The organism is Sulfitobacter sp. (assembly GCF_039977885.1).
Lineage (GTDB): Bacteria > Pseudomonadota > Alphaproteobacteria > Rhodobacterales > Rhodobacteraceae > Sulfitobacter.
In genome coordinates, this window is the sequence record NZ_JBDWCI010000016.1 from 1 (window position 1) to 56,408 (window position 56,408).

The following is a 56,408-nucleotide window of genomic DNA, read 5'->3' on the forward strand; positions in this document are numbered from 1 at the left end:
TCAGCGCTTCCAACGCCACCTTGGCCTTGAATTCTGGATGATGTTGCTTCCGTTTCGACATTCCTGATCTCCTTCGTGTTGAAGATCAGCAGACTACAAATCGCAGCTTACGTCAGTGTCCGAATTTCGGGGGGTAGCTCAGTTTGATCCGCTCCCATTGCCTTGGATATTGGGGGCAGAAAATCACCAATAAACGCACCGCCGGACACCACGTCACCTTGCCTGACGATACTTCGGATGAAGTTTAATGTTCTCGGTTCGTTAACTTTGCCTTTAAGCACAATCCGGCAAACTTCGCGTTTGCGCATAATGTCTGGCACGCAGTAAACGCCATATTCATTCACGCAGATTTCAAAATCAAAGTCTGGCCGCTCCGACATAGTACTTGCCCCTTGGGTTCCACCATAAGTAGATCTGAAGCCAACGCAGTCGAGTTGCAAGCAACCATTACCGAGGGTACCGGATCGGCCCTGAACCCGCAGCTGCACTCGACCCGCGGCATATTCCACCCGATGTGGCCTATGGCAGCTAAGCAATACCAATGAGATTGGCAGCTTAAATGACCCTATGATCCATCTGAAAAAGGCTCCAGACCGTTCAAAAACCCGAGATCACTTCAACCCAAAGCGAGGCGGCCCGTTAGACCAAACGAATTGACCAGTCCGAGATATCCGGCAAAAGATCGTTAAGGATTTCTTGGAAAACAATCACGATCTGTTGCGGCGTATCACTGGAAACAGCTCGGGTTTGGGAAAACTGGCGCGATCCGACGACCCGTTGATCACTGTCGTTGATGATTGTCATATCCATGACAACCCGCGCCTCAAACATGCTGTCCTGTAGCGCTGCAACCTCAAAGGCGTCTATTCGCACCAACATTGCCTTATCAGGGATAGGCCCTGCATCGCTACGCCCGACGTAACCCAAGCGTCCTGTTCCTGATATGCTCTGCACCAGAACAGATTGCACAAGATCCGGCAGCTCGTCGCTCCAACGTGCTTCGGGAAGATAGGTGATAGAAACGGCATCAGGCTTGACCAAAATACGGTCGCTCGTCAGGGGGGCGGACGCTTGCGGCTTTGCCACCAGCAGGGTGCGCGTGGTGCGCCTTCCTGATTTAGGACCCGCTACAGGGCGCAAATCATAGGTATCAAGTGGCTCACTCGCTGCGTTGAGCGATGATATGGCGCTGCAGCCCCCAAGCGAACAGATAGCAGAGAGCACGGCAGCACGGCGGGTCAATTGGGTCATCATCTATTTCCTGTAGTCGGGCACGCGGTTATTATTGAGAATGAAACCCGTGGGATCGCTCTCAATCCGGCGGGATAGGGAGCCAAGGGTATTGACGAGCGTGCGGGCTTCAGCGGCAAGGCGGGTCAGCTCTGACAAGCCCCTGCTGGAGAAATCAGTAATGCCCGGCGCGCTTTGTGCAATTGTAGACTGGACTTGGGCGACCACCGCATCACTTCGGGCAATCAGCGCGCGCAGCTCGGCCGTGATCTGCGGCATGTCTTGGGTGACATCGGCAACAGATTGACTGATCTGTACTGATGCAGTGCGAATATCCGTCATCATCGGGCCAATGTCTGTGGCCAGAACATCTGATGCGGCATCAAATGTTGTCTGGGCCGAGCCAAGCGCGCCCTTCGCCACATCCAGCGTTGCATCCAGCGTGACCAAACTGGTCTGCGCCTTGCTGAATAGAGCGTTTGCCGATGCGATGGCCTGCTCCGCCTCTGCGGCCATTGGGTCTATGCGGGAGGTTGCTTGTGTCAAATTTGCGCTGACAGTTTCCACAGCATCGCGTGCCGTTGCAACGCCCGTGCGGATATCAGCCATGACCGCGGGCACATCATTCAAAACAACGCTCTCAACCGTCGCAATTGCCGCTTTGGTGTCCGCCACGACCTCCCGCGCCTCACTGACAAGCAGTGCACCATCCCCCTCAACCAGCGTGTCAAAGCTGGTGGACGCATCGGTCACGGCAGAAAAGGCGGTGTTTGCGGCCACCAATGAGGTCTCAAGCTCGACCAGCCGCGCATTCAGCAGGTCTGCGGTATCGGTAAATCCGTCGAGAGTAGTGCCGCCGCGGGTTTGCAGATCGGCAATGGCCGTATTGGCACGGGTGGCTGCCTGAGAAAGCTGCGAAAGGATATCAGGCACTTGTTGCTGCAAGATCAACGTGGCTTGATCAAACGTCCCCTGCGCGCTCTCTATCGCGCCGACAGAGCGGTCCAGCGCCTGATCCGCGTTTTGGAATGTGGTGGTGGCGGCTGCCATTGCACTCTCGGTCTGCTCTAGCGCGCCAGCGACCGACCCGCCAATTTCATCAAGCCGGCCGGTGAACGTCGTAATCTGTGCCGTCGCCTCCCGAACCGTGCCGGAGATTTCCGAGAAATCATCCAATGCCTGATCCAAACGCCCCGAAGAGGAGGACAGATTGCTTAGAATATTGGTCACAAGGGCCTGATTTTCGGGCCCGCTGAGCGCGCTAAACTGCTCAATCAGCTTGATCGATTCATCCAGTAAATCGGGGGCGTCATCAACCAATGACTGTAAGCTCGAGCGCTGCGAGGGAATGATCATCCAGCCATCGGCATTCTCCTCCAAAGGCGCAGCCGAAAGTGTACCCCCCGCCAGCGAGACATAGGAAACCCCTGTCACACCTTGTGATTTCAGCTGTGCAACTGTGTCAGAGCGTACAGGCGTGCCGGCCTCAATTTCTATCGTGGCGAAAACCTTGGAGGGGTCATCCTGTGAGACCTCCAATCCAATCACATGCCCGACAGAAATCCCGTTGAATGAAACATCCCCCGATGCATCAAGCCCGGTAACATCGTCAAACAGGATGCCGTAGGTTTGATATTGCTGGTTCACCTGTACGCTGGCCAGCCAGATGAAAAAGCCCAGCGAGGCCAGAATCGACAACAAGGTAAAACCCCCGATCAGGATATAGTTTGCACGGGTTTCCATTAGTTTGCGCCCTCCTTTGTGGCCGAGGACAACGCCGCACGTGCGCGCGGGCCGTGAAAATACTCATGCACCCAAGGGTGGTCGACCTGCATCATTTCATCCATCGTTCCCACCGCCAGCACCTTTTTATCTGCCAATACCGCGATCCGGTCACAAATCGCGTGCAGACTGTCCAAATCATGGGTGACAAGAAAAACAGTTAACCCCAACGAGGCCTGCAACTGTTTGATCAATATATCAAACGCCGCCGCCCCGATCGGGTCAAGCCCTGCTGTCGGCTCGTCCAGAAAGACAATCTCGGGGTCCATGGCAATGGCGCGGGCAAACCCTGCCCGTTTGCGCATGCCGCCCGACAGCTCGGAGGGGTATTTTGTCATGGCGATCTCGGGCAGGCCAACCATGCGCACCTTGATCCCCGCCAATGTGGCGCGCAGGGTTTCATCCAGCCCCAATTGTTCCCGCATGGGGGCCTCTACGTTCTGTCGCACAGTAAGCGATGAGAACAGCGCGCCGTCCTGAAACATCACCCCCCAGCGCTGGCGCAGTGCACGAAATTGGGCATCAGACGTAGTGCGCACGCTTTCGCCAAAGACTTCGATCTGGCCTGCCGCGGGCTCAAGCAGACCTACGATGGCCCGCAACAGCACCGATTTACCGGTCCCTGACCCGCCCACAACGCCGATGATCTCGCCGCGCTGCACATCCAGATCCAAGCCGTCATGGACCGTATGGCTACCAAATCGCGTCACCAGATTGCGTACGCGGATGATGGGATCGTTTTTGGTCATTACACACCCACCACTGCGAAAAAGATCGAAAACAACGCGTCCACGACAATTACCATGAAAATAGCCAACACAACCGAGGCTGAGGTCAAGCGGCCAAGCGACTCCGCGTTACCGCCTACCTTCATCCCCTGATAGCACCCTATGATCGCGATAATCAGCGCAAAGAACGGCGCTTTGATCATGCCGACAACAAAATGCCAGACGTCTGTGTTGCTGACCAATCTGCTTTGGAACACCGCCGGAGAGACGCCCAATTCGATCCAGGACATCAGCGCCCCGCCCAGCAGCCCCGAAAGATCGGCGATCAGCCCGAGTGCAGGCAGCATCAACATCAACGCAACCACACGCGGCACGACAAGGATGGTCACAGGATCCAGACCCAGCGTGCGCATGGCATCAATTTCCTCACGCATTTTCATCGAGCCGATAGCAGCCGTAAATGCAGAGCCCGAGCGCCCTGCAAAGATGATCGAGGTCAACAGGATACCTAGCTCTCGCAGAATAGAGATGGCGATCAGATCAACCACAAATACCTCTGCACCAAACTGGCGCAGCTGCGCCGCACCCTGGAACGCCAGCACCACACCAATCAGAAATGCCATAAGCGCGACAATCGGCACAGCATTTATCCCGATTTCCTGACAGTGGTGTACAACAGAAGTCAGACGCAATCGGCTTGGGTGCCGGATGATAGTGCCCAATGTGGCAATCACCTCCCCCAGAAATGAGGTTAGCTCGACCGTCATGCGAAACCCGCGCGCCACTTTTCGACCGAAACCCTCGAACCGATCTGCAATGGTTTTATGCGCCGCTTGTTCATGCCCCTCGGGCGGCATGTTGCGCACGACTGTTTCGATCAACTGCGCCTGCGCTTGCGTGGCCCCCATGATTTCAAGCGACGCACCCTGCCCGGCGGCCCGCTGTTGCAGGTCAACGATATACCACGCACCGGCAGTATCCATGCGCTGCACGCCCGAGATATCAATCACGCTCGTGCTTTGCGGCACATCTATCAAATGGCCGGGCGGCAACTGCATCAACGTATCAATCAACAGCTGGCCGCCGATCATAACCTTGCCATCACCCGTAGACACGCTGGCGCTTTTTGCCGGCTGTGGCTCAGGTTTTGTCATGTGATGCCGCGACTAGGTTTGAGAGCAGCATTATTCGACCCTTTGCGTGCGCATGCCTGTAAAAGCCTAAGGTTAACAGATTTCTGGCCCCACGAAATGATCGAGATCAATTCAGCTCACCATTTATCATGATATACTTAGATAAGTGCATGCCGTGCACGCCAATACTCCACCCCCAAGGAGACTATATGATCCAGCCCTCCCCTTTTGTCTTTGCGAGCGTCGGCGCGATGCTGTTGGTTGCCTGCTCACAATTCCCTTCATCTACGACAGAAAGCACGCGGCGAGGGCAAGCGGTTTACGCAAAAGAATGCGCGGCGTGCCACGGTGCAAGCGGCGAAGGCGCAGGGCCTGCCGCTGCCGCGCTGCCTGTGACGCCCCCTAATCTAACGGTGCTGGCGCAGGGCAATCAGGGGGTATTCCCGCGCACCTATGTCAGGCGCTTTGTCATTGGCGTTGATCCGGCCCGTGATCCTGCATCTCCTATGCCAGATTTCGCAACCACCGGATTGCGCCACGTCTACCCCAATGGGGGCGCAGATGGGGAAGTGCTTGAAGCTGCATTCGAGGACATGCTCGACTATCTTGAAGCGATTCAGAAGTAGCGGGCTACTCAGGCCCTAAGGTGCAGCCCCACCTTTCTGAGCGCCGACGTGATCCGTTCTACCAGCGCATCGGCCAGACACCATGTTTCAAAGTGGCGCAGGATGCATGCCTCGGCATTTGGCAGAACCTCCAGTAGCCGATCTTTTTCCACCATCGCCGCAGCCATATCGCCCGCGCCGACATGCATCCAGATCAGATGCAGATGAAAGGCATAGAAGCCCGCCATGGGGGCGCTGCGCATCTTGTCGAGGGCTTCGTCGATTGATGCGGTGTGCGCCAGCAAAATGGCTTTTGCGATCCCGTACCAATTTGGGTGCAAGGGATTGAGGCCTATCGCACGGTCCAGCAAGGGCGCGGCCTCATCCCAATTGGCGCGGGCGACGTGGCATATACCAAACATGACCAGCATATCCGCGTGACCCGGATTAAGCGCCAACGCCCGTTTAACATGGGCGCGGAAGTCGTAAAAACGCCGTTGATGGAAGCACGCAATTGCCAACGCCTGATGCGCCATTGCGCTTTGCGGCTCATACTTCACGGCCAGCTTTGCATAATCCAGCGCCTTGTCGATGATTGCATGATCCCCCTGCCCGCCCGTCATCCCACGATATTGATCAATGTCGAGCATGGCCATCGTCGCGTAAGCCTCGGAGGAGTCAGGATCTGCGAGCATGGCCTGCGATAAACCCGCTCTGATCCGGTCACGTCCTGCCGCAGCAAGGGTGACGCCAGTTTGATAATACTGTGAAATCCAGCGGTAGGTTTCCCATTTTGCCGAAGGCGATGCGGATTTTTCTCTGGTCGCGTACTGGCCGATCGGTCCGGTCTCGGCCCCGATCCGCGACGCTACCAACAAGGCGATCTCATCCTGAAGCCCGTAGATATCGCCAGTGTCCAAAGGAATACTGATCATGTCGGTCATGATGACCTCATCTGTCGCTGCATTGACCAGTTTCATCTGCGCCTGTGCCAGTTTGTCGCCGATGCGAAAGCTACCCTCTAAAACGAAATCAGGCGCGAATTTTTGATAAATCTCTGCAATCGACCAATGCGCGATTTTTGCTTTTTCCGTCGTCGAGCGGGAAAAAACCGCCAAGTCCTTGAAGCATGAAAGCTTGGCGATACACCCTTCCGTCAGACCGCGGGACATAAACGCGTGGCAATCGTCCTCGCCTGTGTATTCAAACGGCAGCACCGCGATAGAGGGTCTTTTTGCGCGCGGGGGCCAATTTGGAAAAGCCTCCTGCGCCGCAAAGGTGAACTCAGGCTTATATCCGCCTTTTGCGATGGTGATCAGCACGGGGTCGTTGGCACCATCCGTAGCGTAATAATGCTCAAGCTTTTGTCGCAACGCACGCGCTTGTACCCGAACAATTGTATCGCTTTGCGGGTCAAAGCCCGGGTCCCTGTCAAAGACCTCCACCCCGATTGTATATCCTTTCAACAGGTCCGGTTGCCCATCAAGGGTTCGTTGCACAACATATGTCAGAAACCGGGACAGTCGCGGCGCATTGCTGAACTGGCTATTGCGCAAAATCCGCCCAAGCTGTTCTTTCACATCATTTTTCGGACATGTTTTCCTAAGCGGCATCGTTCAACCCCTGCTTTAAAACGGGCGCTATCAAAGCCCTTCACGTCGCCTCACTGTGACTCACCTAAAAACTCTATGTCCCGAAACCTATGTTGGTGATGTGAAACGAACCAACTTCAACCAAACGTATCATTCGATTGTGTGGGGATGCCAGAATGGATATCATGAAATCGGGAAACAGACCCGGCTTCCTGGGCACACAGGGATTTTACCTGCCGCGCAGCGAGCTATTCGGAGCCCATGATTGCTCCCGCAAGCTCACGATAGAGCGGTCGGCCTAACACCTTAAAAATTTTACGAAATATCAGTATATCCAATGGGCGCATTACCCTGAATTGCGGATTTGGGTGCTTCGCAGAATTTCAATCTGGAGTAGGAAATGACGAGAACAATTGAACCGGTGCTGCAGAGATCAAGACCGCGCGCGGCCACGAGCGCAGGCGCGCAAATAGCAACCACCGAATTGGACAACATGTTCAACCGCCATTCTTTTGTTCAACATTTTCAACCCAATAGCACGATCATCCTTCACGGCGACCCGGCAAGCATGATCTACCGCGTTGAGTCCGGCACAGTGCGCTGCTGCACGATTGGGACCGATGGTAGCCATCAGATATTCAGTTTTTCGAATAAAGCCGACTTTATTGGCATATCCGACATCGAGCATTGGCATTTTACCGCCGAAGCGGTTGATTGCGTTACCCTGCGTGCATTGCCCCGCGACGTGGTAGAGCGTGAACTAAAAGTGAACGCTCAGCTGCGGTATGAATTCCGCTTGAAGTTGGTCCAACTGCTACAACGGCGTGAAGAGCAACTCTTGACCATGATCACCAAGAAAGCCCCTGAACGTCTGTTCCGGTTTCTGTGTGATTTTGCCTCGGCACGCCACCATGCGGATGGTGCCGCTATTGCGCTGCCGATGTGTCGTCGTGACATAGCCGATCATTTGGGCCTGTCTGTCGAAACGGTGAGCCGTGCATTCTCGGAGTTGAAACGCAGTGGTCAGATTGAACTTATCACCTGCGAAAAATTCCGCATTCCAACGCCATCAGACGCCAAGTCGCTGCTGATGGTCGGCTAACTCCCCGCGCCTTTCCCACGCTATTTCTTCAGCGCTTCAAAACCGATGATCACGTCGAGCAGCTCTGTTGTGATCTGGTCTTGCCGGACGGCACGGGTTTGCGCCGTGAGTATTTCAAGCCTGTCATCAACCGCCCTTTCTGCCTGCTGCATCCGTGCCAAACGCGCGGCGTTTTCTGTTTTCAGAGCCTCCGCAATGGCCTGAAACAGGATGCTAAAGACGTAATTACGAATGAGCGCCTCAAACAAATCCTGTGCCTGCATCGAAAAAAACGGCCGACTACGCGAGCGCCACGGCTTTTCCTGCAAGGCCGCAATCAGCGCCGGATCTATGGGTAACAGAGGGGTTATTTCAGGCCTTCGGCCCCTTTCCGCGTCCTCGGTTACATAGGCAAGAGTTACGGCAAGCCCATGTTCGGCCTGCTCCGTGCGAAGGGTTTCCAACTGGCGGCTCAACAGATTGGCAAGACGGCGGATGCCATCTACCGAGGCGGCAGAGAAAAACGTCTGCGTCACCTCTATGTGCTGATCCGCCAATGCATCCGCCATCTGGCTGCCAACACATAGAACGGTGCGCGAAGCCTCGGTTTCACCCAACTGTTCAGCCAAGTGAGCGGCCAATGACTCGTTATAATTCCCGCATAACCCGTGATCCGAGCCGAAGGCGATCACCACATGATGAGCCTTCGGTTGGGCGGGCAAATCTAGCGGCCCGTAATGTGTGATAAAGGCGTGCAGCCCTTTCAAAACTGTGTCGTGATAGCTCTGGATCGCTTTTGCAGCCCGCTCATAGGGGGCCGCTTTGATAACCGAGAGCGTTTTCATTGTATGCACGACGCTGCGAATGCCGTGCATGCTTTGACTTTGCCGAGCAAGCGTTTCAAGCGTCTGGGTCATTGCGTGCTCCGGCTTCGGCAATCACCCTTGTGCACAACGCCACCATTTTCCCGCGGCTATCGTCATCCAGCGCCGCATCTTGCGCAATGGTCTGGGGCAACTCACTCAGCGCAGCCTTGCATAACTGCGGCGTCACACCGTCCAGCGCGGCAGTGTCGAACCCGTCAAAAAGCCCCTCCATTGCCGCAACCAGCACCGTCAATTGCTCCAAGGCTGACATGGGCTTACGCTCTGGTTGGCGCAACGCCGCACGCACGGCAGCGCCGCGTGTCAACCTTGCGCGGGTGCTGTCATCCAGACGTGTGCCAAAGCGCGCAAAGTCCTCCAACTCTTCGAACTGTGAAAGGGTCACACGCAGGTTGCCCGCCACAGACCGGAACGCTTTTGACTGTGCCTTGCCCCCGACACGGCTGACCGAAACGCCCAGATCAACGGCAGGGAACTGGTTCTTCCGCACCAGCCGGGGCGACAGGTAAATCTGCCCGTCCGTGATCGAGATCAGGTTGGTCGGGATATAGGCCGCAAGGTTTTCTGCTTGCGTCTCGACCAAGGGCAAAACCGTGATCGAGCCACCGCCCGCCTCAGGTGAAAACTGTCCGCCCCGCTCAAGAAGCCGCGCGTGGATGTAGAATATATCACCCGGAAAGGCCTCCCGCCCCGGCGGGCGGCGCAGCAGCAATGACAACTCCCGGTAAGAGCGCGCATGATGCGTGAGGTCGTCCAACACCACCAACACATCCTGGCCCTCCGCCGCGAAATGCTCTGCAATGCTCATCGCGGCATAGGGGGCGATATAGGCCAGACCGGCGGCGTCCTCATCCCCTGCCGACATCACCACTGCCCGCTCCATCATCCCGCCCTCACGCAAGGCACCGATGACTTTGGCCACCGCATCGCCGCGCTGACCAATTGCACAGTAGATGCAGATCACACCTGTCGTTTTCTGGTTCAGGATCGCATCGACCGCCAGCGATGTTTTGCCCGTTTGGCGGTCCCCGATGATCAATTCGCGCTGCCCCAACCCCACAGGCACCGCCGCGTCAATGACCTTTACCCCTGTCGCCAAGGGCCGCTTGATGGCCGAACGGGCAAGGATATCGGGGGCTTCTGCCTCAACCGGGCGGTCCGTGTCAGACCGCACATCCCCCTGCCCGTCTTTGGCATTGCCCAGCGCATCCACAACCCGTCCCAACAATGCGGCACCGGTCTTAACACTCACCACCTTATGCGTGCGCGTCACACTGTCGCCTATCGCCACACCCTCGCTCGGACCCAGCAGGACAACTCCCAAACGGTTAGGCTCAAGATCCAGCACGACCCCCTGAACGCCGCTGGCAAAATTCAACACCTCATCAGACAAAGCACGGTGTAGCCCTGTGACAATGACAATCCCATCCGCCACTTCGCTCACCTGCCCTATTTCGCTCACACGCGGTGTGGGCCGCGGACATGCCAGCAGAGTGTCGATCATCGCTTGTGGATCGGCTCCGACACTCATTTTTGCACCGCCAGTTTCTCATCCATTTGCGCATCCAGCGTGTCCAAATAGCTCTGAACCGTCCAATCTACCTGCGCGCCGCCCATCCGTAGCGTGATGCCACAGGCTTGCGCGGGGTCGACCTGAAACCGCAGCGCTACTGTCTTAAACTCCTGCGCTAGCGTTGCCTTTAACTCATCTTGCGCTGCGCTACTCAGTTCTGTGCTGCTGGTAACTGTAGCAGACCTGCTGCCGCCTGCGGATGTCTGCAAATCACCTGCCATCTCGGCGATCTCGATGCTCAACCGATGCGCCATGCGGTCTTCCAGCGATGTGTCTGCAAGATCATCCAGTGCTTTGCGGGTCAATGACAGCAAAGCACTCCCTCCCGCGCGGTGCAGCTTAGCAGTATACGCTTTTTCCTCTGCGTCCAGATGCGCGCGCCAGTCTACCTGCGCGCGCTCCATCTTCTCCTGTGCCTCGGCCATCAGCGCATCGCGTTGCTTTTCAGCCTCCTGTTGCACGGTCCGGCTGATATCGGCCTGCTGTGCTTTGAGAAGCCGCATCTGCTCCAGATGCTCTTGCTCTGCAGCTTCTGCCTTATCTTCCGCGACACGGGCCTGTTGCATGCGGTTCGATATTTCCGCCTCACGGGCGTCGATACCGTCCAGAATGGGGCGGTACAGGAACTTCTTCAGCAACCAGACCAGCACCAGAAAATTGGCGATCTGCGCAAAAACCGTGATCCAGTCGATTGACATGCTCTAACTTCCTGTCACCGGCGCAGCAGCAACTGCCGCATTCCAGAACGGGTTGGCGAAAATCAGGATCATCGCCACGACAAAGCAATAGATCGCTGTGGATTCGATCATCGCAAGACTAACAAATAAGGTGCGCGAGATTGTAGGTGCCGCATCAGGCTGCTGGGCAATCGCGCTGAGCGCGGTCGAAGCTGCCCGCCCCTCCCCGAGCGCAGGGCCAATCGCACCAAAAGAGACAGTAAGCCCTGCTGTGAAGATCGAAATGCAGGCAATCAGGCCATAGTCAGTCATGTGGTTTCCTTTGCAGCTTGTGTGGAATTGGGCGCAGGCCGTTCGGCCACCGCGCTAGAGATGTAGACCGTCGCCAGAATGGCAAAGATGTAGGCCTGGATCATGCCTGTCAGCAGACCCAATACATCCATGACCACGGGGAAAAAGAAGGGAGCCACGCCGAGCAGAATAGCGGCGATAACAGCCCCGCTCATGATGTTGCCGTACAGGCGGATTGCCAGCGATATCCCGCGCGAGAACTCGGAGATGATGTTGAAAGGCAGCATGATGAAAGACGGCTCGAGATATGTCTTGAGATATCCGCCCAAGCCACGGCTGCTGATCCCGAACAACGGAACCGCGATCAAAACAGAAATCGCAAGCGCCATAGTAGTTGAAAGCGATGCCGTGGGCGGCTCGAACCCCGGCACCACAAGCAGCAGATTTGACAGCGCGATGAACAAAAACAATGTGCCCGCATAATAGAGCAGATAGCGCGACGGACCGGGTGCAACCTCTTCGATCTGACCTTGGATGCCTTGCACGATAACTTCGAGGATCATCCGCCACCGGTCGGGTGACACGTCAGCGCGCAGATTTCGCGTGATCAGCATTGAAACCACCGTCAGGATCGCCATGACAACCCATGTATAGAAAATGGTGGCGTTGATCCCCCACCCCCACAGCTCGAACAGGATCGTCTGGTCCGGTGTCAGGTTCACGGGGCACCCCTTTCGACGCGTTGCACGCGCGCGCCAATGACGCACAGGGTACGGACCAGCAAAAATGCAAACGCAAATCCGGCCAACGCGAAAGGCCCAGACACCGCGACCACAGCCCAGCCCACCATCAAGAGCACCGCGATGCGCACCGCAGCGCTTAGCACCAGAACCGATGTTGGGCTGTTGGTCCGCAAAGCCATGCGCATGCCCCAACCAAGGCCCGCAAAAAATAGCGCTGAAGCCACAGTGCCAATGGCAAGCCCGAGCGAGATGGCACTCCAATCCATAATGATCATCTGTCGCTTCCTTCCTTGTTGATCCAAGACGCAGCAATAAAAATGCCGATGACCAGCCCCGCCAAAAGCAGGGCAAGCGTCCATGAAAACCCCTGTGGTTTGACCCGATCCAACCAAAGACCCAAAAATGCGCCGCCTACTGTCGGCACTGCCACCGACCAGCCGACCGTCCCAAACGTCCCGACCCCGCGCAGCGGGCTTGGACCAGGGTTGTCGCGGGCTGCCTTCATTCGCCGTGCCTGACCGGAGATGTCCTGCACGGATGTATCGCGGTCCGGCTTCATAACTGCGGCTTTCGCAGCTCGGCAAAGCGGCGCACGACATCCGCCTCCAACCGGGAAAAGGCAGACCTTGCCTGACGCTCTTCGTCATCCATCTCGATGAACCTGGTTTGCACTTCCGTCTGTAGCGTTTCCAAATCGGACCCACGCACGGCGCGCAGCACCGCAACCGTCACACAATCCTCAATTTTGATTAAAATGCCTTCGTCGATGCCAAAGATCGCCTCTGCCCCTTCTATCAATTCAAGGGTCATCACCGAAGGGACCAGCGCTGTGATAAAATCCACGTGGTTGGGCAAAATTCCGAAACTTCCGTTTTGCGCCACGGCTGTCATCGCGGTGGCGCGCCCCTCGAACAAGGGGCTATCAGGCAACAGCACCGCCACCTTCATATCTGTCGCAGTGCTCATGCGCTTTGCTCCAGATCAGAGAGCGGCCCGATCATGTAATACGCGCTTTCGGGGTGTTCGAACTCGGTCTGGGAAAGGATCGTCTCACAGCCCTCCAATGTCTGCTCGATCGGGACCAGCTTGCCCGCTGTGCCGGCAAATGCCTCTGTCGTGAAAAACGGCTGCGTCAGAAACCGTTCCAGCCGCCGCGCGCGGGCCACGGTGGCGCGGTCCGCCGATGACAGTTCCTCAAGCCCCAGCATGGCGATGATATCGCGCAGCTCTTCGTATTCGGCCAATGTGCGGCGCACGCCGCGCGCAATGTCATAGTGCCGTTGCCCCACAACCGCAGGGGTCAGCATGACCGAGGCCGAGGCCAATGGGTCAACCGCCGGATAAAGCCCCTCGCTTGCTCGTTTGCGTGACAAAACAACCGATGCCGACAGATGCGAAAAAATATGCGCCGCGGCCGGATCGGTGAAATCATCCGCCGGCACATACACCGCCTGAATGGAGGTGATCGCCCCGCGGCTGGTTGAGCTGATACGCTCCTCTAGCGCCGCCAGTTCCGTTGCCAATGTCGGCTGATAGCCTACGCGACTGGGCATGCGCCCCATCAATCCGGACACTTCCGATCCCGCTTGAACAAATCGAAAGATGTTATCAATGAGCAGCAGCACATCCTGCCCTTTGTCATCGCGGAAATACTCGGCCATCGTCAGCGCCGTGTTACCCACCAGAAACCGCACCCCCGGTGCCTCGTTCATCTGGCCAAACAGCATCACGGTCTTGTCGCGCACCCCTGCTTCGCCCATCTCGCGGTAAAGCTCTTCGGCCTCGCGCGACCGCTCCCCGATGCCGCAAAACAGGCTTACGCCCTTGTGGTGCTGGACGGTGTTATTGATCAGCTCTGTGATCAGGACCGTTTTCCCCACACCTGCACCGCCGAAAAGGCCCGTTTTGCCGCCACGTTCAATGGGCGACAACAAATCAATCGCCTTGATCCCTGTCTCGAGGATTTCTGATTGCAGTGTCCTGTCGCTTAGCGCTGGTGGCGCGCAGTGGATAGAGCGGTGGGCGACCGCCTCGGGTGCAGGACCCCCATCAATGGGCGCGCCGAATACATCCAGCATGCGGCCCAGAACACCTTCGCCCACAGGCACTTTTATAGGGCCGCCCGTGGCCGTGACTTCCATCCCCAGCCCCAGACCGCGCACAGGGGCCATGGCAATCGTACGCACCATTCCCTCCCCCATCAGCGCGGCAACTTCCAGCGCGACATCACCGACAAAAAGCAGGTCGTGGATTTGGGGAACGTCCCTTGCAAAGCTCACATCGACAACGCCGCCGCGAATGGCTGCAATGCGGCCTACGGTTTTGGTCTGTATGTCAGAGGCCGTGGTCATCGCGGCAGTCCTTCATTCCGGTAAACGGGAGCGGGCAAGATCGGGAATCATGCAATACTGATTTAACCCGACCTTCCCATTTTACGGATCGGGCCGATTGACCTTGGTCAATTTGCGCGCAGGGTCCGGCAAACCGGATCGACCTTGGCCCTGCGATCTCCTAGCATTGCGGCAGCAGACAAAGGCAACACAAAGGATGCCGAGATGGCCGTCCCTCCAATCACCAACACACAAGACATCTGGCGCGCACAGCTTCCGCGGCCTGCTATTGACGGGCACAAATATCATCGCGGCTTTGCGGCCGTTATCGGTGCGCCAGAGTTGACGGGTGCCACCAGACTCGCCGCAACGGCCTGTAGCAGGATCGGGTGTGGGCTAGTCAGTGTGGTGGCCGAACAGCGCGGTGATATCTACCGGATGACCTTGCCACCGGACATCATGGTCCAGGCCGATCTGCCTGAAAAAGCCAATGTTCTGTTGGGTGGCTCAGGCGGCATTCCGACAGGGCAGAGTACAGCCATGCTGACTGCTTCGGGCCTTGACGCGCGGGTATTCGATGCCGGTGCGCTGCCGACCCACAAAGAACGCGGCAAGCTTGACAGCACATGCATCCTAACCCCTCACACCGGTGAGTTCGAGCGCGCCTTTGGCCCGATTACCCGCCCTGATCACGCCGCGGCCCAACAGCTCGCACAGGCCAGCGGCGCGACAGTTGTCTTGAAATCCGCACAAACGGTGATCGCTTCGGCAGATGGGCGTTTGGCAATTAATACCCATACCTCTCCCTACCTCGCCAAGGCGGGGACAGGTGACGTGCTGGCGGGCTTGATCGCGGGGCTGGCGGCGCAAGGCATGCCACATTTTGAGGCCTGCTGCGCCGCCGTCTGGATACACGGCGAGGCAGGCAAACGTATCGGTCCCGGTCTGGTGGCGGGCGACATCAGCAAGCGTTTACCCGATATCCTCAAGGACCTGCTTTAAAGGCTTACGGCTTTCCACACCGACAGGCCAAATGCGCCAGCAAAATCCGTGCGATGATTGACCTACATCAATTCCTTTTCCACCTCGCGGATATATCCTGCACATAGTTTCAGATGACGTGTCAGGATACACAGATGCCCCAGACCCCTTCTCTTCAAGCTAACGGGTCAACTGCCAAATCAGGCAGGAACGCCATCTCCCCAATGCTAACCACCCGCCCCGAGCCGGAGGTAGAACCCGCTTGTGCCCATACCACAATAGAGCAAGCATTGGACAAAGGCCTCAAAGCGACCCAAGCGAAATTCACCGGCGGTTTGTCCCCCATCGCACTTGCAGCGGCTTATGCCGATTGGGCACTGCACCTATCCTCTGCACCCGGCAAGCAGCTTGAATTGATAGAAAAGGGTGGCAAGCAAGCATCTCGCTTTGCCAATTACGCGTCTACTTGCGCTCGCACTCCGGACAGTGCGGCACAATGCATCACGCCCCAGCCCCAAGATAAAAGGTTTGCCAGTGACGCGTGGCAGAAGTGGCCCTTCAACGCCATGTCTCAAGCGTTCCTGTTGCAGCAGCAATGGTGGCACAACGCAACAACCGGCGTCAAAGGTGTGACCCCCCAGCATGAAAACGCAGTCACCTTTGGCGTGCGGCAAATGCTTGATGTCTTCTCGCCCTCCAACTCCCCCCTGACAAACCCTGAAGTACTGGCCAAGACCTTCTCAGAGGGTGGGTTGAACCTTGTGCGGGGGTGGCAGAATTTTATCGAGGACACGACACGCGTCAATTCCGGACAACGCCCCGTCGGTCTGGAAGCATTCGAAGTGGGCAAAACCCTTGCCACTACCCCCGGCAAGGTCGTGTACCGCAACCGCCTGATCGAGCTGATCCAATACGCGCCTGCGACCGATAAGGTGCATCCCGAGCCGATCCTGATCGTGCCTGCATGGATCATGAAATACTATATTCTTGATCTGAGCGAGCAGAACTCACTTGTACGTTTTCTGACGGCACAGGGGTTTACCGTCTTTATGATCTCATGGCGCAACCCCGATGCCAGCGACCGCGATATGGGAATGGATAGTTATCTATCGTTGGGTGTTATGGATGCACTCGATGCCGCTACGGCCATAACCGGGGCCAAGCATGTCCATGCTTTAGGCTATTGCCTCGGCGGAACGCTACTTTCCATCGCGGCTGCCGCCATGGCACGTGATGGTGACACACGGCTCAAGACCCTCACCTTTCTGGCCACCCAGACCGACTTCACCGAAGCGGGTGAGCTGATGCTATTCATCAACGACAGCCAACTGGCATATCTTGAGGATGTGATGTGGGACAAAGGCTATCTGGACACCAAACAGATGTCGGGGGCGTTCCAGCTTTTGCGCTCGAATGATCTGATCTGGTCGCGGGTGATCCATGAATACCTGATGGGCGAGAGGACACCGCAAAATGACCTGATGGCTTGGAATGCCGATGGCACCCGCATGCCTTACCGAATGCACTCGGAATACCTGCGTCACCTGTTTCTCAAGAATGATCTGGCCGAAGGGCGTTACCACGTGGGCGACCGGCCTGTTGCCCTTGCCGATATCCGCGCGCCCGTTTTTCTGGTCGGGACCGAGCGGGACCATGTAGCCCCGTGGCATTCGGTTTATAAATTCAATCTACTGTCGGATACCGATGTGACCTTTCTGCTCACCAGCGGTGGCCACAATGCGGGTATCATTTCAGAGCCGGGGCATCCGCACCGTCATTTCCGAATGCATACCAAGACCAAGGACGCCCCCTATGTTGATCCCGAAAGGTGGGTTGCACAGACCCCGCAGGTGGACGGATCATGGTGGACTGCCCTTGCAGAGTGGCTTGGCAAACAATCCGGCACGCCCATGGCTCCACCGCCGCTTGGCGATGCGCAAAAAGGATATGCACCACTGGAAGATGCCCCCGGCACTTATATTTATCAGGAGTAAAACACGATGCTAGAGAACCTGTTGCGCGGCAAACGCGGGCTTGTCGTGGGTATCGCGAATGACCACTCAATCGCTGCGGGCTGCGCTACGGCGCTTCATGCGGCCGGGGCAGAGCTGGCCGTGACTTATGCCAACGACCGCTCGAAACCCTACGTCGAACCCGTGGCAACCAAAGTGTCGGCACCGCTTTTCCTGCCGCTGGACGTCGAAAAAGACGGCCAGATGGAGACCGTATTCAAAGCGATCGAGACCGAATGGGGCAGCCTCGATTTCGTCGTGCATTCCATCGCCTACTGCCCCAAAGACGACCTGCACGGCCCTGTCTCGCATTGTTCGCGTAAGGGGTTTGCACAGGCTATGGATATATCTGTGCATTCGTTGATCCGCATGACCCGTCTGGCTGTCCCTTTGATGCAAAACGGCGGCAGCATTCTCACGATGAGCTATTATGGTGCGGAAAAGGTTGTGGACAATTACAACATCATGGGCCCTGTAAAATCCGCACTTGAGGGCACTGTACGCTACCTCGCAGCCGAACTGGGGCCAAAACAAATCCGCGTCAACGCCATCTCGCCCGGACCGCTGCAAACCCGTGCAGGATCGGGCATTGCGCATTTTGACGATCTGCTGGAGGCCGCCCGCGAACGCGCCCCCGAACATACACTTGTCAGCATCGAGGACGTTGGCAATATGGCTGTAGGTCTGGTCAGTGACCTGTCAGATAAAGTCACCGGCAATACATCTTACGTCGATGGCGGCTACCATATACGCGGCTGATTGCTCTTTCCCCCAAACAGGTAAATCCATGCAGTACATCGAAAACAAGACATTTTCAGAGCTCAAAATAGGCGATAGCGCCGAACTGACCCGAACGCTCAAGCCGCAGGATATCGAACTTTTTGCTGTGATGTCCGGCGATGTGAACCCTGCGCATGTGGACGCGGAATACGCGCAATCGGATATGTTTCACAAAGTCATCGCACACGGCATGTGGGGCGGCGCGCTGATCTCGGCGGTGCTGGGCACCGAATTGCCGGGGCCGGGGACGATATATCTCAACCAGAACCTCAGCTTCCGCAATGCGGTGGGTCTGGGCGATACGGTGACAGTGCGCGTGACAGTCGCCGCGCTGGAACCTGCGCACCGTCATGTCACATTTGATTGCATATGCCTCAATCAAAACGGGGAAACCGTCATCGAGGGTCAGGCGCTGGCCATTGCACCCTTGGAAAAAGTACGCCGCCCCAGAACCGTCTTGCCCGAGGTGCACTTGCACAGCCGCGGTGAGCGGTTCGAAAAGCTGATGCAAACAACAGCCCCCCTGCCCGCGGTCCCTACGGCCGTTGTACATCCTTGTGATGCTCTTTCGCTTGAGGGCGCGCTAGAGGCCGGAGCACGCGGTATGATCATACCCGTACTGGTCGGCCCCCGCACCAAGATCGAAACCGTCGCCGCCGGCCTAGGCCGCGATCTGTCCGGCGTCGAGATCGTGGACACACCACACAGCCATGCCTCTGCCGAACAGGCCGTTGCACTGGCGCGGACCGGCAAGGTGCAAATGCTGATGAAGGGCAAGCTGCACACCGATGAATTGCTTGGTCCTGTCGTGGACAAGACCACCGGCCTGCGTACAGAACGGCGGATGAGCCACGTCTTCGCATTAGACGTGCCATCATACCCCAAAATGCTGATGATCAGCGATGCCGCGATCAATATCTTTCCCGACCTGGAAACCAAACGCGATATCGTTCAGAACGCTATCAACCTTGCCCGTGCGCTGGGTATTTCGCGGCCCAAGGCCGCCTTGCTTTCTGCGGTAGAGACTGTGACCTCCAAAATACCCTCAACGCTGGACGCAGCCGCGCTATGCAAGATGGCCGATCGCGGGCAGATTACCGGCGGGCTGCTGGATGGACCTTTCGGTTTTGACAACGCCGTATCCAAGGAAGCAGCCACAACCAAGGGGATCCTCTCAGAGGTGGCCGGAGATCCGGACATCCTGATCGTGCCCGATCTGGAATCCGGAAATATGATTGCCAAACAGCTGATCTATATGGCCGGTGCAGATGCCGCAGGTATTGTTCTGGGGGCGCGAGTGCCAATCATCCTGACCAGCCGCGCCGACGGGGTGCTATCGCGCCTGGCCTCTGCTGCGATGGCCCAGCTTTATGTGCATCACAATACCAAAGCCGCCGCGCCATGAGCGGCGTCATCCTAACGATCAACTCCGGATCATCGAGCGTGAAATTTGCGGTCTATGCGGTGGACGACCCGGACGCGCCCGCCCTGATCACCGGCAAAATAACCGGTATCGGCGGCACTCCGGCTTTTGCGGCGCGTGATCCGGCGGGCACCGCATTGGAGCCCGGTGCCTTTGCCAATCTCGATCCGGCCATTGACCAAACACGCGTCGTCGCATTGCTTCTGCCATGGGTCCAAGCGCATCTCGGCGATGATGCCGTTCAAAGCGTCGGTCACCGCGTTGTCCACGGCGGGCAGCATTTCGATGGCCCCATGCGGGTCACGGATGATATCCTGCAACAATTGGAGGCGCTCTCTCCGCTTGCGCCTCTGCACCAGCCCAGCAATCTGGCAGCCATCCGCGCTGTTGCACAGTGGCAACCTGATCTGCCGCAAATTGCCTGCTTTGACACCAGTTTCCACCGTAGCCAACCCCGACTTTCACAGCTTTTCGCCCTCCCCCGCGCGTTAAGTGACGAGGGCATCCTTCGCTATGGCTTCCACGGTCTGTCCTACGAATATATCGCCAGCGCCCTCCCCCTGCATCTGGACACTTCTACACAGCGACGCGTTGTAGTTGCCCACCTTGGCAACGGCTCCAGCATCTGCGCGATGAAGGATCTGAAAAGCGTTTCCACAAGCATGGGGTTCACGGCGCTGGACGGGCTGATGATGGGGCGTCGCTGCGGCACGCTTGATCCCGGTGTGGTCCTGTATCTGATGCAAGCCAAGGGTATGACAGCACCCGATATCGAAGACCTGCTCTACCGGCAGTCGGGCCTTCTTGGTGTGTCGGGCATCAGTAACAATATGCAAGAGCTGCTGAACAGCGATCACCCGAACGCGCGCGAGGCCGTAGATCTTTACTGCGCGCGGGCTGCCCGTGTTCTTTCGGGCTTGCTGCCGGCCATTGGCGGGCTTGACGCTTTGGTCTTTACGGCCGGCATCGGTGAAAACGCCGCAGAGGTCCGTGCCAAAATCTGCGCGCAACTAGGCTGGCTCGGCGTTGAGATTGACGCACAGTCCAACGCAGCCCATGCGGCTGTGATCAGTCCGCAGTCCTCTGGGGTTCAGGTCCTTGTGATACCTACCGACGAAGAGGCCATCGTCGCGCGCGCCTGCCGTTCGCTGGCAGGCTAAAAGCCGCCGGTTCTTTCGATTTCTTCGCGCTGATTGACCCATGTCAATACGCGCCCGTGCCTCGGGTTCATACTGAGGCCAGTACTCGCGATTTGTTGAGCACCCTCATTCACCGGAATCGAAAGGACATAACATGGCTAACAACCCAACATCCGTATCGGCACTCCAGAAAATCATGCAATCCGCACAAGCAGCGATGGCCGCCGCTCCCGTGATGGGGCATCAAAGCAAGCACTTCTGGCAGGTGCAGGACAACACGCTGAGCGAGCTGGAAGAATTCTCCAAATCCTGGTTCAAGCGCCGTCACGCAGCGACCCAATCCGCGCTGGAAAGCTGCCGCGAGATTTCAGAGCAGGTCACCAATGATCCCGCCGCCGCTGTGACGCGGTGGAGTGAGTGGCAAAGCCAATCAGTCAAACGCCTCGCCGAAGACGCACAAGCCTTCTCCGAAATGATGACAAAATGCATTGGCAACACAGTCAGCAATGAAATCGAGGCCGCAGAGGAATCTGCCGAGACGACCAAGCGGGCCATGAAGCAAGCCGCATCAAAGCCCGTTTAACACCCCCCTTTACCGCCAGGCCCGGCCAAAGGGCTTGGCGAAATTTCAAGGACATGAACCATGAAAAACTCAACCATCCTCGTCATCCTCGGCAAGGATTACGACACCGGTGCGCTTGAAAAAAAGCTTGAGACGATCCGCGCCATCCCTGCCCATGCCGCCATTCTGGTGGTGGGTGAAACCCCCGACTATCCCTATTATGCGTTCAGCGTTCCGATGTACGGCGGTGCCGTTTTTCCTGATGAGTGGCAAGAGGCCGTGATCTCCGGCACGCAAACGATCAAGCAAAAGGCTCAAGAGATCGAACAGCTTTTGCAGAAACATGATGTGTCAGGCGATGTGACCCACGTAAATTGCGAACCTGCCCGAATTTCGGATGCCGTCGCGCGGCGCGCAATGCTGTGCGATATGGCGATGGTCTGCGATGACCTTCGCGAGCCACAAAGCATGTTCCGTCAGGTTGTCTACGGCATCCTGTTCGATTCACCCGTGGGCGTTATTCTGAACACACAAGAACCCGATAAGGCGCTGTCGGCGCAAACCATCTTTGTTGCATGGAACAACCACCCCCATTCCGCCCGCGCCATTCAGCAAGCCCTGCCAATGCTCCGCGCGGCCAAGGAAGTAATTATTGGCACCTTCGATCCCGTGATGTCCGAATACCGCGATGGCGAAGAGCCGGGTGCAGACGTGGCCACATGGCTCTCACACCACGGTTGCACCGTGACCGTGCGCCAATTCCCCAGCGGCGGGGTCGAGATCGGTACAGCGATAATGGAACGCGCGAAAGAAGCTGGTGCTGATCTTGTTGTGATGGGCTCTTATGGCCATTCGCGGACCCGACAGGCGATCTTTGGCGGTACCACACAGACGCTGATCACCCAGACGGAACAACCGGTCTTTTTGGCGCATTAATGCAGCAAACAGAAAGCCGTATCTAAAGCAGGGCGCAGGTTGCAAAGCAGGCTGCGCCCTGCTGCTTTACCGGCCCCTCCCTTCCCTCGGATATGATCACTAATGCAGTCAGGTTACGCGTTCGGGCCCTCCACACCCTCAATGGGCGGGTGTGATACTGCGCGAAATCAGGATCAGCGCGATGCCTGTGCTCAAAAAATCAATCCCGACCAACAACCCCACGACCACAGCAGAGGCTTCGGGCAACGTGACAAGGATCATCACCCCCAATGCGAGACTGATCAGCGCCGATAAAAAGCTCCAGATCCACCCATGAGCGGGACGCATCCACAGGGCAAAGGCGACCTGCCCAGTGCCTGTCAACAACAGAACAAAGGCAATGATCACCGTCAGCGTCACCAGCCCCTCCAGCGGGTACACCACAAACAGCAAGCCAACGACCAGAGGCAGAAGGCCCGCAAGAAGCTGCCAGATAAACATACTCGTTCCACGCAGAGAGTAAGCGCCAGCGATTGTCACAACACCCCCCAGCACCAGCAGCCAGCCGATAAACACGCTGACCACAACAGAACTGAGCATGGGCATCATCACTGCGACAAAGCCAAGCACCGTCATCACCAACCCGCCCCAGAACAGGCGTTTGCGAAGTGATGCTATCAACGTATGAAAGCCACCTGAAATCGGTGTGTTTAAGTCTGAAGTCATGGGGTATCCTTTCTGCGACGCTATGTTCGCTAATATCCGGTTTGCCGTGATGCTTTGGGTCAGGCTCGTTTAGAAATCCTCCATCGGGATAACCACAGGCCAGACATGCTCAAGCGCGCGCAAGCGCTGTTTGAGACGGGCGTTCTCCTCTACCAGCGACAGCACCAATGCGACCCCCGCCGTGTTGAGGCCCAGATCGTCCTGGAGGCGTTGCACCTTGCGCACCACTGTGATGCTCACGCTGTCAAACCGCCACATCCGCGGCGTTGCCCCTTGGGGTTCAAGTATCCCCTCCTCGACCAGTGTGATGACCCATTCCGCATGCGATCCGCAGATGCGGCACAGCTCGTTGAGGGACAACTCGGACACCAGTTCACTCACCGGGACAAGATCATTATGGGCTGTCATGGTCTAACCTCCTATGCTCGCACGCGGATCGAATGACGTCTCACGGGCTAGTTCTTCGTATAGGGCACGGGCCTTGTCGCTCTCGGTCGGGGGAACAACAATTTTGACAACCGCATAAAGATGACCCGCAGGTTTGGCCGGAATACCCCGCCCCTTCAGCCGCAACTTTTTGCCCGACTGCGCGTGCTTGGGGATGCCCAACTCGACGATGCCGGCGGGTGTTTTTACGCTAACCTTTGCGCCCAAGGCGGCCTCCCACGGGGCAATGGGCAGGTCCATATAAACGTCTTTACCCTCGACACGGTAGGGCGGTGCATCGCGGATTGCGACTTCGAGGAACAAATCCCCTGCCTTGCCGCGCCCCACACCGGATGCACCTTTACCGGCGAGGCGGATCTGCTTTCCTTCGGTCACCCCTTTGGGGATCGAGACACGCACCCTGCGCTCACGCATCACAAGACGGCCCTCCGCATCCAGTTCAGGCGCGCTCAGTGAGAAATCCCGCGTGCCGCCATTGTAGGCTTCGGCCACATCAATCACGATCTTGGCGTGGTGATCCTGCCCTGCTGCATGATACTGCGGGCCACGGCGCGCGCGCGGCCCCTGCCCCCCGCGCGCTGTAAACAAATCCTCAAAAAATGAGCTGAACGCCTCGGGGTCGGCCTCGGTATAGCCCCCGCCGGAAAACTCGAACCCGTTGTCCCAGTCAGGCGGCGGGCGGAACTGTTCACCTTCCTTGTGATCCGCGCCCAACTGATCATAGGCACCGCGTTTTTCAGGGTCTTGCAAAACCTCATACGCCTCACTGACTTCCTTGAATTTCGCTTCGGCTTCTGCCGCATCAGGGCCGCTGTTCACATCAGGATGATACTTACGCACCAGCTTGCGGTAGGCGCGCTTGATCTCGTCTTGCGCTGCCGTCCGGTCGACCCCGAGAATCTTGTAATAATCCTTGAATTCCATAATCTTGCCTTGCCATCGCTTGGGAAATTCATCCGACCCTGAGCCATTAGATAAGCCTGTTTCAAAGCGCCTGCATTGATCTAGCGCAATTTGCGGCACCGGCTTTGCCGCCAAAAAATGCGCAGTTCATTCAAGCCGATCAGCACAGCCACCAATCAATAACGCTTCACCTCTAGGCGCAAATTTCATTATCTGCATGGTATTGAGCAGCGACAGCTGTTTAGGTCATGGCAATCCCCCCCCGAGCCATGCACAATATGTCCTCGCATAAACCCGACCGGAGTTCCCCGATGACCAGCCCATTCTACGATACAAATGAAATCAGAGCCGCCTTTTCCGCTGCGATGTCGACCATGTACCGTGCCGAGGTCCCCGCCTACGGGCAGCTCATCAATATCGTGACCGAGGTGAATGACACGGTTCTTGGCGATGGAACGGCGACTGCCCTGAATCTGACACCGCAAGAAGACGTTGACCGGATTGCACAAGAACGACACGGGGCCATCAGGCTTGGTACCGCGCAAGAACTGGCCATGATGGCCCGTGTTTTTGCCGTGATGGGGATGTATCCAGTCGGATATTACGACCTCTCGGTTGCCTCGGTGCCCGTGCACTCCACCGCCTTCCGCCCAGTCAAACGTGCCGATCTTGCGGCCAATCCCTTTCGGGTCTTCACCTCATTGTTGCGGCTTGAGCTGATTCAGGATGCCGAGCTGCGCGAAAAGGCGGCCGATGTCCTCGCCCAGCGCCAGATTTTCACCGACAAAGCCATTGAGCTGACCGAAAAATCCGAACGTGACGGCGGGTTGAACAAGGCAGATGCCGACCGGTTTGTTACCGAAGCGCTTGAAACCTTCCGCTGGCACTCGGACGCCTGCGTAGATGCACAGACCTTCAATGCGCTGATCAATGCCCACCGGCTGATCGCGGATGTTGTTTCGTTCAGAGGGCCACATATCAACCACCTGACGCCACGCGTTCTGGACATTGATGCGGCTCAAGAAGCGATGATTGCCCAAAATCTCCCCGCAAAATCAGTGGTCGAAGGACCGCCGCGCCGCAACTGCCCTATCTTGCTCAGGCAGACGGCCTTCAAGGCGCTCGACGAACAGATCCGCTTTCCCCAAAGAAACGGCACATCGGACAGCGGCAAACACACAGCCCGATTTGGCGAGATCGAACAACGTGGTGTCGCACTCACCCCCAAGGGCCGCGCGCTATACGACCAGCTGCTGGCAAAGGTCCGCGCCACGATCACCCCTGCTGCAGATGGATCAAATGCAGCAGCCTATGTCGCGCAGCTGGAACAGGTCTTTACCGAATTTCCCGACAGCTGGCGCGAAATGCACGACCAACAGCTTGCCTATTTCAAATACGACCTTGCTGACACCTCGTCACGCTGCGGTGCCGATGTCGAAATCAAAGAGCTTTTGGATCAGGGTGTGCTCTCTATCAGCCCCGTCATCTACGAAGACTTTTTACCTGTCAGTGCGGCGGGGATTTTCCAATCAAACCTTGGCGATGATGCACAAGACAACCAGCAATCCGCATCAAGCCAGGCGCAATTCGAAACAGCGATGGGATGCAAAGCTATGGATGAATTCGCCCTCTATGCCGCTATTCAATCTGACTCCCTTGCCCATTGCATCAAACAACTTGCTATGGATTAACCGCCCCTTGTCCTTGCCAGATCGTGACAAATGCCGCTCAGGCAAAGCCCCGCACCCGAACTCATTTCGCAACAGACACTTGCGCTTGTACGAAAGAAAATTAACTTCCTTCCAGTGGGTTACAGAATTGTCTTGTTCCTGCGCGACATTGAAGGAATAGCCGTGACAGAGGTGGCAAAGATGTTGGACCTGAATAAAGTCAATGTTCGCATACGCGCGCACCATGCGCGTGCAGTTTTGGAAAAACGGCTCGACCCTTTGTTCCAGCGGGGTGCGCTATGACCTTTATGACACAAGACCGCATGAGGCGTATTCAGGGTGTTGTTTTCAAGCTTCCCGGAATGATCACCTGCGAGGTTTTTGAGGGGTTCATGGACGCCTACCTCGAGGGCAGGCTGCCTGCCCGCCAGAAGCTGCTTTTTGAAATCCACCTGAAAGTCTGTAAACCCTGTCGGCAGTATTTATCGGATTACCGTAAAATGCTGACCACGACACAGGCATTAGCACAGCATGAAAAAGACGCGCTGGAAAACGTCCCCGAGGATTTGATCGCCGCCGTTCTCGCCGCGCAGCCAGCCGAAAGCAGATGAGCTGCAGTTTTTGATAATTTCTTTGTAACTTTTGTGACCCATCAAACATCTAAAGCCGACAATGCCGCTGCATTGCGCTTTTTGAGGACGGGTTTCCAATATGTTATCAAGGACAATCACTATTGGTTTGCTCAGCTTTCTTACGTTGATCGACCTCTTCGGCTCTCAGGCTATTCTCCCCCAGCTCACCGCGTTTTATCAAACAGACCCTGCCGCAATGGGTCTGGCTGTGAATGCGTCGACCTTCGGGATGGCAGCCGCAGGGCTGGTCGTGGCCCTGTTCAGCCGCCGGATTGACCGCGTAAAAGGCATCTGGCTCAGCCTTGCACTGCTTTCTGTGCCCACAACCCTTCTGGGCTTTGTCGATGACCTGACCTTTTTCACATGGTTGCGCATTGCACAGGGCGCGCTGATGGCCACGGCCTTTACCCTCACAATGAGTTATCTGGCCGAAGAATGCAGCGCCGCCGAAGCCGCCGGCGCAATGGCCGCCTATATCACGGGCAATGTCCTGTCGAACCTTGTGGGACGCCTGATGGCCGCTAATTTTGCGGATTGGTTCGGCCTGTCGATCAGTTTCTGGCTATTTGCCCTGCTCAACCTTGCAGGGGCTCTGCTGGCCTACCTGTGTCTTGCCCAAAGCAAAACGCGCATCACTGAAACAGGCGGGCCGTCGGTCATGCAGGTGTGGAAAATCCACCTGACCAACCCGCGCCTACAAGCCAGTTTTTTGCTGGGGTTCTTGATCCTGTTCATCTTCCTATCTGTCTTTACCTATGTGAACTACGTTCTCGCCGCGGCCCCGTTTTCGCTGGATGGCAAACAACTTGGCCTTGTCTATTTCGTCTTCCTTCCGTCCGTCTTCTCGACCCCGCTGGCCGGTAAGATCACAGCCGCACGGGGCAGCTATTTTGCTTTTGCAGCCTCGATGGGGCTGGCGTTTGCGGGGCTTCTTGCCCTGCTGTCCAGCTCGCTCACGGTGCTGATGATCGGACTGGCTGCCATCGGTGTGGGTACGTTTTGCGCACAGGCCACAGTTTCGGGACAGATCGGCGCGGCCGCAACCGCCGACAGAGCCACCGCAAGCGGGCTTTACCTGACCAGCTATTATTTCGGAGGTCTGATCGGCGCCGCCGTGATTGGCCGTGTGTTTACCGCCAGCGGATGGAGCGCAGTGATCTACACCCTGCTGGCCGTGACCCTTGTCTCGATCATCGCCGCGCGGCCACTGGGCCGGCCCCTGCCTACCACCGATCAATAGGTCTGACCCCTTTCTTCAGTCAATGAAATCCAAATTCGAAACCTAAAATACGGAGCATCAAAATGGGCGAAACAAAAACAGCAGTTGTGACAGGGTCCTCCAGCGGGATCGGCCTTGGCATTGCTAAAGGACTGGCCGCCGAGGGCATGAACATCGTGATGAACGGTATCGAAGCCCCCGAAGATGTCGAAACTGCCCGCCAAGCGCTTGAAACGGAATTCGGCATCAAAGCCGCCTATTCGCGCGCCAATATGATGACGCCCGAGGGCGCAAAGGAACTCATCGCCTTTGCCGAACAAAGCTTTGGCCGCGTCGACGTGCTGGTGAACAATGCAGGCATTCAATTTGTCTCACCCGTCGAAGAATTCCCCGATGAAAAATGGCAGGCGATTATCAACCTCAACCTCTCGGCCGCCTTCTATACGACAAAGGCTGCCGTGCCTGGCATGAAAAAGCGCGGGTGGGGCCGGATCATCAACATCGCCTCGGCCCACGGCCTTGTGGCCTCTCCGTTCAAATCAGCCTATGTCGCCGCAAAACACGGCATCGTCGGCTTTACCAAAACCATCGCCCTCGAGACCGCCGAACACGGCGTGACCGTCAACGCGATCTGCCCCGGCTATGTCTGGACACCGTTGGTCGAAAAACAAATCCCCGACACGGCCAAAGCACGCGGCATGACCGAAGAACAGGTCAAACGCGATGTCCTGCTGGCTGCACAGCCCACCAAACAATTCGCCACCGTCGAGGAAATGGCATCTCTTGCGGCCTTCCTGTGCAGCGATGGCGCCAAATCGATCACCGGTACCGCCCTGCCCGTCGATGGCGGCTGGACCGCCCATTAATCCGGTCAAAACCAACAAAGGAAGCATCCCATGAAAAGCATCACAATCATGAGCGCGGCAATTGCAAGCGCCGCCAGCGCTGTTTTTGCCTATGATCTGACAGGCGTCCCGACGCAGGAAATCCTTGGCCTGACGGGCCCGACCAAGGGTGCATGGCTCAACGCCAAAGTCGTCGCCACACAACCGCTCGAGACCGAAGGCATCGCCGCACTTGCCGGGCGTAACCTGCGCACACGGTTCTGGGCCATTGGCGGGCCCGATGGCATCGTGCCCATCCACGAACACTCCGAACGGCCTGCCATGTTCACCGTCGCCTCGGGCGAGGTCTATGAATACTCCAGCCTCGAGGATGAACCGATCCTGCACAAAGCGGGCGGTTTGGCCAAAGAATCCGGCGAGCTGGCCCATTGGTGGCACAATGGCGGCGACGAGACCGTGCATCTGATCGCATTCGACCTGCAACCTGTCGCCGATGATTTTGCCGCCGTTCCCGTCAGCCCGATCCCCGCGGCCCCTGATTTTGATCTACCCGAGGCCAAAGGCGTGCAGCATGATCTGCTTGGCGTGGTAGACATTGGCGCACATTTCAACGGAGCCTATGGCGAGGACTGGGCACTGACAACATACCGCACCACAATCGAACCGGGCGGCGTGTTTCCCGATTTCACCAAACAAGGCGAGCCATTGCAGGTTTTCGTATGGGCCGGTGAGGTGCAAGAGCATCGCTCGGACATTGCCGTTCCCGTCACCCTCCCCCAACGCGAAGGCAGCAATCTGGCCAATGGCGCAACCGCCTATTGGACAAACACCGGTGACACCAACGCCGAGCTTTATTTCGGCGTCATCGAACCGCTGAGCGAAGTTGAAGGCATCACCCCTGTCGGAATTCTGGCCCATGGCGAACATTGAACCCGTAAACGACCCCGAACCACCGCGCAAAACCGGCCCGAAACCCTCAAAAAGGACATCACAGATGGCCAAAACGAAAAAGATCAACCTAGCGCTTCAGGGCGGCGGGTCACATGGTGCCTTCACATGGGGGGTTCTTGACCGGATTCTCGAAGACGGCCGTCTGGAATTCGCAGCCATCTCGGGCACCTCGGCTGGGGCGATGAACGCGGTGGTTTGTGCGGATGGTTTGATGAAGGGCGGCAATGATGGCGCGCGCGAAGCGCTTGAACATTTCTGGTCCGAGATGAGCAAAACCGCCAAAACCAGCCCGATCCAGCGCGCACCGTTTGACGTGTTTATGGGCAATTGGAGCCTCGAGAACTCACCGGGGTATCATTTTTTTGATGCGCTCACGCGGATCATGTCACCCTATCAAACGAACCCGTTCAACATGAACCCGCTGCACCGGCTGATCGAAGAGGTTGTTGATTTTGAACGGGTGCGGGCCTGCGATGCGACCAAATTGTTCATCTCGGCCACCAATGTGGAAACCGGCCGCGTCAAGGTGTTTGACCCCCATAAGCTCACGGCGGATATGGTCATGGCCTCGGCCTGCCTGCCCATGGTATTCCAAGCCGTCGAAGTAGACGGCGTGCCCTATTGGGACGGCGGCTATATGGGCAATCCTGCCCTCTTTCCGTTCCACACCCAGACCGATTGCTCTGATATTGTTGTTATTCAAATCAACCCTGTCGAACGCGCCGGTGCCCCCCGAACAGCACAAGACATCATGAACCGCGTGAACGAGATCAGCTTTAATTCCAGCCTGCTCAAAGAGCTGCGCTCGATCGACTTTGTCTCACGGCTTATCCGTGAAGGGAAACTGTCCAAGGAAGAATACCGCGACACCCGTATTCACATCATCGAAAATCAGGATGCCCTGCTGCCCCTCGGTGCCTCGTCCAAAATGAGCGCGGAATGGGCCTTTTTGACACATCTGCGCGATTTGGGTCGTAAAACAGCGCAGAGCTGGCTCAGTGCAAATTTTGACCATATCGGCACCAAGGCGACCGTCGATATCTCGAAGCTGTTTCAGGGCATCGGCCCCGAGCATCAAGGCTAGTCAAAGCACCACACTTCGCTAATCAAATCGGGCCTCCCGCTCCGGATGCCCGATTTGACCGGTTGTGCGACCACCCATGTCATAAAAACCGGCCGCTATCCCTTGGCGCACTCGTCCCCCGACAAAGGCCGTGCAAACCGCCCTGCCTTGCGCCGCTTCAGCCGGTCGGGCCAAATGTTTCGAAATGGATCCGGCTTTCCGCCACACCTGCCGCTTCCAAGCCGTTGCGCAAATCGGCCAGAAAACCCGCAGGGCCACACAGCATATAATGGGCGTTTTCCCCCGCGTTGATCTTGAGCACATCATCCACGGTTATCCGCCCTGCCACGTCGTAGTCGCGGCCCGATACATCACCGGCTTCGGGCTGGCTGAAATAGATACGTTTGCGCAACTGCGGGTTATCCGACACCAGCTGCGCCACCTCTTTGCCCATTGCATAATCCGCGCCACTGCGCGCTCCGTGCACATACCAGACTGATCTGTCGGGCACCTGTGCATTGGCATATAGCGCCGATATCATGGGCGTCAGACCCACGCCCGCGCTCACCAGAACCAGCGGGCAGTCGTTGTTCGGCACGACAAAATCCCCCGACGGTGCCTGTGCCTCGATCACGCCGCCGATATGTAGCTTGTCATGAAAGAATCCAGACACCAGCCCCCCCGCCTCGCGCTTCACGCTCAGGCGGTAATGCGCCCTGTCATCGGGTGCGCCCGACAGGGAATAGCTGCGCTTGGAGGTCCCGACCTGACCGGGGATCTGCAGCTCGACCGGCAAATGCTGGCCCGCCCTGAACGGCGTCAAAGGCCGCCCGTCCACGGGTGCGAAATAGAAGGACGTGATGTCTTTGCTCTCTTGCTCGCGCCGCGCCAGCTTCAACCGGCGTGACAGATGCGCCTGTTTGCGCCACCGCAGACCAACCGCGCCCGGACGCTCCAAAACCGCGTCAATCTCTACATCAATGACGCGGTAAGCATCAGGATCCTGCGCACCGCGGGGCGTCCAGTCAATCGTCGCGCGGCCCGACACATGCAACAGCCCGCCAGTCTCGAAATCAACGAACAACAGCCCCACCCGAGGATCACTCAGCAGATTGCCAATCGTGTTGAAAAAATTATTGCCGGCGTAATCAGGGATTTGCAGATGTGTGCCATCAACCACATGCACAAACCCCGCCGCACCGCCACGGTGCGAGGCATCAAACCCGTTTGACGCCGCCCCCGCCTGCCCCTGATGGCCCGAACCGATGAACATCGTATCCGACCTGCCAATCAACGCGATCTGCTCGGGCGCAAGCGCCGTGCTGCGCAACACAGCGCCCGCATCCCCCTTGGGGGCACGGGTCCAGACCCGTTCATGTATATACTGCGGGCAATTGCCAAAGCTTTGCCTGATATCAATAACATACCCTGCGTCCCGCGCATGCATCACGCCGCTGAACCGGTTGCGCCGCCGCGAGGCAAGCTCGATCCCGATCACCCCGATATCTGTCCCCTGTGAAAAGGCCTCTGCCAACGGGTCCTCAGGATCAACCACCGTCGCCAGCTCTAACCGGCGCGGATCGGGCGAGGTTACAAACCCCTCCGCCCCGTCAATCGCCGTGATCCACACTTGCCCCGCCGCATCCGCGCCCGAGACCACCAGAAACGGCAATCCGCTGTGAAACACCCTGTGTTGTTCCGGCAGATAATCGCGGACAAACCCGCCCGCCCATTCGGCGACATTCCCCACGCCGGCACGCGCCTGCGCTTGCAACTCACCCTCGTGAAACGGATTTGCCCAATTCATAGCGATAGTCCTCTCGGCGCGGTTCAGACCAGTTCGGGGATGGCAGAGCGGGCCATGCCAACGAATTTGGGCAAAGCCTCGATACGGGCAAGCCAGCTACGCACATTCGGATAGGGAGCCAAATCAACGCCGCCCTCGGGCGCATGAGCGATATAACTATAGCCTGCCACATCCGCGATGGTTGCAGTATCCGTGGCCAGCCATGTCCGGCCCTCCAGATGGGTCTCCATCATGGCGAACAGATCATGTGCCTTACTGACAGCTGCAGCATGATCATGCGAGGTGCCGAATACCTTTACCAATCGCGCCGCACAGGGGCCTGCATAGATGTTATCGGCTGCCACGGTCAGCCAACGCTGCACCTCGGCCGCGTCCTTTGCCTCTGCGGGCATCCAGTCTGATCCTTTGGCATAGGTCTGCACCAGATACACCAGAATCGCGTTACTATCGGCCATCGCATAGCCATTGTCATCAATCGCAGGGACCAAACCGAACGGGCTGATCTTGAGGAACTCGGGCGCCTTATGGGCCCCATTCGCCATATCCAGATCAATGATCTCATAAGGCAGGCCAAGCAGCGCAAGCATCAGCTCGACGCGGTGGCAATGGCCGGATTTAGGGTTGCGGTACAGTTTGATGGGGTTTGTCATGGACAATATCCTTTGAATGAAAACGGTTTAAAGCCCAAGGTCGCTCAGACCGGGGTGGTCATCAGGGCGGCGCCCCAATGGCCAAAGAAACTTGCGGTCCTCCGCGCGGATCGGTTGTTCGTTGATCGAAGCATGGCGATGGGCCATGTAACCGTTCTCGTCGAACTCCCAATTCTCGTTGCCATAGGCACGGAACCAATTGCCGATGTCATCGTGGTACTCATAGGCATAGCGCACCGCGATGCGATTGCCCGCAAAGGCCCACAGCTCTTTGATCAAACGGTAATCCAGCTCCTTGTTCCACTTGCGGGTCAGGAATTCTTCAATCTGCGCATGCCCTTGGGGGAACTCGGCCCGATTGCGCCATTTGCTATCCGCCGTATAGGCCAGCGTGACTTTCGCCGGATCGCGGCCGTTCCAGCCATCCTCGGCTAAACGGACCTTTTCGCGGGCTGTCTCTTCGGTGAAGGGCGGCAGCGGGTGGCGTGGTGCAACGCTTGTCATGTCAGAATATCCTCTCAAAATCCGTTAGCGGGGCGGTGCAAAATGCATTTGTGCGGCGCTTGGGCCTTGAACCGAATATAGATCAAGCGCATTTTCAAAATAATAATGCTATTTTGAAAGTCATTATTTCAGATAATGACATAAGTAGGGAGCCAGCATGGACCGCCTCCAATCTCTCGAAGTCTTCGTTGCCGTCGCCGAAGCACAAAGCTTTGCCAAAGGCGCACGAGCCTTGGGCATCAGCGCCCCCTCTGCTACGCGCGGCGTGAATGCGCTTGAGGAACGCCTTGGTGCCCGCCTATTCACCCGCACCACACGGGCCGTTCGCCTGACCGATATTGGCCATGCCTATCTCGAAGATGTGCGCGGCATTCTCGAAGACCTCACCAGCGCAAATGATACTGTCAGCGGGGCCACCGGACACCCCAAAGGCATGCTGCGCCTGACCTCACCGGTCGAGTTCGGGCGCATATATGTCGCCCCGATGATCGCGCGATATCTTGACCGGCACCCCGACGTGACCGCCAGTGTGATGATGGTGGACCGTGTTGTGAACATTCTCGAGGAAGGGCTGGACATCGGCGTGCGCATCGGCCCGTTGCCATCGTCGGGGTTGATGGCGGTCAAGGTCGGCCATGTGCGCCAAGTCGTCTGCGGCGCGCCTGCCTATTTTGAAAAACACGGCATCCCGCAAACCCCGTCCGAGTTGATCCATCATAAAATCGTATCGGCCACCAGCCGGACCCGACAGGAGGAATGGCGGTTTGGCCGCAGCCGCGAGATCTCCGCAAAAATCGTGCCACGCCTACAGGTCACCAGCATTGCCGCTGCCACCACATTGGCCGCCTCCGGTTGGGGGTTAACGCGTGTCCTATCCTATCAGATCGGCCCAGAAAGCCTGTCGGGGAGTTTGCAAATCGTCCTCGAAGACTATGAGCCAGCCCCCCTGCCCATCCATCTGGTCCATCATGAAGGGCGCAGGGTCTCGGCAAAGTTGCGCAGTTTTCTGGACTTTGCCCGTGACGAGCTCAGGCAATCGCCCGTGCTAAATGGCACCGATCACAGCGCTGCGGTATAGATCGCGCGGGCATCCGCCTCGGTCACTTTGCGCGGGTTGTTCACCAACAACCGCGTCTGGTTCATCGCATCACGCGCCAATAGCGGCACATCATCCGCCGTAATCCCAACCGCGCGCAGCCCAGAGGGCAACCCGCAGCGCGCGGACAAAGCCGCCAACGCATCGGCAAATCCAGCGGCGGCCTGCGCTGTCTCCAATCCTCCCAATTCGGGAAAGGCAATCGGCCCCAACCGGGCATAGGCATCGGGCGCGGTCACCGCATTAAACCGGATCACATGCGGCAAAACCAATGCATTGGACAGGCCATGCGGCACTTTGAAATGCCCGCCTACCGGATAGGCCAGCGCATGTACCGCCGCCACCGGCGAATTGGCAAAGGCCTGCCCCGCCAGCAGCGACCCCAGCAACATATCCCCCCGTGCCTCCATATCATGCGGCACCTGCACCGCGCGCTCCAACGCCGGTGCCATCAGCCGCAACGCCTCACAGGCCAATGCGCGGCTCACCGGGTTGTTGTTCGGGCTGGCCGATGCATAGGCCTCAATCGCATGGACCATGGCATCCACCCCGGTCGCCGCTGTCACGGCCGCAGGCAGATCACGGGTGAGTTCAGGATCAAGCAGGGCAAGATCAGGAATAATCATCGGGCTGACCACGCCCATTTTCTCGCTCGCACCTGTTGTCACAATCGAGATCGGCGTGACCTCACTGCCCGTGCCTGCCGTGGTGGGCACCGCAATCAACGGCAGACGCGGCCCCTTGGCCATGCCCACACCATAAACGTCACTTAAACTTTGCGTCCCTGTGGCCAAAAGTGCGGCAAGCTTGGCCACATCAATTGACGACCCTCCGCCAAGGCCGATCACACCGCTCATGCCTTGCGCCGCCGCGACCGCTGCGTGGATCACCGCCTCTGGCGGATCGGCCTGCACTTCCGAGAATACCGTGGCGCGAACCCCCGCCTTTTCCATACAAGCCACCGCCCGCTTGACGATCCCCGTGGCCATCATCCCCGGATCGGTCACCACCAGCACACGGTCCCCGCAGACAGATTTGGCAATATCCCCCAATTCATCCAACAGCCCCGCGCCCATGCGGATGCTTGGCGTCGTGTTGAAAATAAACGGTTTCATAGCACAGCCCTTTCCCGACCCTTGTACAGGTCAAACATCCCACGCGCCCGGCACCGGCGTGGCATCAACGCAACGCTAGCGGGCCTGTATCAAACACACAACCGTCGCGCGTATCATCGCCAGCTTCGCCTCTCACAGGCCCCAAACAAAAGCCGACAGGGCTGTTCCGTCCTGCTCCCTTTGGCCCCGGCCTGCGCGACAGCCGCTTTTTTATCACGTTGCGTCACCTTTTAATCACGGCACTTGAGTGAACGCCCTACTTTCGGCCATGGTATCCCCTAAGCTGCCCTTCAAGTGGCATCTGTTAACAGCCCCATAATAAAAACAGGGCAAATCTTCTGGGGAGGAGATATCTATGAAGCAAAACATCATCGTAGTCGCAGGACTACTGGCATCGACAACATCCGCATATGCGGCAGGTCTCGACCGTTCGGGTCAAGACATTGGCGTGTTGTTCGAGACCGGCAACCACCTTGAATTCAGCGCGGCCACCATCAGCCCTACTGTAGACGGCAGGAACCGCGACGGATTTGGTCCATTCAGCGGCATCAGCATCAGCGATGTTGCAGACACTTTCCAGCTTTACTCCTTTGGTCTCAAGTACGAATTGAATGATCAGCTGTCTTTCGCCGTTGTCGTGGATCAGCCCTATGGCTCTGACGTGATCTACCCCGGCGATCCGACGACCACCCTTCTTGGTGGAACCGGTGCCACAGTCGACAGTTTCGGCATCACCGCGCTGGCCCGTTATAAGTTCAATGAAAACTTCTCCGTCTACGGCGGTGTAAAGTATCAGGAAATCTCGGCCAATGTGACCTTGGGCGGTCAAGCTTTCGGCGGCCTGAACGGCTATGAAGGCGACTTTGATTCCGATGGCGGCTTTGGCTATGTGCTGGGTGCAGCTTATGAAATCCCCGACATCGCCCTGCGCGTGGCCCTTACATATCAGTCAAAGGTCAAACACAACCTTCGCACCACCGAAACCATCAACGGCGTACCTGTTTCCCTCATCCCTGGTTTGGGCCTTTCCGAGACCAGCAACACAAGCGTTGATACCCCTGAAAACATCAGTCTCAGCTTCCAATCCGGCGTTGCAAAAGACACGCTTGTCTTCGGTAACATCCGCTATTCGAACTACGATCAGACCGTTGTACGGCCTGCCGCCTTTACCACTTTGGCGGGCGGCAATGCTCTGACCGATCTCGAGAATGCATTTGATATCGAACTCGGCATCGGCCGTCGCTTTAACGAGAAATGGTCCGGCAGCCTTGCCGTGGGCCTGACCACCAGAGGCGATGATGATTTCGTCTCCCCGCTCGATCCCAGAAACGGCTCGCAATATATCTCCCTCGGTGCCAAATATGACGTGAACGATCGGGTCGCCGTGTCCGGAGGTATCCGCTACACCAAATTGGGCGATGCGATCGCGTCACCCGGTGGCAACCCCGTTGCTGACTTCAATAACAACTCCGCCGTCTCCTTCGGCCTGAGCATCGGTATCAAGCTTTAACAAACGCGGCCCTGCGGCCTTCGGGTCGCAGGGAGCCACATTCCAAAGGCCGCCCCTATTTCCGAGGCGGCCTTTTTATATGTGCAAACAAAAACAGCGCGCGGTCCGATGACCGCGCGCTGTTTGCATTCCTGGCAGCACGATATGCCACCCGTAAACCGCTAGGGTTTAAGCGATTTTAACCTGTGAACCGATAGGCGTCAGAGCGAAAAGCTCTTCGATCTTTTCATTGTACAGACCAATACACCCGTCCGATGACTTGCGCCCAATCTTGCGTGTATCATGGGTCCCGTGGATCAGATACGCAGGCCATGTCAGATACATCGCATGGGTGCCCAGCGGGTTATCAGGGCCGGGCGGCATATAAGTCCAGCCAAAGCGCTCTACCATTGACTGTGTCGGGGTCCAATCCGGTCCGACCTTCTTGCGCACAACCTTGGTATAGCCACGGCGCGTCAGCTCATCCGTGCGCGGCACAGACGTCGGGTAGATCCGGTAATCAGACCCATCCGCGCTCCAGTAATGCAGCGCACGGGAGTCAGTATCCGCCAGAATTGTCACAACGCCCAGCGCGTCAAAGTGATCACGCCAGTCTTGCGCGCTAAAGCTCGACGCATTGCGGCGGCTTGGCTCGGCGGGCTGGTCGCCCAATGACTGGGCCCGTACCAGACCCGGAAGTGCAAAAGTGCCTGCGGCGATCAAGCCGGTTTTCATGGCCCCACGACGGGTTAGTTTGCTCATCTCAATTTCCTTTTTTCCGCTCGGGTTGAGTCGTCGTTAACCCGACACATAACCTGCGGATAAAGGAATTGAATGGGGCACGCGCTTCACATCACCGTGTAAATGCACAATAGGTCAGATTCCGCCTAAACCATGCCCCCACAACTCTATTATGTGGCCAACTTGCCTCTTTTAATGGCTCCCCAGAATACCTGTGCGCACACGGTAATCGACCGCAAGCTGGTAATCAGGGTCATCATCACTGTCGATCATCAGATGGCCTGCCTTGGTGAGCAACGCATGACAATCGCGCGTCAGATGGCGCAGCTCGATCCGCTTGCCCGCCCCTTCATATTTCGCGGCTATCGCCTCGATCGCTTGCAAGGCCGACTGATCCACCACGCGGCTGTCTTCAAAATCGACAATCACCACGGCTGGATCACCGGCCACGTCGAATAACTCTGAAAACCCTTCGGCAGAGCCGAAGAACAGCGGCCCTTGTATCTGATAGACTTTCGCCCCTTCAGGTGTGGTATAAGTCTTCGCATGGATGCGGCGTGCGTTGTTCCACGCATAGGCCAGCGCGCTCACAATCACACCTACAACAACCGCCACGGCAAGGTCTTCATAGACCGTCACAACAGTCACCAGCAGGATCACAAACGCATCAATCAGCGGCACTTTGCGCAGGATCGTCAGACTGTTCCATGCAAATGTCCCGATCACCACCATGAACATCACACCCACCAATGCGGCCAGTGGGATCAGCTCGATCAACGGTGCGGCCACCACGATAAACAGCAGCAGGAATACCGCCGCAGCAATCCCTGCAACCCGCGTGCGACCACCGGATTTCACGTTGATCATGGATTGCCCGATCATCGCACAACCGCCCATGCCACCAAAAAAGCCTGTCACAGTATTCGCCACGCCTTGCGCGATACATTCCTGTGACGCCCCCCCGCGCGAGTTGGTCATGTCGCCCACAAGGTTCAGCGTCAGCAGGCTCTCGATCAGACCAATCGCCGCAAGGATCACGGCATAAGGCGCGATGATATACAGCGTTTCGAGGTTGAACGGCGCCAACGCAGTACCGTAGAGCCCCTCACCCGTGCCAAACGGATTGTGGAAACTTGGCAAACCGCCTTGAATTGACGCCAGATCGCCAACGCGCGGAACATCCATACCGGTGAAAATCACCACAACGGCCACAATCCCGATACCTGCAAGCGGCGCAGGGACAAGTTTGGTCACACGCGGCATGACCCAGATAATCGCCATGGTCGCAGCCACCAGCGCCAGCATCAGGAACAACGGCGTGCCCGACAGCCACTCACCGCCCGACATGCCATGACCGGTATCAACCATGGAACCGGGCACTTTGAACTGCCCCATCTGCGCAAGGAAAATCACAATCGCCAGACCGTTCACAAAACCAAGCATCACAGGATGCGGCACCAGCCGGATAAATTTACCCCACTGCATAACGCCTGCAAACATCTGCAACAGGCCCATCAAAATCACCGTGGCGAACAGATACTCGACCCCGTGCTGCGCCACCAAAGCGACCATCACAACCGCCAGCGCCCCCGTCGCCCCCGAGATCATCCCCGGCCGGCCACCAATCAGCGCCGTGATCAGACCCACCATGAACGCCGCATAAAGGCCCACCAAAGGATGCACCCCCGCAACAAACGCGAATGCCACCGCTTCGGGCACCAGCGCCAAGGCCACCGTCAATCCCGACAACAGCTCAATCCGCATCCGGCCAACCGAAAATCCGTCCGCCCCCATCCAGCGCAGATCAGTCATATCTGTCGTTCTAAGGGATTGGGCAAAACTTTTAAAATAGGCACGAACCATGGGCGGCTTCCTGTCTGCTTGTCTGGGAGTCATAAGATGTGCACAGGCACGTTGGCCTTGCCCTAGCAAACATGCCCCACAAGTGCAAACCCTCGCGACACTTTCACCACAGCCCACTCATCTGCATTTTTCATGGCCTACGGCCTGTATGTACGTCCGGTGCACAGATTGTGCACACTGTGTGACTCGCCAAAATTCACGGAATTGTTCGGTTGCAATCCCCCTTTCTCCACGCCACTTTCGAGCCAACCCAGACAAAGGACACCCCAATGACCTCTACAAAAATCGCCGTCATCGGCGGCTCCGGCATCTATGACATCGACGGGCTGGAAAACGCGCAATGGACCACCGTCGAAACCCCTTGGGGTGCCCCCTCTGACGCCATTCTCACCGGCACGCTAGACGGCATCGACATGGCCTTTCTGCCCCGCCACGGGCGCGGGCATGTGCACTCCCCCAGCACCGTTCCCTACCGTGCCAATATCGACGCGCTCAAGCGTCTGGGCTGCACCGATGTGATCTCTGTCTCTGCTTGCGGCTCGTTCCGCGAACATATGGCACCGGGCGATTTTGTTATTGTAGATCAATTCATTGACCGCACCATTGCGCGGGAAAAATCCTTCTTTGGCACCGGCTGTGTGGCCCATGTCAGCGTCGCGCACCCCACCTGCCCGCGCCTCTCTGATGCGGCCGAAGAAGCCGCCAAAGCCACCGGCATCACCGTGCACCGCGGCGGCACCTATCTGGCGATGGAAGGCCCGCAATTCTCGACATTGGCCGAAAGCAAAATGTACCGCGAAAGCTGGAACGCCGATGTGATCGGCATGACCAACATGCCCGAGGCGAAACTCGCCCGCGAAGCCGAACTGTGCTATGCCAGCATAGCCATGATCACCGATTACGACAGCTGGCACCCCGACCACGGTGAGGTCGATGTCACTGAAATCATTAAAACATTGCAAGGCAACGCCGCCAATGCCCGCAACCTCGTCGCGCGCCTGCCCGCCCTGCTTGGTGCTGACCGCGCGCCCTGCCCGCACGGCTGTGACCGCGCGCTGGAGTTTGCGATCATGACCGCCCCCGACGCCCGCGATCCCGCCGTAGTGGCAAAACTCGACGCTGTCGCAGGGCGCATGCTCTGATACGCCTCGGCTTGGCCCTCGCGCTGCTTGCAGGCAGCGCACAGGCGCAGGACTACGTGCAAAGCGAAGGCCCGCTCAGTGACACGGCCTTCTACCGCCTCGTCGCCTGCGCCGCCCCTCCGGATGGCCCCTGCGCCAAACCGTTCTATCGCTGGATCAAGCCGGAAATTACCGTTGGCATCACAACCCGTAGCCGCGCCTTTCTGGGCGGTAAATTAAAACGCGCCGAGGCCTCCGTGACCCGTGCCCTCCAATACCTTGATGACGTGGACATGGGCATCACACTCTCCCCCGCACAAACCGCCCCCGACATCGCGATCCATCTGCTCGATATACCACGCGGCACCAAAATATCAGGCACGGACACCCTGCTGGATGGTCATACAATGGCCAATGCAATCACGACCCTCGACATCAGCGGCAGCACAATATCCAAGGCTTATATCGGCTTCTCCAACACCCTGACGATCCGGCAATATGAATCCGTCATGCTCGAAGAAATAACCCAAGCCCTCGGGCTGATTACCGATATCGAAAACCCCTATTACAATAGCCGTTCGATCTTCTCCCAAAGCGCTGACAACAGCTTGAAAACACTTGGCCAACAAGACAGGATGGCCCTGACCCGCCACTATCCTCCCAGCTGAAAGCGCCCCTATGCCGATCGACCTCTGGCTCACCTTTGTCGCCGCCAGCATCGCCTTGCTGCTCATCCCCGGCCCAACCGTTCTGCTCGTGCTCAGCTACGCACTCAGCAAAGGGCGCTCGGTCGCTCTAGCCTCTGCCGCAGGCGTCGCGCTGGGAGATCTGCTGGCAATGACCGCATCGCTGCTGGGGTTAGGCGCGCTGGTACTCGCTTCGGCCGCACTTTTCACTGCGCTGAAATGGATCGGCGCAGCCTACCTAATATATCTTGGCATTAAACTGCTCCGCTCTGCCCCCGCCCCAAGCCTCGCAGCCCCCCATGCCCATGACATCACAGCACGCACAGTCTTTGCCCACACCGCCGCCGTCACCGCGCTCAACCCCAAAAGCATAGCGTTTTTCATCGCCTTTGTGCCTCAATTCATCCGCCCAGAGGTGGCCCTGCTGCCGCAATTCACCGTGCTCATCACCACCTTCGTCACCCTTGCAGCGATCAACGCACTGGCCTATGCGATAGCCGCAGACCATCTGCGCCGCATCATCGCGCGGCCTCACATTATCACATGGATCACCCGCGCCGGCGGGTCCGCCCTGATCATCATGGGCATCCTCACCGCCACCCTGCGCAGGAGCACAACATGAAATCCGTCCAAGACTATATCCGCACCATCCCCGACTTCCCCCATGAGGGCATTATGTTCCGCGATGTGACGACGCTGTTTGCCGATCCACGCGGATTTCGCATGGCCATTGACCAAATGCTGCATCCCTTCGCTGGCGTGAAAATTGACAAGGTCGTCGGCCTCGAAGCCCGCGGCTTCATCATGGGCGGAGCCATCGCGCACCAACTCAGCATCGGCTTCGTCCCGATCCGCAAAAAAGGCAAACTACCCGGCGAAACAATTAGTCAGGACTACACGCTCGAATACGGCCAAGCGACGATGGAAATCCACACCGATGCCATCCAGCCCGGTGAAAAAGTCCTCGTCGTCGATGACCTGCTCGCGACAGGCGGCACCGCCGAAGCGGGCATCAAATTGCTTCAAAAACTCGGGGCCGAAATCGTCTCAACCAGTTTCATCATCGACCTGCCCGACCTCGGCGGCCGCAAAAAACTCGAAGCCATGGGCATGGATGTGCAAATCCTATGCGCCTTCGAGGGGCTCTAACCCCTATTTTCTCTAGCTAAAAATACTCCGGGGGAATTGGCGCACGCGCCAAGGGGGCAGCGCCCCCTCCCCCCTCAACCACGCAGAACGGCCCCCGGGTTCATGATCCCCAACGGATCCAGTCCCGCCTTGATCGCCCGCATCGCGGCAAGCTTTGCCGGATCGCCATATTTCTCCATATCAGCAACCTTCAACCGGCCCACCCCGTGCTCGGCCGAAACAGATCCCCCCAGCAGATGCACCAGATCATGCACACAGGTTTTGATCGCATCACGCTGATGTTCGTAATCTGCACGGCTACGGCCCTGTGTGGGGAACACGTTATAATGCAGGTTCCCGTCGCCGACATGCCCGAAACAATTAATGCGGAATGTGCCGAGCTTGGCCAGATCTTCACCCGCCCGCGTGATGAACTCGGGGATCGCGCTCAACGGTACCGATATGTCATGGCTCGAGATAGATCCGATGCGGCGGTTTCCTTCGGGAATATTCTCGCGGATATCCCAAAACGCCTGCCCCTGCGCGCCTGATTGCGCGATCAGCCCGTCATTCACCAGCTCGGCTTCGGCCCCCTGTTCAAACAGCGTGCCAAGCGCTTCTTGCGGGTCCATATCGGCCGCCAACCCCAGCTCGATCAGCACACACCATTCCGGCGCTGTGGCAAAGGGCTGGCGCAGCTCTGGCATGGTCTCGGCCAGAAAATCAAATCCCTGACGATGCATCAGCTCGAACGCGCTGACCATCTCGCCGAACAGCTCGCGCGCCATGCCAAGTAGTTTCAGTGCCGCTTCAGGTCCCTCTACCACCATCAAGGCGGTTCCCGTCTGCGCAGGGCGCGCAAACAGCTTGAGCGCGGCAGCCGTGATGATCCCCAACGTCCCTTCAGCACCGATCAGCAGATGGCGCAGATCATAGCCGGTGTTGTTCTTGCGCAAACGCGTCAGCCCGTTCCAGATTTGACCGTCCGGCAGAACCGCCTCCAATCCAAGGCACAGATCACGCGCATTGCCATAACGCAGCACGCCCGTGCCGCCCGCATTGGTTGCCAGATTGCCGCCAATGCGCGCACTGCCTTGGGCGGCAAGCGATAAGGGGAACAGCCGGTTCACGTCCTCGGCTGCAGTTTGGACATCAGACAATATCGCCCCCGCTTCGACCACCAACACATTTTCGTCCGGGTACACCGCCCGAAGGGCTGTCATCCGCTCAAGCGAGACAATCAAAGGCGTAGGCCCGTCAGGGGCCACTTGCCCACCAACCAGCCCCGTACCACCGCCATAGGGGATCACTCCGACGCGGGCCTCTCCGGCCATGCGGATCAGGGTTGCGACCTCTTGCACATTGCGGGGTTTGGCCAGAACACCGGCTTGACCAGCATAGCGACCGCGCGGTTCTTCAAGGTAGCGCGTCGTGGCGACGTCAATCACCCCCTCGGGCAAAGCATCACGCAGGCGTTGGGCAAAAAGATCATCAGCGGGGTTCAGGGAAATACTCATACGCTTTGATCTAACGCCCCATGATTCATTGCAAGCGCAAAGGTTCAATCCGCCCGCAGATAATCCGGCCTAAGCACCATAATCACCGGCTGGGACGGCAACGCATCACGGCGCAGGTTGATCAGCGGAGCCTCGACCTGCACCACCGTGAACGCATCCGACATGCCGTCAAGGAACAGATCCAGCGTGTAGCCCGAAAACCAATGCATCGGGATCACAATGCGCGACCGCAACCGTTCCAGAACGGAAATCATTGTCGGAAGATCCAGCGTCATACCACCATCTACTGGTGCCATCACCACATCCAACCGCCCAATCGCTGCGAATTGTTCATCACTAGGCATATGGTGCAAATGCCCCAGATGCCCAATGCACAGGCCCGCAATCTCGAATACAAAGATCGAATTGCCATCCTCTTCCACTCCGCCAGCTTGTGACCGGATATCGGTGGAAACATTGCGGACCAATACCTCTCCCAGATCAAGGCGGTGTGTCACCCCCTCACCAAAGCTTTCGCCCCAGCCGCGCAGCACATGGGGAATTTCAGGATCAGGGAATGCAGTCCAATGGCTTTCATGAGCGTGGTTCATTGTGACAACGTCGGGGATCATCGGGGTGCTGCCAATAAACCCCGTAAAATCCGTCACTATATTCAGCCCCCCCGCGCTGCGGATCAGAAAACTGGCATGGCTGATGTAATGAATATCGACGGTTTCCTCGGGCACCGTGCGCAGGGAAGCACGGTGAATGTATTCCAGTCCCGGTGTGGCATCGGCCAACGCATGACAATGGCTGGGCGTGCGCGTCGACTGTGCGGCCACAGGACCCGACACCAGCAGCAAAGCGATGATCAATCGGACAAACATAGGCTCAAGACTACTACCGGTTACGCTTTTCTCAAATCACAATCTGCGCCCTCGCGCCCTTGTAGCATGGCATCGCCTCATTTTTTCGCACCGCGCGCCACCGGATTTCGTGATCGATTGTTACACTGTCAAACCGGCAATTCCGGCTTAAAACAAGTTATTTTCGGGAATTTTTTACAGTTTCCTTCACGGCTTCTCACACCCAATTCATTTGAACGGACCACTAAGCGTACCCATCTGGGATGCAGATAAGAACAAACCAACAGCCCCCGATTGGAGGACTAAAATGAAACCGATCATCGCAACCTTCGCCGCTATCATCCTTGCTGTAGGTGTGGCCCTTGCAGGCTCTGCCGCGACGGCCGGCACCACTGTTGTGCACATCAAGAACGGTGTGATCTACACCACATCAAACCACGGCAGCGGCCACGTATCGCGCAAATACAACCGTGACCACGGCCTGCACCGCAGCCACCGGTTCAATAACCGCTTTGCCCACCGCTCCCATCGCAACAACTTTTTCCGTGGGGATCGTCACCGCGGCAGAAGTTTCCATGCCAAGCGGCATTTCAAACACAGCTTCAAGCGCCACGGCAAACGCCGCCACTAACCTATCGCCTATAGTGCGACCGCCTTGCCACGGCGGTCGCCGCGCAGAGAGGCGTAAAGCACATGGGTCCGCCAACGCCCGTCGATTTGCAAATAGCTTTGCGCGACACCCTCATATTTAAAGCCGGAGCGCTCTAACAGCCCGCGTGAGGCCGCGTTTTCGGGCAGGCAGGCCGCCTCGATCCGGCTCAGATCCAGATGGGTAAAGGCGTAATGGACAACTGTCTCAATCGCTTCGCGCATATAGCCTTGGCGTGTGAATTGCGCCCCTGTCCAATAGCCCAAAGTCCCCGCCAATGCCGGACCGCGGCGGATATTGTCCAGCGTGATCGCCCCCAGCAACATTTGATCCTCACGACGCACCAGAAACAACGGCATCGCCGTGCCCCCGTTGATCGAACGGTTGGCCCAATAGACACGGTTCGAAAACGCCTTACGGCTCAGATGATCCGGCGACCATGAAGGCTCCCAAGGGGTGAGAAAATCACGGCTGGCGCTGCGCAAAGCAACCCAAGGACGAAAATCCGTCTGGAGCGGCGCACGCAACGTCATGCGCTCGGTCTCGAGTCTTAGCTTCCGCCGTCCCAGCAACATCAAGCAGCGCGCCTTACCTCAAGCTCTTCAAGCGTAGGCGCAGAATCGACCGGACCGTACAGAGCAAGCGCGGCAGGCGCGCTTGTTGCCATGCGTTCGGCAAAATCGCGCACATCGCCTGTGGTCACTGCGTCAATCTGGGCAATCGTTTCCTCCAGCGGCGGGATGCGGTCCCAGATCTGGATCAAACGGGCCAGACGCTCGGCGCGGTTGCTGGGGCTTTCCAGCCCCATCAGCAAGCCTGCTTTCATCTGCGCGCGTGCGCGGGCAACTTCGGCGGGCGACATATCCGATGCAGCGCGCTTCATCTCGTCGATGGTGATGCCTGCCAGCTCGGGCAATTGCGCGCCCGAGGTCCCCGCATAGACCGTCATCATACCGGTATCTGCATAGGCCCCTGCTTGGGCGAAGATGGTATAGCACAACCCGCGGTTTTCGCGCACTTCCTGAAACAGGCGGCTCGACATGCCGCCGCCAAGCGCAGATGCGTAGATTTGCGCGACATAGATATCATCCGCACGGTAGCCGGGGCTTTCGAACCCCAGCGCGAAATGCGCCTGTTCCAGCGCCTTGTTCTTGCGGTATTCGCCGCCAGCATAAACCGCCGATTGCGCCTGCAACAAACCCTTTGGTTTCATATCGCCAAACAGCTTTTCCGCCAGTTTGACAAGTTCATCATGATCCACAGCACCGGCCGCGCTCAGGATCATCTGCTCGGGGCCATAGTGCTGATCAATAAAGCCTGTCAGATCCTTACGGGTGAAATTCGACACACGCTCGGCAGGGCCAAGGATGGTGCGCCCGATAGGTTGATCCGGAAAGGCCTGCTCTTGCAGCCAATCGAAAATCACATCATCCGGCGTATCCAGCGCCTGTCCGATCTCTTGCAGGATCACGCCGCGTTCGACTTCGATTTCGGCATCATCCATGACCGGATTGCGCAGAATATCGGCAATCACATCCAACCCTAACGGCACGTCATTTTTCAATACACGCACGTAATAGGCCGTCACTTCGCGTGAGGTATAGGCATTGATATAGCCGCCAACATCCTCGATCGCCTCGGCGATTTGCAGCGCGCTGCGGGTTTTCGTACCCTTGAACGCCATATGTTCGAGAAAATGCGCAATCCCGTTCTGCGCAGATGCTTCATGGCGGCCACCGGCCCCTACCCATACGCCAATACTGGCCGAAGCAAGCCCGGGCATATGTTCGGATACGATACGAAAGCCATTTGACAGGCGCGTGGTTTGAAGGGTCACTGAGAGATCAGTCCTTTTATGTGGGTCTTGAGGGCCTCAAGGTCGTTTGGCACGCGGGTCAAACGCTCGGGACGGTCAAACAGGTCAGCCATACGCGGCGGCAATGGCGGGCGGATGCCCGATGCCTTTTCAACCGCGTCGGGAAATTTGGCGGGATGTGCTGTGGCAAGGGTGATCATCGGCGTCGCCGGGTCACGCTGTTCATTGGCGACCTTCACCCCCACAGCAGAATGCGGGCACAGCAATTCGGCGCTTTGCGCCAGCGTATCGGTGATGGTCGCAAAGGTTTCTTCTTCGGACGCGCGGCCCGAGCTGTAGTTTTCGGACAAAGCCTGCGCCGCCCCTTGGCTCACGTCGAAACCGCCCTGCCCCAGCTCGGTCATCAGCTGCGCCACGGCATTGCCATCGCGGCCATAGGCATCAAACAATGCCCTCTCGAAGTTCGAGCTGACCTGAATATCCATGGATGGGCTGATCGACGGATGCACGGCATCTTTGTGATAGCCCTGCCCCGACAAACAGCGGTGCAGGATATCGTTCTGGTTCGTGGCAACCACCAGCTGGTCAATCGGCAGCCCCATACGTTTGGCGATATAGCCCGCAAAAATATCACCAAAGTTGCCGGTGGGCACGGTAAAGCTCACTTTGCGATCGGGAGCGCCAAGGCTTGCGGCGGCGGTAAAGTAATACACCACCTGCGCCAACACGCGGCCCCAGTTGATCGAATTCACACCAGCCAGCTTTACGCCATCGCGGAATTCGAAATCGTTGAACATATCTTTGAGGCGCGCTTGGCAATCGTCGAAATCACCATCGACGGCCAGCGCATGCACGTTGCTTTCAACCGGCGTGGTCATCTGGCGGCGCTGCACATCGGACACGCGGCCATGCGGATAGAGGATCACGACATCTACATTTTCGAGCCCGCGGAAAGCTTCGATCGCGGCAGAACCGGTATCGCCCGAGGTCGCGCCCACAATGGTCACACGCTCCCCCTTGCGGCCCAAGGCCAGCTGGAACATCTGCCCAATCAACTGCATGGCGAAATCTTTGAACGCCAGCGTGGGGCCGTGGAACAGCTCCAGCAGGAAATGGTTCGGAGCCAGCTCTTTGAGCGGTGCGCGGCTGGTGTGGCCGAAATTCGCATAGGCTTTGGCAATCAGATCGCGGAACTCCGCGTCGGTGAATGTATCCCCGATAAAGGGGCGCATCACGGTATAGGCGACCTCTTCATAGGATTGGCCTGCCATCGCTTTGATCTGTGCGGCGTCCAGCTGCGGGATCGTTTCGGGCACATAAAGACCACCATCGCGGGCAAGGCCGGTCAGCATCGCCTCTTCGAATGTCAGGATCGGCGCAGCGCCACGGGTCGAGATATATCGCATGGATCAAAGGTTCCGTTTTGACGCGCGGCGGACGCGCAAGATAAAGGCCAGGCTCATCGCAATCCAGATCGCCGCGAGGGAGAACCATGTAATTGCGTATTGCAGGTGGTCGTTTGGAATCGCGCTGGTGTCAACCGGCAGGGGGGATATTGGTGCGTCATTGAAGGAAGTGTGACTGGCTACGACCAGAACCGGCTCGGTATCAAGCGCCTCGGCCATATCGGCAACTTCGCGGGCGAACCAGATATTGTTGGCAGTATCAGGTTCGGGCGTAAACCCGTCGGTTTCCTGAGGCCATTGGAGATTGCCGCGCACGGTGACCGATCCCACATGTGCGGGAATCTCTGTCTGGGCCACGGGCGTAAACCCGCGATCCAGCAACACACGCCGCCCGCCCATATCAAAGGGCGAAATAATTCGGTAGCCTGCCCCGATTTCCTTTTGGCTCACCAGTACACGCAGGTAATCGGGGGCAATCACGCCGCGGATCTCGACCGGTAGATAGGTATCTGCGTCAGGGTCGAGCACATCGGGCAGCGGAATGGGGCTTGCCTCGATGCGGGCATCAATATCGGCGATCACGTCAAGCTTCCATTCAAGCCGCTGCATCTGCCAAAAGCCCAGCCACAGCAGAATGGCCGCTCCACCGGCACCGATCACGATCAGAAACAAACTGCGGCGCATGAAGCCCCTCGCTTACCCGTTGCAATGAAAAACGCGCAGAGCTTTCGCCCCGCGCGTCTGTTTATCTCAGCCTGCTACAGGTGCAAGGCTTGGCGGTTAGTTTCCGGGAATCCCGAAGATATAGACCGCAAAGAAGAGGAACAGCCAAACCACATCGACAAAGTGCCAATACCATGCTGCCGCTTCGAAACCGACGTGGTTTTCACTGTCAAAATGACCTGCACGGGCACGGAACCAGCACACCAGCAGGAAGATCGTGCCGATCACCACGTGGAAGCCGTGGAAGCCTGTGGCCATAAAGAAGTTCGAGAAGAACTCATCGCCGCCGAATTCCCAACCTTCATGCAGCAGGTGAGCGTATTCATAGGCCTGAAGACAGGTGAACAGCGCACCCAGAACAACGGCGATGATCAGTCCGCTTTTGAGGTCCGCACGGTTGTTGCCATGCACCAGCGCGTGGTGCGCCCATGTTACCGCACAGCCCGACAGCAGCAGGATCAGCGTGTTGATCAGCGGCAGGTGGAAGGCGTCAACCTGGTAGATTTGCGGCGGAATATACGTTGACCCGGCATATTCGTTCATCGGGTACATGGCGTGTTTGAAAAAACTCCAGAACCATGCCGCAAAGAACATCACCTCGGACATGATGAACAGGATAAAACCATACCGCAGACCGATCTGAACCACTTTGGTGTGGTCACCGATATTGCTTTCCTCGACGACCTCGGACCACCACGCAAAGCTGCAATAAAGCGTCCCGACCAGCCCGATCAGGAAGACAAACATTGTCACGTCATGCATCCACAGAACGCCACCCGTCAGCATCACAAATGCAAACAGGGAGCTCAGCAAGGGCCAGATAGAGGGGTTAAGGATGTGGTAGTCGTGGTTCTTTGCATGGGCCATTATGGGCGTCCCTTTTGGTATTAGTTCAAGTCTGTTATCTGATCCGTCTCGAGGGCGGCGTAGCCTTCGGGCAGATCAATTTCGTAGAATGTATAGGAGAGCGTGATGGTATGTATATACTGACCTTCACGATCATCGACGATTTCAGGGTCAACATAGAAGCTCACCGGCATTTGCACCCGCTCGCCGGGGGCAAGAACCTGTTCTTCAAAGCAGAAACAGTCGATTTTCTGGAAAAAACCACCAGCCTGATAGGGCGTCACATTGTAGGATGCCTGCCCCGCGATCGGGAACTGGGTGGGGTTGTAGGCCTCATAAAAGGCCAAAGCGGTTTCACCGATCTTAACTTCCATCTCGCGCACGACTGGTTTGAACTCCCAACCCATGTCGTTGTTGATCGAGCCGTCAAATCGAATCTTGATCGTTTGCTCCAGCACTTCGTCCGCAGCGACGGTAGACACCCCCGGCACCCCACCAAAGCCGGTGACACGGCAGAACCAGTCATAAAACGGCACCGAAGCCCATGCGAGCCCCCCCATCAACACAACCAGACCAACCGTTTGCGTAACTGTCTTTTGGGGACCTGTAAGCGCCATCAGTTCGATCCTCCGCTGGAAGGGATTTGCACCCCTACGCCGGCACCTTGCGAAGCAGGGACCTGAAACTGGGGTGAGGTGATTTTGGTGAAAGTCAGCAGCATCACCAGCAGCACAAAGGCCCCCAGCATCAGCCCGATACCGATGTTCAGCCCTCTGCGACGGCTGTGGATTTCATGTTCAGGACGCAGGGCCATCAGAAGCCTCCCATGCCAAGCGGATGCAGCCCGGCCTCAATCAGGATCGCTACGAAATGCGCGAACAAATACCAAAGCGACAGGCGAAAAAACTTCCGCTCAACTGCGAAATTATCGGCCTCGGACGTATCTTCGTCCCGTTGCCAGATGTCATAGGCGCCTTTCAGAAACAGCGCGTTGAGCACCAGCGCAGTGGTCAGGTACACCCAACCGCCAATCGCGGTGAAGGCCGTTGCAACAGCGATAACCGCTAAAAGAACTGTATAGCCGAGGATATGATTACGGGTGGCGCGGCGACCATGGGTTACGGTCAGCATCGGCACTTTGGCCTCGTCATAGTCATTGCGCATAAACAGCGCCAGCGCCCAGAAATGCGGCGGCGTCCAGATAAAGATCAATGCAAACATCAGCCAAGGCTCCAACGCAAAAGAGCCTGTTGCGATGGTCCAACCGATCACCGGTGGAAACGCCCCTGCGGCACCGCCGATTACGATGTTCTGCGGCGTCGAGCGTTTGAGCCACATGGTATAGGGCACCACGTAGAAGAAAATAGTGAAGGCCAGCATCAGACCGGCCAGCAAATTCGCACTAAGCGACAGCATCATCACCGACAGGCCCGACAGGGCCACGCCCAGATACATCGCCGCCTGCGCCGTGACTTTCCCAGCAGGGATCGGCCGGTTCACCGTGCGCTTCATCACCGCATCGATATCCGCATCCCACCACATATTCAGCGCCCCCGAGGCCCCGGCCCCAATGGCCAGAAACAGGATCGAGGCAAAGCCGATGATCGGGTTTACCGCGACGGGTGCAGCCAACATGCCAACCACGGCGGTGAACACAACCAATTGCATCACGCGCGGCTTGAGCAGCGCGTAATAATCGCCCAGTTGGGGCTCACCTTCAAAAGTTTGGGTCGTGGTCACGTCAGTCATTCAGGCTATTCCGTGGCTATGCGTGTAAATCGTTAATCTGCCGCAACGCAGGGTCATACGTTGCGGCACAACAGTATTCAGTCGGCAGCGGCGACCGTAAGTGGTGCTGGAATACCTGCGTATTCTTCACGGGCACGGTTCAACCACGCGTCATAAGCTTCTTCCGAGACAACCTTGACCGTGATTGGCATATAGGCGTGGGAAATCCCGCACAGCTCGGAACATTGGCCGAAATAAACGCCTTCCTGCTCGGCTTTGAACCAAAGCTCGGCCAAACGGCCGGGGACGGCATCCTGCTTCACACCAAAGGCCGGGATCGCCCATGAGTGGATCACATCCGCACCGGTCACCTGCACAACAACGGTTTTGTTCACGGGCACAACCACGGCTGTATCTGTTGCCAACAACCACTGCTCCTCAGTATAGCCAGCCTCTTCGAGCTGCGCGATCACTTCGGGGGTCTTCATGTTTTCGCCACCCAGCGCGGGTGCACCGATCATATAGCTTTCAAAGGCGAAATCATTGTCCACATATTCATATTCCCAGTACCATTGGTGGCCGATCGCCTTGATGGTCAAATCCGCAACGGGGATTTCTTGCTGACGGAACAGGATTGGCAGGGACCATGCACCGATCCCCACAAGGATCAGGATGGGCGCAATTGTCCATACGATCTCGACCGGGGTGTGGTGGGTAAAGGTTGCAGGTTCAGGGTTACGTTTGGCGTTATAGCGGATCGCAACCCACGCCATCAGCGCAATCACAAAGAGCGTCACCACCGTGATGATCACCAGAATCATACCATCCAGCCACTGCAGGTCATGTGCCAATTCGGTCACCCCTGTCTGGAAGCCCGTCTTGCCGTTTTCAGGCTGCCCGATGATCTCAAGCCCTTGAGGATCAACAGTTTGTGCGCCTGCAGGCAAGCTTGTAAAGCTGGCCATCAGGCCCGCAAGTGTGAGGTTCTTTTTCATCATTTTCGTCCTGATATTCGTGACCCTGGTGGCTAAAGCGGACCGATTGTTCCTACCGCCGTTGTAATCTTTAGCCTTACAATCATATATCCATTACAAAATAAAGTCCCCAGCTTGCGTCACACAGGCGCAAATGGCTGCCTGCGTCCTGTATTGCGGTATTGGCTCGGGTTCCTTTTTACACGGAGCATATCTTTCATGGCCGACACTCCCTTCTCTCCCCTTACAGACATTCTTGACCGTGATACGGCCCTTCGGGTGCTGCGCGATGCCGTTGCGGGGGCCGATGACGGCGAGCTGTTTTTCGAGCGCACGCGCTCGGAGGGGTTGGTATTTGATGACGGGCGGCTCAAGACAGCAAGCTATGACGCTGCAACCGGATTCGGCCTGCGCGCCGTGCGCGGCGAGGTTGCAGGTTATGCCCACTCTACCGAAATCTCCGAAGCTGCCCTGCGCCGTGCCGCGCAAACCGCGCGGCTCGCCGTAGGAGACGGAGGCGGCACATGGGCAGATGCCCCCGACGGCACGAACAAAAAGCTTTACACCGATGAGGACCCGATCGCAGGTGCGGCTTTTTCCGTAAAAGTCGAGACGTTGCGTGAGATTGATGATTTCTGCCGTAGCCTCGATCCGCGTGTCGTGCAGGTCAGCGCCTCGATCTCGGCTTCCATTCAGGAAATCGAGATTCTGCGCCCCGAAGGAACTTCCGTACGTGACGTCCGGCCCATGACCCGTGTAAATATCTCGGTCATCGTGGAGCAGGATGGCCGCCGCGAAAGCGGCACTGCAGGTGGCGGCGGGCGCATCGGCCTTGACGGGCTTCTTGCCGCAGAAGACTGGCAAGGCAAAGCCCGTGAGGCCCTGCGTGTGGCCGTGGTGAACCTGAGCGCGGTTCCGGCCCCTGCTGGCGTGATGGACGTTGTACTTGGCCCGGGTTGGCCCGGTATCCTGCTGCATGAAGCCATCGGCCACGGCCTTGAAGGAGATTTCAACCGCAAAGGATCCTCTGCATTTGCGGGCCTCATGGGCCAACAAATCGCCGCCAAAGGGGTGACTGTGCTGGATGATGGCACCATCCCCGACCGGCGCGGCAGTATCTCTGTGGATGACGAAGGCACGCCCAGCGCCAAAAACGTGCTCATCGAGGACGGCAAGCTGATAGGCTACATGCAAGACCGCCAGAATGCGCGGCTGATGGGCGTCAAAAGCACTGGTAACGGACGCCGCCAAAGCTTTGCCCACATCCCGATGCCGCGTATGACCAACACCTATATGCTGGGCGGCGATACGGCCCCCGGTGACATTGTGGCGGGCCTTAAGGACGGTATTTATGCCGTTGGGTTCGGCGGCGGTCAGGTGGATATCACCAACGGCAAGTTTGTATTCTCCTGCACCGAAGCCTACCGCGTCGAGAATGGCTTGGTAGGTGCGCCCGTGAAAGGGGCAACCCTCATCGGGGACGGGGCCACCGCGCTGAAACAAATCCGCGCCATCGGCAATGACCCAACGCTTGACCCAGGCATGGGCAATTGCGGCAAACAGGGCCAATGGGTGCCTGTGGGTGTGGGCCAGCCAACACTGATGATTGGTGGCCTGACGGTAGGCGGTTCTGCGGCTTGATCACGGCGGCTGGGCAACCGCTCTGATCAGCGGGGGGATCACTTCTTTGCTCACCTTTTGGGGCGGGTTTGGTGCTTTCCCCTCCACGATCATTGGCGGAGGTTTTGTGGCTCTTATAGGGTCGTGTTACGCAGGCATTTTCTGGCTCTCTCTTCGAATCCAAGCTCCCGATACGTTCCAAAAATGAAAAGGGCCATTTGGAACCTCCGATAATTGCCCCCATTCGATTCACACCTTGTTAACCACCAAAAGCTATATCTGATTCTAGCAACGGACGGAGCACGGGATGACTTTTGAGGACCACAATCCTTCTTCCACTCACCCCCCACTCCCACCCAACCCGGAAGACGAACAGTTTGCCCGTCTCCGTTTGTTGCGCTCGCGCCGGGTCGGCATATCCACGTATAAACGACTGCTGATTGAACACGGAACTGCGCAAAATGCGCTGGCCGCGCTACCTGAGGTAGCGCGTGCCGCGGGCGTTACAGGGTATGAGATCTGCCCCGAAGGGGTCGTGCGCGCCGAGTTACGTGCAGCCCATACTTCAGGCGCGCAGCTTTTGCATATAGGCCACCCCGATTACCCCACATCCCTTGCCGAACTGGATGATGCGCCGCCGTTTTTGTGGCTGCTTGGCGACCCCGCACTGCTTGCACGCCCGATGATAGCAATGGTTGGCGCGCGCAATGCTTCTTCGCTTGGCACGCGAATGGCCCGAACCTTGGCCCATGAATTGGGTGAGGCGGGATTTGTCGTCGTCTCGGGGCTTGCCCGCGGCATTGATGCTGCCGCCCATCTTGCCGCCCTGCCCCATGGTACCGTTGCGGTGCAGGCGGGAGGCGTGGATGTCATCTATCCCGCCGAAAACACAAAACTTGCCGAAGATATTGCCCGCACCGGTCTGCGGCTGTCGGAACAGCCCATGGGCCTGCAACCGACTGCGCGTCACTTCCCGAAACGCAACCGCATCATATCCGGCCTTGCCCGTGCAACCGTGGTCGTGGAGGCCGCAGCGAAATCCGGTAGCCTGATCACCGCCCGTGATGCGCTGGACCAGGGGCGCGATGTGCTGGCCGTTCCCGGCCATCCGTTTGATGCGCGCGCAGCGGGGGCAAATATGCTGATCTGCGATGGCGCAGCCCTGAT

59 protein-coding genes (1 of these 59 running past the window's edge) are annotated in these 56,408 nt (G+C 57.6%); 24 read left to right on the forward strand and 35 right to left on the reverse strand.

Features of this window, described 5'->3' with window-relative positions; translation table 11 throughout:
- Positions 1-107 precede the first annotated feature (107 nt).
- The 5 genes from ABJM03_RS11515 to ABJM03_RS11535 form a co-directional block, all read right to left on the reverse strand.
- A complete protein-coding gene (locus ABJM03_RS11515; RefSeq protein ID WP_348417631.1) occupies positions 108-380 on the reverse strand; it encodes a hypothetical protein in 273 nt (90 codons plus the stop codon).
- A 259-nt stretch (positions 381-639) separates the two neighbouring features.
- Positions 640-1,251, reverse strand: a complete 612-nt coding sequence (locus ABJM03_RS11520) for an ABC-type transport auxiliary lipoprotein family protein (RefSeq protein WP_348417633.1) — start codon at positions 1,249-1,251, stop codon at positions 640-642.
- Positions 1,252-1,254: 3 nt separating this feature from the next.
- Positions 1,255-2,973: an MlaD family protein gene (locus ABJM03_RS11525; RefSeq protein WP_348417635.1), complete on the reverse strand. Its 1,719-nt coding sequence runs from the start codon at positions 2,971-2,973 to the stop codon at positions 1,255-1,257.
- Positions 2,973-3,761: an ABC transporter ATP-binding protein gene (locus ABJM03_RS11530; RefSeq protein WP_348417636.1), complete on the reverse strand. Its 789-nt coding sequence runs from the start codon at positions 3,759-3,761 to the stop codon at positions 2,973-2,975. Before ABJM03_RS11530 ends, ABJM03_RS11525 begins: the two co-directional genes overlap by 1 nt.
- On the reverse strand, positions 3,761-4,798 hold the full coding sequence (locus ABJM03_RS11535) for an MlaE family lipid ABC transporter permease subunit (RefSeq protein ID WP_348417835.1): 1,038 nt from the start codon (positions 4,796-4,798) through the stop codon (positions 3,761-3,763). Before ABJM03_RS11535 ends, ABJM03_RS11530 begins: the two co-directional genes overlap by 1 nt.
- A 284-nt stretch (positions 4,799-5,082) precedes the next feature.
- Here ABJM03_RS11535 and ABJM03_RS11540 point away from each other — a divergent pair, with 284 nt between their 5' ends.
- Complete coding sequence (locus ABJM03_RS11540; RefSeq protein WP_348417638.1) at positions 5,083-5,499, forward strand: c-type cytochrome; 417 nt, start codon at positions 5,083-5,085, stop codon at positions 5,497-5,499.
- 8 nt (positions 5,500-5,507) lie between these two features.
- Here the strand turns inward: ABJM03_RS11540 and ABJM03_RS11545 are convergent, their stop codons facing one another.
- The gene (locus ABJM03_RS11545) at positions 5,508-7,091 is read right to left on the reverse strand and encodes a hypothetical protein (protein ID WP_348417640.1); all 1,584 of its coding nucleotides are present in this window, start codon (positions 7,089-7,091) and stop codon (positions 5,508-5,510) included.
- Between the two features lie 379 nt (positions 7,092-7,470).
- On the opposite strand from ABJM03_RS11545, the gene ABJM03_RS11550 reads away from it, so the two are divergent.
- Positions 7,471-8,172 (forward strand): helix-turn-helix domain-containing protein, encoded by a 702-nt coding sequence (locus ABJM03_RS11550; protein ID WP_348417641.1) that lies wholly within the window; start codon positions 7,471-7,473, stop codon positions 8,170-8,172.
- A gap of 20 nt (positions 8,173-8,192) precedes the next feature.
- On the opposite strand, the gene ABJM03_RS11555 is transcribed toward ABJM03_RS11550, so the two are convergent.
- From ABJM03_RS11555 to atpD, 9 genes are read right to left on the reverse strand one after another with little or no spacing between them, the layout of a single operon-like run.
- Positions 8,193-9,068 carry a FoF1 ATP synthase subunit gamma gene (locus ABJM03_RS11555; protein ID WP_348417643.1) on the reverse strand — a complete coding sequence of 292 codons (876 nt, stop codon included), beginning with the start codon at positions 9,066-9,068 and terminating at the stop codon, positions 8,193-8,195.
- Complete coding sequence (locus ABJM03_RS11560) at positions 9,052-10,566, reverse strand: F0F1 ATP synthase subunit alpha (protein WP_348417645.1); 1,515 nt, start codon at positions 10,564-10,566, stop codon at positions 9,052-9,054. The genes ABJM03_RS11555 and ABJM03_RS11560 overlap by 17 nt, the downstream gene beginning before the upstream one ends.
- On the reverse strand, positions 10,563-11,306 hold the full coding sequence (locus ABJM03_RS11565) for a F0F1 ATP synthase subunit delta (protein ID WP_348417647.1): 744 nt from the start codon (positions 11,304-11,306) through the stop codon (positions 10,563-10,565). The genes ABJM03_RS11560 and ABJM03_RS11565 overlap by 4 nt, the downstream gene beginning before the upstream one ends.
- 3 nt (positions 11,307-11,309) lie before the next feature.
- Positions 11,310-11,597 (reverse strand): F0F1 ATP synthase subunit C, encoded by a 288-nt coding sequence (locus ABJM03_RS11570; protein ID WP_348417649.1) that lies wholly within the window; start codon positions 11,595-11,597, stop codon positions 11,310-11,312.
- Entirely contained in the window at positions 11,594-12,298 is a 705-nt protein-coding gene (locus ABJM03_RS11575; protein WP_348417651.1) for a F0F1 ATP synthase subunit A, read from the reverse strand. Before ABJM03_RS11575 ends, ABJM03_RS11570 begins: the two co-directional genes overlap by 4 nt.
- Complete coding sequence (locus tag ABJM03_RS11580) at positions 12,295-12,594, reverse strand: ATP synthase subunit I (protein ID WP_348417652.1); 300 nt, start codon at positions 12,592-12,594, stop codon at positions 12,295-12,297. The genes ABJM03_RS11575 and ABJM03_RS11580 overlap by 4 nt, the downstream gene beginning before the upstream one ends.
- Positions 12,591-12,878, reverse strand: a complete 288-nt coding sequence (locus ABJM03_RS11585; protein WP_348417654.1) for an AtpZ/AtpI family protein — start codon at positions 12,876-12,878, stop codon at positions 12,591-12,593. Before ABJM03_RS11585 ends, ABJM03_RS11580 begins: the two co-directional genes overlap by 4 nt.
- The gene (locus tag ABJM03_RS11590; protein WP_348417656.1) at positions 12,875-13,285 is read right to left on the reverse strand and encodes an ATPase; all 411 of its coding nucleotides are present in this window, start codon (positions 13,283-13,285) and stop codon (positions 12,875-12,877) included. Before ABJM03_RS11590 ends, ABJM03_RS11585 begins: the two co-directional genes overlap by 4 nt.
- A complete protein-coding gene (gene atpD, locus ABJM03_RS11595) occupies positions 13,282-14,670 on the reverse strand; it encodes a F0F1 ATP synthase subunit beta (RefSeq protein WP_348417658.1) in 1,389 nt (462 codons plus the stop codon). Before atpD ends, ABJM03_RS11590 begins: the two co-directional genes overlap by 4 nt.
- A 204-nt stretch (positions 14,671-14,874) precedes the next feature.
- On the opposite strand from atpD, the gene ABJM03_RS11600 reads away from it, so the two are divergent.
- From ABJM03_RS11600 to ABJM03_RS11630, 7 genes are all read left to right on the forward strand, one after another.
- Positions 14,875-15,651, forward strand: a complete 777-nt coding sequence (locus ABJM03_RS11600; RefSeq protein WP_348417659.1) for an NAD(P)H-hydrate dehydratase — start codon at positions 14,875-14,877, stop codon at positions 15,649-15,651.
- A gap of 203 nt (positions 15,652-15,854) precedes the next feature.
- The gene (locus ABJM03_RS11605) at positions 15,855-17,624 is read left to right on the forward strand and encodes an alpha/beta fold hydrolase (protein ID WP_348417661.1); all 1,770 of its coding nucleotides are present in this window, start codon (positions 15,855-15,857) and stop codon (positions 17,622-17,624) included.
- A 6-nt stretch (positions 17,625-17,630) separates the two neighbouring features.
- Positions 17,631-18,401, forward strand: a complete 771-nt coding sequence (gene fabI / locus ABJM03_RS11610) for an enoyl-ACP reductase FabI (protein WP_348417663.1) — start codon at positions 17,631-17,633, stop codon at positions 18,399-18,401.
- A gap of 28 nt (positions 18,402-18,429) precedes the next feature.
- On the forward strand, positions 18,430-19,827 hold the full coding sequence (locus tag ABJM03_RS11615; RefSeq protein ID WP_348417665.1) for a bifunctional enoyl-CoA hydratase/phosphate acetyltransferase: 1,398 nt from the start codon (positions 18,430-18,432) through the stop codon (positions 19,825-19,827).
- Positions 19,824-21,005, forward strand: coding sequence for an acetate/propionate family kinase (locus tag ABJM03_RS11620; protein WP_348417666.1), 1,182 nt, complete (start codon positions 19,824-19,826; stop codon positions 21,003-21,005). The genes ABJM03_RS11615 and ABJM03_RS11620 overlap by 4 nt, the downstream gene beginning before the upstream one ends.
- Positions 21,006-21,138: 133 nt before the next feature.
- Positions 21,139-21,567 (forward strand): hypothetical protein, encoded by a 429-nt coding sequence (locus ABJM03_RS11625; protein ID WP_348417668.1) that lies wholly within the window; start codon positions 21,139-21,141, stop codon positions 21,565-21,567.
- Between the two features lie 60 nt (positions 21,568-21,627).
- Positions 21,628-22,482 carry a universal stress protein gene (locus tag ABJM03_RS11630; protein ID WP_348417669.1) on the forward strand — a complete coding sequence of 285 codons (855 nt, stop codon included), beginning with the start codon at positions 21,628-21,630 and terminating at the stop codon, positions 22,480-22,482.
- Positions 22,483-22,620: 138 nt separating this feature from the next.
- Here the strand turns inward: ABJM03_RS11630 and ABJM03_RS11635 are convergent, their stop codons facing one another.
- From ABJM03_RS11635 to ABJM03_RS11645, 3 genes are all read right to left on the reverse strand, one after another.
- Positions 22,621-23,187: a DUF308 domain-containing protein gene (locus tag ABJM03_RS11635; RefSeq protein ID WP_348417670.1), complete on the reverse strand. Its 567-nt coding sequence runs from the start codon at positions 23,185-23,187 to the stop codon at positions 22,621-22,623.
- Positions 23,188-23,256: 69 nt separating this feature from the next.
- Positions 23,257-23,595: a chaperone modulator CbpM gene (locus tag ABJM03_RS11640; RefSeq protein WP_348417672.1), complete on the reverse strand. Its 339-nt coding sequence runs from the start codon at positions 23,593-23,595 to the stop codon at positions 23,257-23,259.
- A 3-nt stretch (positions 23,596-23,598) separates the two neighbouring features.
- Positions 23,599-24,558, reverse strand: coding sequence for a J domain-containing protein (locus ABJM03_RS11645; RefSeq protein WP_348417674.1), 960 nt, complete (start codon positions 24,556-24,558; stop codon positions 23,599-23,601).
- A 290-nt stretch (positions 24,559-24,848) separates the two neighbouring features.
- On the opposite strand from ABJM03_RS11645, the gene ABJM03_RS11650 reads away from it, so the two are divergent.
- The 6 genes from ABJM03_RS11650 to ABJM03_RS11675 all read left to right on the forward strand — a co-directional run bounded on the left by ABJM03_RS11650 (position 24,849) and on the right by ABJM03_RS11675 (position 30,938).
- A complete protein-coding gene (locus ABJM03_RS11650; protein ID WP_348417675.1) occupies positions 24,849-26,228 on the forward strand; it encodes a VOC family protein in 1,380 nt (459 codons plus the stop codon).
- Positions 26,229-26,506: 278 nt separating this feature from the next.
- The gene (locus ABJM03_RS11655; RefSeq protein WP_348417677.1) at positions 26,507-26,818 is read left to right on the forward strand and encodes a zf-HC2 domain-containing protein; all 312 of its coding nucleotides are present in this window, start codon (positions 26,507-26,509) and stop codon (positions 26,816-26,818) included.
- 100 nt (positions 26,819-26,918) lie between these two features.
- Complete coding sequence (locus tag ABJM03_RS11660) at positions 26,919-28,079, forward strand: MFS transporter (RefSeq protein WP_348417679.1); 1,161 nt, start codon at positions 26,919-26,921, stop codon at positions 28,077-28,079.
- Between the two features lie 62 nt (positions 28,080-28,141).
- Entirely contained in the window at positions 28,142-28,924 is a 783-nt protein-coding gene (locus ABJM03_RS11665) for a 3-hydroxybutyrate dehydrogenase (protein WP_348417681.1), read from the forward strand.
- Positions 28,925-28,954: 30 nt separating this feature from the next.
- On the forward strand, positions 28,955-29,833 hold the full coding sequence (locus tag ABJM03_RS11670; protein WP_348417683.1) for a hypothetical protein: 879 nt from the start codon (positions 28,955-28,957) through the stop codon (positions 29,831-29,833).
- 64 nt (positions 29,834-29,897) lie between these two features.
- On the forward strand, positions 29,898-30,938 hold the full coding sequence (locus tag ABJM03_RS11675; RefSeq protein ID WP_348417684.1) for a patatin-like phospholipase family protein: 1,041 nt from the start codon (positions 29,898-29,900) through the stop codon (positions 30,936-30,938).
- Between the two features lie 157 nt (positions 30,939-31,095).
- Here ABJM03_RS11675 and ABJM03_RS11680 read toward each other — a convergent pair whose 3' ends face one another.
- From ABJM03_RS11680 to ABJM03_RS11690, 3 genes are read right to left on the reverse strand one after another with little or no spacing between them, the layout of a single operon-like run.
- Positions 31,096-32,724, reverse strand: a complete 1,629-nt coding sequence (locus tag ABJM03_RS11680) for a pyridoxamine 5'-phosphate oxidase family protein (RefSeq protein ID WP_348417685.1) — start codon at positions 32,722-32,724, stop codon at positions 31,096-31,098.
- A 23-nt stretch (positions 32,725-32,747) separates the two neighbouring features.
- Positions 32,748-33,374 carry a glutathione S-transferase gene (locus tag ABJM03_RS11685; RefSeq protein WP_348417687.1) on the reverse strand — a complete coding sequence of 209 codons (627 nt, stop codon included), beginning with the start codon at positions 33,372-33,374 and terminating at the stop codon, positions 32,748-32,750.
- A 27-nt stretch (positions 33,375-33,401) separates the two neighbouring features.
- Entirely contained in the window at positions 33,402-33,878 is a 477-nt protein-coding gene (locus tag ABJM03_RS11690) for a nuclear transport factor 2 family protein (RefSeq protein WP_348417689.1), read from the reverse strand.
- A 157-nt stretch (positions 33,879-34,035) separates the two neighbouring features.
- On the opposite strand from ABJM03_RS11690, the gene ABJM03_RS11695 reads away from it, so the two are divergent.
- Entirely contained in the window at positions 34,036-34,956 is a 921-nt protein-coding gene (locus ABJM03_RS11695; RefSeq protein WP_348417691.1) for a LysR substrate-binding domain-containing protein, read from the forward strand.
- Here ABJM03_RS11695 and ABJM03_RS11700 read toward each other — a convergent pair.
- On the reverse strand, positions 34,938-36,089 hold the full coding sequence (locus ABJM03_RS11700) for an iron-containing alcohol dehydrogenase (RefSeq protein WP_348417693.1): 1,152 nt from the start codon (positions 36,087-36,089) through the stop codon (positions 34,938-34,940). The genes ABJM03_RS11695 and ABJM03_RS11700 overlap by 19 nt on opposite strands.
- 355 nt (positions 36,090-36,444) lie before the next feature.
- Between ABJM03_RS11700 and ABJM03_RS11705 the strand changes: the two genes are divergently transcribed.
- Positions 36,445-37,599 carry an outer membrane beta-barrel protein gene (locus ABJM03_RS11705; RefSeq protein ID WP_348417694.1) on the forward strand — a complete coding sequence of 385 codons (1,155 nt, stop codon included), beginning with the start codon at positions 36,445-36,447 and terminating at the stop codon, positions 37,597-37,599.
- Positions 37,600-37,767: 168 nt separating this feature from the next.
- Here the strand turns inward: ABJM03_RS11705 and ABJM03_RS11710 are convergent, their stop codons facing one another.
- Positions 37,768-38,340, reverse strand: a complete 573-nt coding sequence (locus ABJM03_RS11710) for a L,D-transpeptidase (RefSeq protein ID WP_348417695.1) — start codon at positions 38,338-38,340, stop codon at positions 37,768-37,770.
- A 171-nt stretch (positions 38,341-38,511) separates the two neighbouring features.
- Positions 38,512-40,182, reverse strand: coding sequence for a SulP family inorganic anion transporter (locus ABJM03_RS11715; RefSeq protein WP_348417697.1), 1,671 nt, complete (start codon positions 40,180-40,182; stop codon positions 38,512-38,514).
- Positions 40,183-40,451: 269 nt separating this feature from the next.
- On the opposite strand from ABJM03_RS11715, the gene ABJM03_RS11720 reads away from it, so the two are divergent.
- Genes ABJM03_RS11720 through ABJM03_RS11735 form a run of 4 tightly spaced genes read left to right on the forward strand, consistent with a single transcriptional unit; the run spans position 40,452 to position 43,138 of the window.
- The gene (locus ABJM03_RS11720; protein WP_348417699.1) at positions 40,452-41,324 is read left to right on the forward strand and encodes an S-methyl-5'-thioadenosine phosphorylase; all 873 of its coding nucleotides are present in this window, start codon (positions 40,452-40,454) and stop codon (positions 41,322-41,324) included.
- 11 nt (positions 41,325-41,335) lie between these two features.
- On the forward strand, positions 41,336-41,971 hold the full coding sequence (locus tag ABJM03_RS11725) for a hypothetical protein (protein ID WP_348417701.1): 636 nt from the start codon (positions 41,336-41,338) through the stop codon (positions 41,969-41,971).
- A 10-nt stretch (positions 41,972-41,981) separates the two neighbouring features.
- Entirely contained in the window at positions 41,982-42,611 is a 630-nt protein-coding gene (locus ABJM03_RS11730) for a LysE family translocator (protein WP_348417702.1), read from the forward strand.
- A complete protein-coding gene (locus ABJM03_RS11735; protein WP_348417704.1) occupies positions 42,608-43,138 on the forward strand; it encodes an adenine phosphoribosyltransferase in 531 nt (176 codons plus the stop codon). The genes ABJM03_RS11730 and ABJM03_RS11735 overlap by 4 nt, the downstream gene beginning before the upstream one ends.
- A 74-nt stretch (positions 43,139-43,212) precedes the next feature.
- Here ABJM03_RS11735 and ABJM03_RS11740 read toward each other — a convergent pair whose 3' ends face one another.
- Both ABJM03_RS11740 and ABJM03_RS11745 read right to left on the reverse strand, forming a co-directional pair.
- On the reverse strand, positions 43,213-44,628 hold the full coding sequence (locus ABJM03_RS11740; RefSeq protein WP_348417837.1) for an FAD-binding oxidoreductase: 1,416 nt from the start codon (positions 44,626-44,628) through the stop codon (positions 43,213-43,215).
- Between the two features lie 50 nt (positions 44,629-44,678).
- Positions 44,679-45,500: an MBL fold metallo-hydrolase gene (locus tag ABJM03_RS11745; RefSeq protein WP_348417706.1), complete on the reverse strand. Its 822-nt coding sequence runs from the start codon at positions 45,498-45,500 to the stop codon at positions 44,679-44,681.
- A 286-nt stretch (positions 45,501-45,786) separates the two neighbouring features.
- Between ABJM03_RS11745 and ABJM03_RS11750 the strand changes: the two genes are divergently transcribed.
- Positions 45,787-46,110, forward strand: coding sequence for a hypothetical protein (locus ABJM03_RS11750; RefSeq protein WP_348417707.1), 324 nt, complete (start codon positions 45,787-45,789; stop codon positions 46,108-46,110).
- A gap of 8 nt (positions 46,111-46,118) precedes the next feature.
- On the opposite strand, the gene ABJM03_RS11755 is transcribed toward ABJM03_RS11750, so the two are convergent.
- The 9 genes from ABJM03_RS11755 to coxB all read right to left on the reverse strand — a co-directional run bounded on the left by ABJM03_RS11755 (position 46,119) and on the right by coxB (position 53,642).
- Positions 46,119-46,703 carry a GNAT family protein gene (locus ABJM03_RS11755; protein WP_348417709.1) on the reverse strand — a complete coding sequence of 195 codons (585 nt, stop codon included), beginning with the start codon at positions 46,701-46,703 and terminating at the stop codon, positions 46,119-46,121.
- Complete coding sequence (locus ABJM03_RS11760; protein WP_348417711.1) at positions 46,703-47,965, reverse strand: pitrilysin family protein; 1,263 nt, start codon at positions 47,963-47,965, stop codon at positions 46,703-46,705. The genes ABJM03_RS11755 and ABJM03_RS11760 overlap by 1 nt, the downstream gene beginning before the upstream one ends.
- Positions 47,962-49,350: a threonine synthase gene (gene thrC, locus ABJM03_RS11765; protein ID WP_348417713.1), complete on the reverse strand. Its 1,389-nt coding sequence runs from the start codon at positions 49,348-49,350 to the stop codon at positions 47,962-47,964. The genes ABJM03_RS11760 and thrC overlap by 4 nt, the downstream gene beginning before the upstream one ends.
- 3 nt (positions 49,351-49,353) lie before the next feature.
- A complete protein-coding gene (locus tag ABJM03_RS11770) occupies positions 49,354-50,034 on the reverse strand; it encodes an SURF1 family protein (protein WP_348417715.1) in 681 nt (226 codons plus the stop codon).
- A 96-nt stretch (positions 50,035-50,130) separates the two neighbouring features.
- Entirely contained in the window at positions 50,131-50,940 is an 810-nt protein-coding gene (locus tag ABJM03_RS11775) for a cytochrome c oxidase subunit 3 (protein WP_348417717.1), read from the reverse strand.
- A gap of 20 nt (positions 50,941-50,960) precedes the next feature.
- Positions 50,961-51,536, reverse strand: coding sequence for a cytochrome c oxidase assembly protein (locus tag ABJM03_RS11780; RefSeq protein WP_348417719.1), 576 nt, complete (start codon positions 51,534-51,536; stop codon positions 50,961-50,963).
- A complete protein-coding gene (locus ABJM03_RS11785) occupies positions 51,536-51,733 on the reverse strand; it encodes a cytochrome C oxidase assembly protein (RefSeq protein ID WP_348417720.1) in 198 nt (65 codons plus the stop codon). Before ABJM03_RS11785 ends, ABJM03_RS11780 begins: the two co-directional genes overlap by 1 nt.
- Positions 51,733-52,668 (reverse strand): heme o synthase, encoded by a 936-nt coding sequence (gene cyoE, locus ABJM03_RS11790; RefSeq protein WP_348417722.1) that lies wholly within the window; start codon positions 52,666-52,668, stop codon positions 51,733-51,735. Before cyoE ends, ABJM03_RS11785 begins: the two co-directional genes overlap by 1 nt.
- A gap of 77 nt (positions 52,669-52,745) precedes the next feature.
- The gene (gene coxB / locus ABJM03_RS11795; protein WP_348417724.1) at positions 52,746-53,642 is read right to left on the reverse strand and encodes a cytochrome c oxidase subunit II; all 897 of its coding nucleotides are present in this window, start codon (positions 53,640-53,642) and stop codon (positions 52,746-52,748) included.
- A 198-nt stretch (positions 53,643-53,840) separates the two neighbouring features.
- Here coxB and tldD point away from each other — a divergent pair, with 198 nt between their 5' ends.
- Together tldD and dprA are read left to right on the forward strand one after the other, a co-directional pair.
- Positions 53,841-55,262 (forward strand): metalloprotease TldD, encoded by a 1,422-nt coding sequence (tldD, locus tag ABJM03_RS11800; RefSeq protein WP_348417725.1) that lies wholly within the window; start codon positions 53,841-53,843, stop codon positions 55,260-55,262.
- A 286-nt stretch (positions 55,263-55,548) separates the two neighbouring features.
- Positions 55,549-56,408: the 5' portion of a DNA-processing protein DprA gene (gene dprA, locus ABJM03_RS11805; protein ID WP_348417727.1), read on the forward strand. It continues 295 nt past the right edge of the window; only the first 860 of its 1,155 coding nucleotides appear in the window; its start codon is at positions 55,549-55,551; its stop codon lies off the right edge, out of view.

Coding starts and splice junctions, on each gene's coding strand:
- ABJM03_RS11515 (WP_348417631.1), bottom strand. CDS start 380: ATGTCGGAGCGGCCAGACTTTGATTTTGAAATCTGCGTGAATGAATAT.
- ABJM03_RS11520 (WP_348417633.1), bottom strand. CDS start 1,251: ATGACCCAATTGACCCGCCGTGCTGCCGTGCTCTCTGCTATCTGTTCG.
- ABJM03_RS11525 (WP_348417635.1), bottom strand. CDS start 2,973: ATGGAAACCCGTGCAAACTATATCCTGATCGGGGGTTTTACCTTGTTG.
- ABJM03_RS11530 (WP_348417636.1), bottom strand. CDS start 3,761: ATGACCAAAAACGATCCCATCATCCGCGTACGCAATCTGGTGACGCGA.
- ABJM03_RS11535 (WP_348417835.1), bottom strand. CDS start 4,798: ATGCAGTTGCCGCCCGGCCATTTGATAGATGTGCCGCAAAGCACGAGC.
- ABJM03_RS11540 (WP_348417638.1), top strand. CDS start 5,083: ATGATCCAGCCCTCCCCTTTTGTCTTTGCGAGCGTCGGCGCGATGCTG.
- ABJM03_RS11545 (WP_348417640.1), bottom strand. CDS start 7,091: ATGCCGCTTAGGAAAACATGTCCGAAAAATGATGTGAAAGAACAGCTT.
- ABJM03_RS11550 (WP_348417641.1), top strand. CDS start 7,471: ATGACGAGAACAATTGAACCGGTGCTGCAGAGATCAAGACCGCGCGCG.
- ABJM03_RS11555 (WP_348417643.1), bottom strand. CDS start 9,068: ATGACCCAGACGCTTGAAACGCTTGCTCGGCAAAGTCAAAGCATGCAC.
- ABJM03_RS11560 (WP_348417645.1), bottom strand. CDS start 10,566: ATGAGTGTCGGAGCCGATCCACAAGCGATGATCGACACTCTGCTGGCA.
- ABJM03_RS11565 (WP_348417647.1), bottom strand. CDS start 11,306: ATGTCAATCGACTGGATCACGGTTTTTGCGCAGATCGCCAATTTTCTG.
- ABJM03_RS11570 (WP_348417649.1), bottom strand. CDS start 11,597: ATGACTGACTATGGCCTGATTGCCTGCATTTCGATCTTCACAGCAGGG.
- ABJM03_RS11580 (WP_348417652.1), bottom strand. CDS start 12,594: ATGATCATTATGGATTGGAGTGCCATCTCGCTCGGGCTTGCCATTGGC.
- ABJM03_RS11585 (WP_348417654.1), bottom strand. CDS start 12,878: ATGAAGCCGGACCGCGATACATCCGTGCAGGACATCTCCGGTCAGGCA.
- ABJM03_RS11590 (WP_348417656.1), bottom strand. CDS start 13,285: ATGAGCACTGCGACAGATATGAAGGTGGCGGTGCTGTTGCCTGATAGC.
- atpD (WP_348417658.1), bottom strand. CDS start 14,670: ATGACCACGGCCTCTGACATACAGACCAAAACCGTAGGCCGCATTGCA.
- ABJM03_RS11600 (WP_348417659.1), top strand. CDS start 14,875: ATGGCCGTCCCTCCAATCACCAACACACAAGACATCTGGCGCGCACAG.
- ABJM03_RS11605 (WP_348417661.1), top strand. CDS start 15,855: ATGCTAACCACCCGCCCCGAGCCGGAGGTAGAACCCGCTTGTGCCCAT.
- fabI (WP_348417663.1), top strand. CDS start 17,631: ATGCTAGAGAACCTGTTGCGCGGCAAACGCGGGCTTGTCGTGGGTATC.
- ABJM03_RS11615 (WP_348417665.1), top strand. CDS start 18,430: ATGCAGTACATCGAAAACAAGACATTTTCAGAGCTCAAAATAGGCGAT.
- ABJM03_RS11620 (WP_348417666.1), top strand. CDS start 19,824: ATGAGCGGCGTCATCCTAACGATCAACTCCGGATCATCGAGCGTGAAA.
- ABJM03_RS11625 (WP_348417668.1), top strand. CDS start 21,139: ATGGCTAACAACCCAACATCCGTATCGGCACTCCAGAAAATCATGCAA.
- ABJM03_RS11630 (WP_348417669.1), top strand. CDS start 21,628: ATGAAAAACTCAACCATCCTCGTCATCCTCGGCAAGGATTACGACACC.
- ABJM03_RS11635 (WP_348417670.1), bottom strand. CDS start 23,187: ATGACTTCAGACTTAAACACACCGATTTCAGGTGGCTTTCATACGTTG.
- ABJM03_RS11640 (WP_348417672.1), bottom strand. CDS start 23,595: ATGACAGCCCATAATGATCTTGTCCCGGTGAGTGAACTGGTGTCCGAG.
- ABJM03_RS11645 (WP_348417674.1), bottom strand. CDS start 24,558: ATGGAATTCAAGGATTATTACAAGATTCTCGGGGTCGACCGGACGGCA.
- ABJM03_RS11650 (WP_348417675.1), top strand. CDS start 24,849: ATGACCAGCCCATTCTACGATACAAATGAAATCAGAGCCGCCTTTTCC.
- ABJM03_RS11655 (WP_348417677.1), top strand. CDS start 26,507: ATGACCTTTATGACACAAGACCGCATGAGGCGTATTCAGGGTGTTGTT.
- ABJM03_RS11660 (WP_348417679.1), top strand. CDS start 26,919: ATGTTATCAAGGACAATCACTATTGGTTTGCTCAGCTTTCTTACGTTG.
- ABJM03_RS11665 (WP_348417681.1), top strand. CDS start 28,142: ATGGGCGAAACAAAAACAGCAGTTGTGACAGGGTCCTCCAGCGGGATC.
- ABJM03_RS11670 (WP_348417683.1), top strand. CDS start 28,955: ATGAAAAGCATCACAATCATGAGCGCGGCAATTGCAAGCGCCGCCAGC.
- ABJM03_RS11675 (WP_348417684.1), top strand. CDS start 29,898: ATGGCCAAAACGAAAAAGATCAACCTAGCGCTTCAGGGCGGCGGGTCA.
- ABJM03_RS11680 (WP_348417685.1), bottom strand. CDS start 32,724: ATGAATTGGGCAAATCCGTTTCACGAGGGTGAGTTGCAAGCGCAGGCG.
- ABJM03_RS11685 (WP_348417687.1), bottom strand. CDS start 33,374: ATGACAAACCCCATCAAACTGTACCGCAACCCTAAATCCGGCCATTGC.
- ABJM03_RS11690 (WP_348417689.1), bottom strand. CDS start 33,878: ATGACAAGCGTTGCACCACGCCACCCGCTGCCGCCCTTCACCGAAGAG.
- ABJM03_RS11695 (WP_348417691.1), top strand. CDS start 34,036: ATGGACCGCCTCCAATCTCTCGAAGTCTTCGTTGCCGTCGCCGAAGCA.
- ABJM03_RS11700 (WP_348417693.1), bottom strand. CDS start 36,089: ATGAAACCGTTTATTTTCAACACGACGCCAAGCATCCGCATGGGCGCG.
- ABJM03_RS11705 (WP_348417694.1), top strand. CDS start 36,445: ATGAAGCAAAACATCATCGTAGTCGCAGGACTACTGGCATCGACAACA.
- ABJM03_RS11710 (WP_348417695.1), bottom strand. CDS start 38,340: ATGAGCAAACTAACCCGTCGTGGGGCCATGAAAACCGGCTTGATCGCC.
- ABJM03_RS11715 (WP_348417697.1), bottom strand. CDS start 40,182: ATGGTTCGTGCCTATTTTAAAAGTTTTGCCCAATCCCTTAGAACGACA.
- ABJM03_RS11720 (WP_348417699.1), top strand. CDS start 40,452: ATGACCTCTACAAAAATCGCCGTCATCGGCGGCTCCGGCATCTATGAC.
- ABJM03_RS11730 (WP_348417702.1), top strand. CDS start 41,982: ATGCCGATCGACCTCTGGCTCACCTTTGTCGCCGCCAGCATCGCCTTG.
- ABJM03_RS11735 (WP_348417704.1), top strand. CDS start 42,608: ATGAAATCCGTCCAAGACTATATCCGCACCATCCCCGACTTCCCCCAT.
- ABJM03_RS11745 (WP_348417706.1), bottom strand. CDS start 45,500: ATGTTTGTCCGATTGATCATCGCTTTGCTGCTGGTGTCGGGTCCTGTG.
- ABJM03_RS11750 (WP_348417707.1), top strand. CDS start 45,787: ATGAAACCGATCATCGCAACCTTCGCCGCTATCATCCTTGCTGTAGGT.
- ABJM03_RS11755 (WP_348417709.1), bottom strand. CDS start 46,703: ATGTTGCTGGGACGGCGGAAGCTAAGACTCGAGACCGAGCGCATGACG.
- thrC (WP_348417713.1), bottom strand. CDS start 49,350: ATGCGATATATCTCGACCCGTGGCGCTGCGCCGATCCTGACATTCGAA.
- ABJM03_RS11770 (WP_348417715.1), bottom strand. CDS start 50,034: ATGCGCCGCAGTTTGTTTCTGATCGTGATCGGTGCCGGTGGAGCGGCC.
- ABJM03_RS11775 (WP_348417717.1), bottom strand. CDS start 50,940: ATGGCCCATGCAAAGAACCACGACTACCACATCCTTAACCCCTCTATC.
- ABJM03_RS11780 (WP_348417719.1), bottom strand. CDS start 51,536: ATGGCGCTTACAGGTCCCCAAAAGACAGTTACGCAAACGGTTGGTCTG.
- ABJM03_RS11785 (WP_348417720.1), bottom strand. CDS start 51,733: ATGGCCCTGCGTCCTGAACATGAAATCCACAGCCGTCGCAGAGGGCTG.
- cyoE (WP_348417722.1), bottom strand. CDS start 52,668: ATGACTGACGTGACCACGACCCAAACTTTTGAAGGTGAGCCCCAACTG.
- coxB (WP_348417724.1), bottom strand. CDS start 53,642: ATGAAAAAGAACCTCACACTTGCGGGCCTGATGGCCAGCTTTACAAGC.
- tldD (WP_348417725.1), top strand. CDS start 53,841: ATGGCCGACACTCCCTTCTCTCCCCTTACAGACATTCTTGACCGTGAT.